Origin of the sequence: Mesorhizobium sp. M1088, assembly GCF_040318575.1 — a bacterium.
Lineage (GTDB): Bacteria > Pseudomonadota > Alphaproteobacteria > Rhizobiales > Rhizobiaceae > Mesorhizobium.
Map to the genome: position 1 here is coordinate 1 of NZ_JAMYMO010000040.1, position 55,606 is coordinate 55,606.

The 55,606-nt window shown below is 63.0% G+C and carries 51 protein-coding genes, 1 tRNA gene and 3 pseudogenes (1 of these 55 cut by a window edge); 25 read left to right on the forward strand and 30 right to left on the reverse strand.

From position 1 onward, the window contains the following. Window positions 1-98: 98 nt before the first annotated feature. Both NKH49_RS28685 and NKH49_RS28690 read left to right on the forward strand, forming a co-directional pair. Window positions 99-329: pseudogene (locus tag NKH49_RS28685) on the forward strand (transposase domain-containing protein); the annotation flags it as partial. A 67-nt stretch (window positions 330-396) separates the two neighbouring features. Beyond that, window positions 397-870 (forward strand): YcxB family protein, encoded by a 474-nt coding sequence (locus tag NKH49_RS28690; protein WP_352614504.1) that lies wholly within the window; start codon window positions 397-399, stop codon window positions 868-870. Between the two features lie 381 nt (window positions 871-1,251). Here the strand turns inward: NKH49_RS28690 and NKH49_RS28695 are convergent. Continuing rightward, a tRNA-Ile gene (locus NKH49_RS28695) sits at window positions 1,252-1,327 on the reverse strand. A 173-nt stretch (window positions 1,328-1,500) separates the two neighbouring features. Between NKH49_RS28695 and NKH49_RS28700 the strand changes: the two genes are divergently transcribed. Continuing rightward, window positions 1,501-2,211, forward strand: coding sequence for an SIMPL domain-containing protein (locus NKH49_RS28700; RefSeq protein ID WP_352472400.1), 711 nt, complete (start codon window positions 1,501-1,503; stop codon window positions 2,209-2,211). 132 nt (window positions 2,212-2,343) lie between these two features. On the opposite strand, the gene NKH49_RS28705 is transcribed toward NKH49_RS28700, so the two are convergent. Continuing rightward, entirely contained in the window at window positions 2,344-2,703 is a 360-nt protein-coding gene (locus NKH49_RS28705) for a hypothetical protein (RefSeq protein WP_352637442.1), read from the reverse strand. 225 nt (window positions 2,704-2,928) lie between these two features. After that, window positions 2,929-3,375, reverse strand: coding sequence for a YcgN family cysteine cluster protein (locus tag NKH49_RS28710; RefSeq protein WP_023678278.1), 447 nt, complete (start codon window positions 3,373-3,375; stop codon window positions 2,929-2,931). A 235-nt stretch (window positions 3,376-3,610) separates the two neighbouring features. On the opposite strand from NKH49_RS28710, the gene NKH49_RS28715 reads away from it, so the two are divergent. Beyond that, the gene (locus tag NKH49_RS28715) at window positions 3,611-5,614 is read left to right on the forward strand and encodes an OmpA family protein (protein WP_352928942.1); all 2,004 of its coding nucleotides are present in this window, start codon (window positions 3,611-3,613) and stop codon (window positions 5,612-5,614) included. 239 nt (window positions 5,615-5,853) lie between these two features. Beyond that, window positions 5,854-6,365, forward strand: a pseudogene (locus NKH49_RS28720) (TIGR00645 family protein). A 54-nt stretch (window positions 6,366-6,419) separates the two neighbouring features. Here the strand turns inward: NKH49_RS28720 and NKH49_RS28725 are convergent. From NKH49_RS28725 to NKH49_RS28735, 3 genes are all read right to left on the reverse strand, one after another. Continuing rightward, window positions 6,420-7,286 carry an SDR family oxidoreductase gene (locus NKH49_RS28725; protein WP_352473967.1) on the reverse strand — a complete coding sequence of 289 codons (867 nt, stop codon included), beginning with the start codon at window positions 7,284-7,286 and terminating at the stop codon, window positions 6,420-6,422. 114 nt (window positions 7,287-7,400) lie between these two features. Then, on the reverse strand, window positions 7,401-8,036 hold the full coding sequence (locus NKH49_RS28730; protein ID WP_352473965.1) for a helix-turn-helix transcriptional regulator: 636 nt from the start codon (window positions 8,034-8,036) through the stop codon (window positions 7,401-7,403). 7 nt (window positions 8,037-8,043) lie between these two features. Next, complete coding sequence (locus NKH49_RS28735; protein WP_352491489.1) at window positions 8,044-8,913, reverse strand: S1C family serine protease; 870 nt, start codon at window positions 8,911-8,913, stop codon at window positions 8,044-8,046. A 169-nt stretch (window positions 8,914-9,082) separates the two neighbouring features. On the opposite strand from NKH49_RS28735, the gene NKH49_RS28740 reads away from it, so the two are divergent. Continuing rightward, window positions 9,083-10,033, forward strand: a complete 951-nt coding sequence (locus NKH49_RS28740) for a S1C family serine protease (protein WP_023678284.1) — start codon at window positions 9,083-9,085, stop codon at window positions 10,031-10,033. Here the strand turns inward: NKH49_RS28740 and NKH49_RS28745 are convergent. Beyond that, window positions 10,030-10,455 (reverse strand): VOC family protein, encoded by a 426-nt coding sequence (locus NKH49_RS28745; RefSeq protein WP_352473963.1) that lies wholly within the window; start codon window positions 10,453-10,455, stop codon window positions 10,030-10,032. The genes NKH49_RS28740 and NKH49_RS28745 overlap by 4 nt on opposite strands. Window positions 10,456-10,521: 66 nt before the next feature. Between NKH49_RS28745 and NKH49_RS28750 the strand changes: the two genes are divergently transcribed. Continuing rightward, window positions 10,522-11,148, forward strand: a complete 627-nt coding sequence (locus NKH49_RS28750) for a TetR/AcrR family transcriptional regulator (RefSeq protein WP_352683626.1) — start codon at window positions 10,522-10,524, stop codon at window positions 11,146-11,148. On the opposite strand, the gene NKH49_RS28755 is transcribed toward NKH49_RS28750, so the two are convergent. Further along, window positions 11,081-12,037, reverse strand: a complete 957-nt coding sequence (locus NKH49_RS28755; RefSeq protein WP_352450726.1) for a LysR family transcriptional regulator — start codon at window positions 12,035-12,037, stop codon at window positions 11,081-11,083. The two genes, NKH49_RS28750 and NKH49_RS28755, sit on opposite strands and share 68 nt — an antisense overlap. Window positions 12,038-12,147: 110 nt before the next feature. Between NKH49_RS28755 and NKH49_RS28760 the strand changes: the two genes are divergently transcribed. From NKH49_RS28760 to NKH49_RS28770, 3 genes are all read left to right on the forward strand, one after another. Further along, window positions 12,148-12,792 (forward strand): FMN-dependent NADH-azoreductase, encoded by a 645-nt coding sequence (locus tag NKH49_RS28760; RefSeq protein ID WP_352928944.1) that lies wholly within the window; start codon window positions 12,148-12,150, stop codon window positions 12,790-12,792. 132 nt (window positions 12,793-12,924) lie between these two features. Next, entirely contained in the window at window positions 12,925-14,307 is a 1,383-nt protein-coding gene (locus NKH49_RS28765) for a 3' terminal RNA ribose 2'-O-methyltransferase Hen1 (protein ID WP_352928946.1), read from the forward strand. Beyond that, window positions 14,304-16,880 (forward strand): polynucleotide kinase-phosphatase, encoded by a 2,577-nt coding sequence (locus tag NKH49_RS28770; RefSeq protein ID WP_352928948.1) that lies wholly within the window; start codon window positions 14,304-14,306, stop codon window positions 16,878-16,880. The genes NKH49_RS28765 and NKH49_RS28770 overlap by 4 nt, the downstream gene beginning before the upstream one ends. 8 nt (window positions 16,881-16,888) lie before the next feature. Here the strand turns inward: NKH49_RS28770 and NKH49_RS28775 are convergent, their stop codons facing one another. After that, on the reverse strand, window positions 16,889-17,179 hold the full coding sequence (locus NKH49_RS28775; protein ID WP_023719334.1) for an HlyU family transcriptional regulator: 291 nt from the start codon (window positions 17,177-17,179) through the stop codon (window positions 16,889-16,891). A gap of 112 nt (window positions 17,180-17,291) precedes the next feature. Further along, complete coding sequence (locus NKH49_RS28780) at window positions 17,292-17,975, reverse strand: PadR family transcriptional regulator (protein ID WP_352928950.1); 684 nt, start codon at window positions 17,973-17,975, stop codon at window positions 17,292-17,294. Window positions 17,976-18,333: 358 nt separating this feature from the next. Between NKH49_RS28780 and NKH49_RS28785 the strand changes: the two genes are divergently transcribed. After that, a complete protein-coding gene (locus NKH49_RS28785; RefSeq protein ID WP_352928952.1) occupies window positions 18,334-18,456 on the forward strand; it encodes a DUF2798 domain-containing protein in 123 nt (40 codons plus the stop codon). 63 nt (window positions 18,457-18,519) lie between these two features. On the opposite strand, the gene NKH49_RS28790 is transcribed toward NKH49_RS28785, so the two are convergent. The 6 genes and pseudogenes from NKH49_RS28790 to dnaG form a co-directional block, all read right to left on the reverse strand. Continuing rightward, on the reverse strand, window positions 18,520-18,900 hold the full coding sequence (locus NKH49_RS28790; protein ID WP_352450721.1) for a thiol-disulfide oxidoreductase DCC family protein: 381 nt from the start codon (window positions 18,898-18,900) through the stop codon (window positions 18,520-18,522). A gap of 210 nt (window positions 18,901-19,110) precedes the next feature. Then, window positions 19,111-19,404, reverse strand: a complete 294-nt coding sequence (locus NKH49_RS28795; RefSeq protein ID WP_292658752.1) for a GYD domain-containing protein — start codon at window positions 19,402-19,404, stop codon at window positions 19,111-19,113. A gap of 207 nt (window positions 19,405-19,611) precedes the next feature. Next, window positions 19,612-20,010: pseudogene (locus tag NKH49_RS28800) on the reverse strand (sigma-70 family RNA polymerase sigma factor); the annotation flags it as partial. 135 nt (window positions 20,011-20,145) lie between these two features. Further along, window positions 20,146-20,709 carry a hypothetical protein gene (locus tag NKH49_RS28805; protein WP_352473952.1) on the reverse strand — a complete coding sequence of 188 codons (564 nt, stop codon included), beginning with the start codon at window positions 20,707-20,709 and terminating at the stop codon, window positions 20,146-20,148. Between the two features lie 38 nt (window positions 20,710-20,747). Next, window positions 20,748-22,769 carry an RNA polymerase sigma factor RpoD gene (rpoD, locus tag NKH49_RS28810; RefSeq protein ID WP_023678297.1) on the reverse strand — a complete coding sequence of 674 codons (2,022 nt, stop codon included), beginning with the start codon at window positions 22,767-22,769 and terminating at the stop codon, window positions 20,748-20,750. A gap of 374 nt (window positions 22,770-23,143) precedes the next feature. Then, window positions 23,144-25,105, reverse strand: coding sequence for a DNA primase (dnaG, locus tag NKH49_RS28815; protein ID WP_352473950.1), 1,962 nt, complete (start codon window positions 25,103-25,105; stop codon window positions 23,144-23,146). A gap of 282 nt (window positions 25,106-25,387) precedes the next feature. On the opposite strand from dnaG, the gene NKH49_RS28820 reads away from it, so the two are divergent. Both NKH49_RS28820 and NKH49_RS28825 read left to right on the forward strand, forming a co-directional pair. After that, window positions 25,388-27,574 carry a putative Ig domain-containing protein gene (locus tag NKH49_RS28820; RefSeq protein WP_352928955.1) on the forward strand — a complete coding sequence of 729 codons (2,187 nt, stop codon included), beginning with the start codon at window positions 25,388-25,390 and terminating at the stop codon, window positions 27,572-27,574. Continuing rightward, on the forward strand, window positions 27,492-28,268 hold the full coding sequence (locus NKH49_RS28825) for an autotransporter outer membrane beta-barrel domain-containing protein (protein ID WP_352928973.1): 777 nt from the start codon (window positions 27,492-27,494) through the stop codon (window positions 28,266-28,268). Before NKH49_RS28820 ends, NKH49_RS28825 begins: the two co-directional genes overlap by 83 nt. Window positions 28,269-28,355: 87 nt before the next feature. Here NKH49_RS28825 and NKH49_RS28830 read toward each other — a convergent pair whose 3' ends face one another. Next, the gene (locus NKH49_RS28830; protein WP_352473947.1) at window positions 28,356-28,745 is read right to left on the reverse strand and encodes an RcnB family protein; all 390 of its coding nucleotides are present in this window, start codon (window positions 28,743-28,745) and stop codon (window positions 28,356-28,358) included. A gap of 378 nt (window positions 28,746-29,123) precedes the next feature. On the opposite strand from NKH49_RS28830, the gene NKH49_RS28835 reads away from it, so the two are divergent. The 3 genes from NKH49_RS28835 (at window position 29,124) to NKH49_RS28845 (ending at window position 32,439) form a co-directional block, all read left to right on the forward strand. Next, window positions 29,124-30,788: a Na/Pi cotransporter family protein gene (locus NKH49_RS28835; RefSeq protein WP_352473946.1), complete on the forward strand. Its 1,665-nt coding sequence runs from the start codon at window positions 29,124-29,126 to the stop codon at window positions 30,786-30,788. A 132-nt stretch (window positions 30,789-30,920) separates the two neighbouring features. Next, on the forward strand, window positions 30,921-31,130 hold the full coding sequence (locus tag NKH49_RS28840; protein ID WP_352473945.1) for a DUF2061 domain-containing protein: 210 nt from the start codon (window positions 30,921-30,923) through the stop codon (window positions 31,128-31,130). A 127-nt stretch (window positions 31,131-31,257) separates the two neighbouring features. Then, window positions 31,258-32,439, forward strand: a complete 1,182-nt coding sequence (locus tag NKH49_RS28845; protein WP_352473943.1) for an MFS transporter — start codon at window positions 31,258-31,260, stop codon at window positions 32,437-32,439. Window positions 32,440-32,441: 2 nt separating this feature from the next. Here NKH49_RS28845 and NKH49_RS28850 read toward each other — a convergent pair whose 3' ends face one another. After that, entirely contained in the window at window positions 32,442-32,999 is a 558-nt protein-coding gene (locus NKH49_RS28850) for a GNAT family N-acetyltransferase (protein ID WP_352473942.1), read from the reverse strand. Window positions 33,000-33,055: 56 nt separating this feature from the next. After that, entirely contained in the window at window positions 33,056-33,505 is a 450-nt protein-coding gene (locus tag NKH49_RS28855) for a GatB/YqeY domain-containing protein (RefSeq protein WP_292658734.1), read from the reverse strand. A gap of 320 nt (window positions 33,506-33,825) precedes the next feature. On the opposite strand from NKH49_RS28855, the gene carA reads away from it, so the two are divergent. Beyond that, window positions 33,826-35,043 (forward strand): glutamine-hydrolyzing carbamoyl-phosphate synthase small subunit, encoded by a 1,218-nt coding sequence (carA, locus tag NKH49_RS28860; protein ID WP_352541094.1) that lies wholly within the window; start codon window positions 33,826-33,828, stop codon window positions 35,041-35,043. Window positions 35,044-35,098: 55 nt separating this feature from the next. On the opposite strand, the gene NKH49_RS28865 is transcribed toward carA, so the two are convergent. The 3 genes from NKH49_RS28865 to mntR all read right to left on the reverse strand — a co-directional run bounded on the left by NKH49_RS28865 (window position 35,099) and on the right by mntR (window position 38,114). Beyond that, complete coding sequence (locus tag NKH49_RS28865) at window positions 35,099-36,367, reverse strand: TCR/Tet family MFS transporter (RefSeq protein ID WP_352683610.1); 1,269 nt, start codon at window positions 36,365-36,367, stop codon at window positions 35,099-35,101. 150 nt (window positions 36,368-36,517) lie between these two features. Next, a complete protein-coding gene (gene ypfJ, locus NKH49_RS28870) occupies window positions 36,518-37,435 on the reverse strand; it encodes a KPN_02809 family neutral zinc metallopeptidase (RefSeq protein WP_352473939.1) in 918 nt (305 codons plus the stop codon). Window positions 37,436-37,658: 223 nt separating this feature from the next. Next, on the reverse strand, window positions 37,659-38,114 hold the full coding sequence (gene mntR / locus NKH49_RS28875; RefSeq protein WP_023678308.1) for a manganese-binding transcriptional regulator MntR: 456 nt from the start codon (window positions 38,112-38,114) through the stop codon (window positions 37,659-37,661). 235 nt (window positions 38,115-38,349) lie between these two features. On the opposite strand from mntR, the gene NKH49_RS28880 reads away from it, so the two are divergent. Together NKH49_RS28880 and NKH49_RS28885 are read left to right on the forward strand one after the other, a co-directional pair. Beyond that, a complete protein-coding gene (locus tag NKH49_RS28880; protein WP_352450711.1) occupies window positions 38,350-39,717 on the forward strand; it encodes an Nramp family divalent metal transporter in 1,368 nt (455 codons plus the stop codon). Between the two features lie 151 nt (window positions 39,718-39,868). Then, window positions 39,869-40,522: a dihydrofolate reductase family protein gene (locus tag NKH49_RS28885; RefSeq protein WP_352928957.1), complete on the forward strand. Its 654-nt coding sequence runs from the start codon at window positions 39,869-39,871 to the stop codon at window positions 40,520-40,522. Window positions 40,523-40,575: 53 nt separating this feature from the next. On the opposite strand, the gene NKH49_RS28890 is transcribed toward NKH49_RS28885, so the two are convergent. Next, a complete protein-coding gene (locus NKH49_RS28890) occupies window positions 40,576-41,445 on the reverse strand; it encodes a LysR family transcriptional regulator (RefSeq protein WP_352928959.1) in 870 nt (289 codons plus the stop codon). Window positions 41,446-41,538: 93 nt separating this feature from the next. On the opposite strand from NKH49_RS28890, the gene NKH49_RS28895 reads away from it, so the two are divergent. After that, window positions 41,539-42,138, forward strand: a complete 600-nt coding sequence (locus tag NKH49_RS28895) for a LysE family translocator (protein ID WP_352541090.1) — start codon at window positions 41,539-41,541, stop codon at window positions 42,136-42,138. On the opposite strand, the gene NKH49_RS28900 is transcribed toward NKH49_RS28895, so the two are convergent. Together NKH49_RS28900 and NKH49_RS28905 are read right to left on the reverse strand one after the other, a co-directional pair. Continuing rightward, complete coding sequence (locus NKH49_RS28900) at window positions 42,113-42,325, reverse strand: hypothetical protein (RefSeq protein ID WP_352774821.1); 213 nt, start codon at window positions 42,323-42,325, stop codon at window positions 42,113-42,115. The two genes, NKH49_RS28895 and NKH49_RS28900, sit on opposite strands and share 26 nt — an antisense overlap. Window positions 42,326-42,471: 146 nt before the next feature. Next, window positions 42,472-43,650, reverse strand: a complete 1,179-nt coding sequence (locus NKH49_RS28905; protein WP_254820339.1) for an MFS transporter — start codon at window positions 43,648-43,650, stop codon at window positions 42,472-42,474. 193 nt (window positions 43,651-43,843) lie between these two features. Here NKH49_RS28905 and NKH49_RS28910 point away from each other — a divergent pair, with 193 nt between their 5' ends. Beyond that, window positions 43,844-44,200, forward strand: a complete 357-nt coding sequence (locus NKH49_RS28910) for an ArsR/SmtB family transcription factor (protein ID WP_023719360.1) — start codon at window positions 43,844-43,846, stop codon at window positions 44,198-44,200. A gap of 94 nt (window positions 44,201-44,294) precedes the next feature. Next, complete coding sequence (locus NKH49_RS28915) at window positions 44,295-45,041, forward strand: metallophosphoesterase family protein (protein ID WP_352928961.1); 747 nt, start codon at window positions 44,295-44,297, stop codon at window positions 45,039-45,041. Window positions 45,042-45,127: 86 nt separating this feature from the next. Here NKH49_RS28915 and NKH49_RS28920 read toward each other — a convergent pair whose 3' ends face one another. Continuing rightward, a complete protein-coding gene (locus NKH49_RS28920) occupies window positions 45,128-47,554 on the reverse strand; it encodes a DNA/RNA non-specific endonuclease (protein ID WP_352928963.1) in 2,427 nt (808 codons plus the stop codon). Between the two features lie 263 nt (window positions 47,555-47,817). Here NKH49_RS28920 and NKH49_RS28925 point away from each other — a divergent pair, with 263 nt between their 5' ends. Next, window positions 47,818-48,708 carry an SH3 domain-containing protein gene (locus NKH49_RS28925; protein WP_352928965.1) on the forward strand — a complete coding sequence of 297 codons (891 nt, stop codon included), beginning with the start codon at window positions 47,818-47,820 and terminating at the stop codon, window positions 48,706-48,708. 208 nt (window positions 48,709-48,916) lie between these two features. Next, window positions 48,917-52,420 (forward strand): carbamoyl-phosphate synthase large subunit, encoded by a 3,504-nt coding sequence (carB, locus tag NKH49_RS28930; protein WP_352475086.1) that lies wholly within the window; start codon window positions 48,917-48,919, stop codon window positions 52,418-52,420. A 312-nt stretch (window positions 52,421-52,732) separates the two neighbouring features. Here the strand turns inward: carB and NKH49_RS28935 are convergent, their stop codons facing one another. The 4 genes from NKH49_RS28935 to NKH49_RS28950 form a co-directional block, all read right to left on the reverse strand. Continuing rightward, complete coding sequence (locus tag NKH49_RS28935; protein ID WP_352475085.1) at window positions 52,733-53,197, reverse strand: DUF6644 family protein; 465 nt, start codon at window positions 53,195-53,197, stop codon at window positions 52,733-52,735. Beyond that, window positions 53,198-53,578 carry a DUF6152 family protein gene (locus NKH49_RS28940; protein ID WP_352475083.1) on the reverse strand — a complete coding sequence of 127 codons (381 nt, stop codon included), beginning with the start codon at window positions 53,576-53,578 and terminating at the stop codon, window positions 53,198-53,200. It lies immediately after the preceding gene. A gap of 288 nt (window positions 53,579-53,866) precedes the next feature. Beyond that, complete coding sequence (locus NKH49_RS28945) at window positions 53,867-54,355, reverse strand: GNAT family N-acetyltransferase (protein WP_352928967.1); 489 nt, start codon at window positions 54,353-54,355, stop codon at window positions 53,867-53,869. After that, window positions 54,348-55,169 (reverse strand): transglycosylase SLT domain-containing protein, encoded by an 822-nt coding sequence (locus tag NKH49_RS28950; protein WP_352928969.1) that lies wholly within the window; start codon window positions 55,167-55,169, stop codon window positions 54,348-54,350. The genes NKH49_RS28945 and NKH49_RS28950 overlap by 8 nt, the downstream gene beginning before the upstream one ends. Before the next feature lie 162 nt (window positions 55,170-55,331). Between NKH49_RS28950 and NKH49_RS28955 the strand changes: the two genes are divergently transcribed. Then, a protein-coding gene (locus tag NKH49_RS28955; RefSeq protein WP_352928971.1) for a methylated-DNA--[protein]-cysteine S-methyltransferase crosses the window boundary here: on the forward strand, window positions 55,332-55,606 show its 5' portion. 295 nt of this gene lie beyond the right edge of the window; 275 of the gene's 570 nt are visible here — the first part of the coding sequence; the start codon lies at window positions 55,332-55,334; the stop codon falls past the right edge of the window.

The window sequence follows — 55,606 nt, forward strand, 5'->3', positions numbered from 1 at the left end:
CTCTTCGCTGTTCTCGCAGCGAAGCCGATGTCCGAAATACGGGTGCCAACGGTAATGGACCTCGACCTCCTGCCCAACATGGGCAGAATGACCCCGAGATGGCTCTGGGCCGCAAGAATTGGCTGTTTGCCGGATCGAAGGCTGGTGGCGATCGTGCAGCCGCCATCTACACAGTTATCGAGACGGCAAAGCTCAACGGACTCGAGCCGCAGGCCTACATCGCCGATGTCATCGCCAAGATCGCTGGCGACTGGCCAGCAGCGCGGTGGGATGAGCTCTTGCCCTGGAACTGGCGGCCGACAGTGCACAATGTAGCTGAAGCTGCATAATCCAAGCGGGGCGATTTGCGCGGTTGGATCGTTGCCCAACAATCCAAACTGTTGCACATATTGCGCTATGAGCATTTCAATCAACTACGCCTCTCAGCGCAACGAAGTTTGGCAGTGGTATTGGCGTACTTGGCGTCACAGCCTCTGGAAGACACACTGCAGCATTTTCATCGCAGTAATTGTAGCGGCCTCTCTCGGAATTTTTGGCGGCGTGCCGACTGGATGGACGGGCCTCGCTCTGGTTGGCGCCATCGGTATCTTGCCGTTAGCGGGCTTCGTGTTGTTTCCAATGCTCAAATTCAAACCGGAAGTGCGGACCCTTGCGGTCGATGGCGAAGGTATAGCCACCACCATAGGCAAACGCAGCGCTACTATACCTTGGGCAGAAATAGCCGATGTTCGAGAAGACGGCGATGCCCTCATAATCCAGCGGCGCAACCTCAACGCATTTATTGTCCCGGCCCGCGCGTTTCAGTCAGCAGAAGCCAAGCTGCAATTCCGAGATTTCGTGAAGGCAAAGGTCCTCTCTACCGATAGCTAAGCGAGACCCAGCCAGTGCAAAAATTTCGACGGTCTTCAGGCCACGCTTACGCCGAACACATTCGATCGCGAATTCGGCTTCTCACGCATGGGCTACGAGATCGCCTGGGGTGCGGCGATGGCCGATGTAGCATCCAGACAGTAATTCGAGGTCGATTGCGTAGGGGACTATGCGCGGCTTTCTATTCCGAACACCGTGCCGGCGTCGTTCAAGCACTTGATAAACGATCCTGACACTCCACCGGCGGTTGGCAACACATCTGCGGCCTCCAGAGGCCCACCATAAGTCAATAAAATCAAACGCTATGGACGGCGGTTCGCCTGCCTTGACTTGGCTAGCCAAGTGCAACAATGCCTCTAAATCATTGAAAGATAACGATAATGGTGGGCCCGGAGGGACTCGAACCCCCAACCAAGCGGTTATGAGCCGCCGGCTCTAACCATTGAGCTACAGGCCCCACGGCGCTGGATTAGTGTTTTTCCCTGAACCGCACAAGGCTTTCCGAGCAGGCGTTCCAAGGGGGCTGGCAGGGATCGCCCAAATCAGCCCATATTGATAACCTATTGCACGTCGCCCATTGGACGCCGGCCAACACTCGGCTGTCTTGGGATCCCAGATCGAGGAGATTTCATGACCAGACGTATCTTGCCCCTGGCGATTGCCGCCGCAATCGCATTTCCGGCGATCGCGGCCGCCGCCGATTCGCCACCGCCGCCGCGTATCGTCGTCACCGGTGAAGGCGAGGCGGCGATAGCACCCGATCTGGCTCTGCTGACGCTCAGCGTCATGCGCGAAGCCAAGACGGCACGTGCAGCGCTCGATGCCAATAACGACGCCATGGCCGCGGTGATCGCTGCCATGAAATCGTCCGGCATCAAGGAGCGCGACCTGCAGACAGCGGGCATCCAGATCAATCCGCGCTATAATTACACCAACAAGCCCGACGGCAGCCAGGAGGCCGAGCTTGTCGCCTATCAGGTGACCAACACGCTTTCGGTGCGCGTCCGCGACATCGACAAGACCGGCGACATTCTCGACAAGGCGGTGTCGCTCGGCGTCAACCAGGGCGGCGGCATCTCCTTCTCCAACGACGATCCGGCGGCAGCCGTCACCGAGGCGCGCAAGAAGGCCGTCGCCAATGCCATGGCCAAGGCCAAGACGCTGGCCGAAGCGGCCGGCGTCGGCATCGGCCGGGTCCTGGAAATCACCGACCAGAATTTCGCACCACCGCCGATGCCGATCAACGCCAAGGCATTCGATGCCGCCGGCGCGTCGGTCCCGGTGCAAGCCGGCGAGAATTCCTATACCGCACAGGTGACGGTGACTTTCGAATTGAAATGATCATCGCTTGCAGCATGAAAAAACCCCGGAGGATCGATCCTCCGGGGTTTTTTGAGCCGCGCTTTCCGTCCTGGCGGAAAGGGCTCCGCTACTCTACCGGCTGCAAGTCAGCCGGCCGCAAGCCCGAAGACCTTAGCGATAGATGATCGGACAGCCGCGCTCGTTGGCGAATACGATTACGACGCGGTCGCCATACTGGCGGCCGGCGACCTTGACCGTGCGGCGGTTGATGTCGATGATGCGGGCGCGGTGCAGGCCCATGCGTTCGGCCTTGTCAATGGCACGCTCCGGCGAACAGGACCGGCGCCAGCCGCCATGACGGCGGTGTTCGCGATAGTAACCATCATCTTCGTCGCCGGTATAGACGCCGACGCGCGGATCCTGGTTGTTGCCGAAGCCGAGATAGATGCTGTCAGCATGAGCGGGGATGGCAGCAAGCGTGCCAAGGCCGACAAGTGCCGAAAGAGCAACCGTCTTGATGGTATTGAACATTGTCTTCTCTCCTTGTTTGAGGGTTTCCACCCGTTTTCGTCAAACCTATGCGAGGAGAATGCACCCGCCTGTCTGAATTTTTTGCGAACCGGCCATTCATCCCCCGTTCATGCGGCAAGAATGGGCCAGCCGTTAGTCTGTCCGTTTCTGGAACCGTTCTATGCAGGGCAGATGGGGAACGTACCCTTTTGCCATGGTTCCCGGTCTTCGTTACCGCAGGAAATCCTAAGGCTCGTCCGCGAGCATATGGTCGAAATAGTCGTCCGGCTCGGCAAGGTCGGTCTCGCTGGCGCTGACCCGGCCGCGCATCGAGATGCCGGCCTCGTGCACGGTCTCGTCGCTTCCCGACACCAGCCTGTGCCACCAATAGAGATCGCGGCCCTCGGCCACCAGCCGGTAAGCGCAGGTCTTGGGCAGCCAGCTGATGGTGCGCACGTTCTGCGGCGTCAGCCCGACGCAATCCGGAACACGCGCCAGCCGGTTGGCATAGTCGGAGCAGCGGCAGCTTCCAGCGTCGAACAGCCGGCAGCCGACGCTGGTCCAGTAGATCTCTCCGGTGTCCTCGTCTTCGAGTTTCGACAGGCAGCACTTGCCACAACCGTCGCAGAGTGATTCCCACTCGGCCGGGGTCATCGCCTCGAGCGTCTTGGTCTTCCAGAACGGCTTTTCCATCGTCGGCATGTGGCCCCCGGACGCTTCAAGGTCAAGCACGGCAACCGTGCACCCTCGTCCGAACGATACGCCGGGACCATACGCCGGAACATACGCCAGGACCATACGAATGACATGAAGTCGCCTTCAAAACGCCGGTCAATCGCCCTGTGCCACAGCTAGAACCTACAAACAGGAACCAAACATGGTTGCTGAAAGTTTGGGCATGGATGGGACGCCACAAGGAGTGTTTATGATGAAACGCCAACCACGGATTCTGGCAGGCACGGCGCTTGGCCTGTTGATGGCGTCCGCGCCGCTAGGCGCGTTCCCACTGCAAGGCGACGCCGCATTCGGCCCCGTGCAACGTACCGCAGCGCCGCTCATCCCAGTGCAATCGAGTTGCGCCGAGGGCGAGTCGGCGGAGGCCTGCGCGCAAAGCCAGCAGGCAGAGCAGCCCAGAAAGAAGAAGCGCGACCAGCAGCAGCAAACGGAATCCGCTCCGGCCGAGCAGGCGGCTCCAGCCGAGTCCGAGCAACCCCGCAAGAAGCGGCGCAATCAGCAGCAGCAAACAGAATCCGCTCCGGCCGAGCAGATCGCTCCAGCCGAGACCGAGCAACCCCGCAAGAAGCGGCGCAATCGGCAGCAGATCGAAGCGGCCCCATCGGAACAACCGGCCGAGCAGGCAGCGCCGGCAAACGACAACCAGCCCAACGTCAACCCGCGCAAGAAGAAGCAAAAACAGAACCAGCAGATCGAGGCTGCCCCGGCAGAACAGGCTCCGACTGTCGAGCCCGGACAAAAGCCGGGCAAGCGCAAGAAGCCTGCTGAATTGACCGGACCCGCCACGGAGGCGGAAGGCCAGCCGGCGCCGACCAATAAGGAAGCGACCCCACAGGCCCAACCGGCTCCGATCGAGCAGCAGGCCGCTCCCGTCCAGGGCGAACAGCCCCAGGACAAGATCAAGAAACGTGGCAAGAGGCCTGTCGGCGAACAGCCGGTGACAGGAGAGCAACAGCCCTCGACCGGCGAACAGCCTTCGACTGGCCAGGCCGCGCCGGTCCAGGGGGAAAATCCGGTCCAGGGTGAAGCCCAGGCCAATCCGAACGAGGCACCTGTTCTGGACAGCCAGAAGGATGTCTTGCGCAAGCGCAAGGGTGGCAAGGAGCGCGGCCAAAATGCCGGTAAGCAGCAGGGCAACCAGCCCGCCCAGCAGGGCGAGAACCAGGTGGAAGCCCCGAAGCCGGCTCCGGTCGATCAGGGGCCGCCACCGACCGACGACCGGGCAGCCCAGCGGGAGATCAAGCCTGAAAAGATCGTTCCGGTGACCGAGGAAAAAGGCAAGCGCGTCGAGCGTGCGCCGGACGTCGAGGATGTTCGTCGTCGTCCGCGCCCCCAGGGTGCCAACGTCGTCAGGGAATTCGGCGACCGCGTTATCCTGCAGTTCAACAACCAGACGTTCGTCGAAAGCAGTGATGCACCGCGCATGCACCGCGGCGCCAGGAATGTCTATTACGAGGACCTGTCGGGCGATCGCACCCGGGAAATCGTTGAGCGTGACAATGGTGTCCGGATCGTCACCATCCGCAACCGCTACGGCGACGTCATCCAGCGTTCACGCTTCGCGCCCGACGGCCGCGAATATGTGCTGAGCTATGTCGACGAGCGGAACTATGACGACGATGCAGACTGGCGCGACCCGGGCGACGACCTGCCGCCGATGCGCCTTACCATCCCGCAAGAGGAATACATTCTGGATTCCGAAGAGGTCGAGGATCCGGACGACTACTACACCTTCCTCGAACGGCCGCCGGTCGAGAGGGTCCAGCGCCTCTATTCGATCGACGAGGTCAAGCGCTCGGCCCGCGTGCGCGACATCGCCCGCCGCATCGACCTCGACACGCTCAACTTCGAATTCGGTTCGGCCTCGATTTCCGACACCGAGGTCCAGAAGCTGGAGGGTGTTGCCAACGCCATGGACAAGCTGCTGAAGAAAAACCCGGCCGAGAGCTTCCTGATCGAGGGCCATACCGACGCTGTCGGCACACCGGAAGCGAACCTTGCTCTGTCCGACCGCCGCGCCGAGGCGGTCGCCGAAGCCTTGACCAACGCCTTCGGCATCCCGCCGGAGAACCTGACGACGCAGGGCTATGGCGAGGAGTATCTCAAGGTCAACACGTCGGGACCCAACCGCGAGAACCGCCGCGTCGCCATCCGCCGGATTACCCCCCTGGTAGCGCCTGTGGCCAGCGCCCAATAAACCGCAATGTGAACCGCGCGATTTGATCAACCATTGAATCGCGCGGTCATCAATCTTGAAACGCGCGGTTACCCATCCCAGATTCTGGAAAGGGCGTTCCCTGCCCTGTCCCGACTCCAGCGGGACACACGAGCCCCGCCGGTTCCCCTCCCCGGCGGGGTTTCGTTTTTTTGAAACCTTGCAAACCGCCGCAGCCTGCCCGAAATACGGCACTCCGACAACGGAGCCCGAATCGCCGCATGAAGCGCCTCGAACTCGCCATCGAATCGATCATTCTCGCCTCGCGCTGGCTGCTGGTCGCCTTCTATCTCGGACTGGGTGCGGCACTTGCCATCTATGCCGTGTCCTTCGGCAACAAGCTGTTCGAGTTCGTCTCCGTTGCCTTCACGCTCGATGACACCGACACCATCCTGAAAATACTCGGCCTCATCGATGCCGCGCTGGTCGCCTCACTGGTGGTGATGGTGATCATCTCGGGTTACGAAAACTTCGTCAGCCGCTTCGATGAAAATGACGGCAAGGTGCATTGGCTGGGCACGATCGATGTCGGCTCGAGGTCAAGGTCGCCTCGACAATCGTAGCGATCTCCTCGATCCACCTCTTGCAGGTGTTCCTGAACTCGGTCTCCTACACGACCGACCAGCTGATGTGGCTGACCATCATTCATCTGGCCTTCGTTCTGTCGGCACTGATGCTTGCCTATATCGACCGGCTGATGGGTCTTGGCAAAGCCAAGAAAGCCGAAGACTGAGCACACGTCTGTGCCGGTCTTTAAGAGATATGCCTGTCAGCTAGATACTTTCCGTCAGTAGATACCTTTGATTTTGGTATCCGTCCGGCCGAACACCTCGTCCGGCACAAAAAAGTCGCCGGCGAGCGGGCCTGTCGCACCCGGCGCATAGGCCGAGAAATCGCTGACGCCCTCAGCGCGCAGCACTTCTTCGTCAATGTAGAAATTGCCGGTCGCCTCACGCGACGGCCTGACCAGGATGGCGTATGCCGCATCGGCCATGATGTCGGGCGAACGGCTCATCGCCGCCACCGTCGCCCCGCCCAGGAGGTTACGCACCGCCGCCGTGTCGATGGTCGAGATCGGCCATAGCGAATTGACCGCAATGCCGTCCCTGGCGAACTCGGCGCTCATGCCCAGCGTGCACATCGACATGCCGAACTTTGCCATCGTGTAGGCGACATGGTTCTTGAACCACTTGGCCTTCATGTCGAGCGGCGGCGCCAGATTCAAGATGTGAGGATTTTCCGCCAACCTCAAGTGCGGAATGCACATTTTGGAGACGAGAAAAGTGCCGCGCGTGTTGATCTGGTGCATCAGATCGTAGCGCTTCATATCGGTCTCCAACGTGCCGGTGAGCTGGATGGCACTGGCGTTGTTGACGCAGATATCGACGCCGCCGAACCGCTCCACGGTCTTGGCGACCGCCTCGGCGACCTGTTCTTCATCCCGAATGTCGCACAGCGCCGGCAGCGCCTTGCCGCCGGCCTGCTCGATCTCGTGCGCCGCCGTGTAGATCGTCCCGGGCAGCTTCGGATGCGGCTCGGCGGTCTTGGCCGCGATCGTCACATTGGCGCCATCGCGCGCGGCGCGCAGCGCAATCGCCAGCCCGATGCCGCGCGACCCGCCGGAGATGAAAAGCGTCTTTCCCTTGAGCGACATCCTTGCGCCTTCCTGCAACATGAAAGACACGATCCTTGCGCGGCTGAGAACCGCCGCGCAAGGCCCAACACACCGCATGCGGGTTACGCTGCGTCGGCCTTGAGACAATCTGAACTAGACCAGCACCAGGCCCTGCCGCATGGCGATGGCAATCGCGTCGGTGCGGTTGGCGGCACCGAGCTTCGTCAGGATCGCAGCGACGTGGAACTTCGCCGTGTGCACGGAGATGTTCAGCCGTCGCGCGATGACCTTGTTGGGCGCGCCCTCGGCCAGCAGCGCCAGCACCTCGCCTTCCCGCGGCGAAAGCGTCGGCCGGACGATATGCTCGTCAGTCGGTTCCTCTTCGAACCGGTCGCTGCCATGGAAGGTCAAATCGTGATGCAGATCGGATAGAGCATGACTGTCACGCGAAATCCGGTAGCCCGCAGCCGCGAGCCGCGCGGCGGCGGCGATCAGCAACTCGTCCGCTTGCACGGGCAGCACGGCAAACACTGTATCGGCCGGCCGTTCGCGGGCCGCTCGCGACGATAGCAGCACGCGAGGCATAGCCGCGTCGACGAGCCCGCCTTGTAGCCCATGATCATCGACGATGGCGACATCCGCCGCCTCACGCCCGTCGACTTCGCCGGCCAGAACCGGCCGCAGATCATCGGTCGCGGCGAGAATGGCGGACAGACTTCGCGTGCGCTCGGCGTCACCGAGCGCGATCAGCACCGTCAGCCGTCTGCCAGCGACCTCACCGCTTACCATCTATCCCTCAGCTCAGTGGCTTTTCACCGATGGTCAGGGAAACCTCACGATTCTCGCCGCCGCGCACCACGCCGAGTGTCACCAAGGCACCGGCGCTGTCCGGCCCGAGCTTGCGGATCAGCTCGCGCGGGCCATGCACCGTCTCTGCGTTCCACGACACGATGATGTCGCCGAGACTGAGACCGGCTGATTTCGCCGGCCCGTTATCGTCGAGACTCATCACCATGGCGCCCTGTGTATCACCATTGCGGACCGGATGCAGGCCGGCGCCAAGATAGCCGCGCGCCACATGACCCTTCTCGCGCAGCGTCGTGACTGCCCGCTCGATCGTTTCGTAAGGCATGACCAGCGCCCGCCGGCGTGGCCCGAACAGCAGCATGCCGATCAGTCCGCCCTTGGCGTCGAGCACAGGGCCACCCTCGAAACGGCCGCCGGCATTGACGGCAAGGTTGATGCGCCGGTCGATCGTGCCACCGCGCATTGAACGCCAGGCCGGGCCGACCTCGCCGACCGTGCCGAAGGTAGCGAGCGAGGTGCCGTCGCTATTGCCCGCCACGACCACCAGGTTGCCCGGCCGCACCGCATCCGCCTTTACCAGTGACGGGGCGGCCGGCGCGCCGGCCGGTTTCAAAACGGCCGTGCCGGTGGACGGGTCGCGGCCGACCAGTTCCGCCTTGACGGCTTCGCCCGAAGAAAACGTCAGCTCGATCTCCTCGCCGGCCTCGACCGCCTCCTCGGCAGTGACGAAATAGCCGTCCCGCCAGTGGAAAGCAGTTGACGTCCGGTGGTGCGTCGCGAAGCTGGCCGTCGCTGGTGCCGCGGCTGCCGCGATGTCGGCAATGGCGTCGGAAAACGTGCTCAGATTGAAATCGCTCATGATTTGTCTCCTGGGTTCTTCGTGACCCAGATATCGCCCGGCAGGGCGTTGGCGGATACTCGCCTGACGGCTAGTTGGGCATTTGACTGGCCATCTGGTCAGGTCGCGGCCGGTCCGGCCGCTCCGCACATATAGGCATTGTTCACATTGTTCCAAACGGAGCCCTCGGATGGCCCTGCCCGCCCAGCAATTGCAATATGACGATGCCCTTCTCGATGCCTATTCGGCGACGGTCGCCGATGCCGTCGACCGCATCGGGCCCGCCGTCTGCCGCATCGAGCGCATCGGTGGCCCGGGTGGCCATGGCTCCGGCTTCGTCATCGCGCAGGACGGGCTGGTCGTCACCAACTTCCACGTCGTCGGCGATGCGCGCAGCGTACGCGTGTCAATGCCGGACGGCGCCTCCAGGGAAGGCCGCGTGCTCGGCCGCGATCCCGACACCGACATTGCGCTGGTGCGCGCCGACGGCAACTTTGCCGATGTTGCGCCGCTTGGCGATTCCAAGCGTTTGAGGCGCGGCCAGATTGCTATTGCCATCGGCAATCCGCTCGGCTTCGAATGGACCGTCACCACTGGCGTCGTCTCGGCACTCGGCCGCTCGATGCGTGCCTCCACCGGCCGGCTGATCGACGACGTCATCCAGACCGACGCCGCGCTCAACCCCGGCAATTCTGGCGGACCGCTGGTGTCCTCGGCTGGCGAGGTGATCGGCGTTAACACCGCGATGATCCACGGTGCGCAAGGCATCGCCTTCGCGGTTGCCTCCAACACCGCCAATTTCGTCATCTCGGAAATCATCCGCTTCGGCCGTGTGCGCCGTGCCTTCATCGGCGTTTCCGCCGACACCACCAACCTGCCGCGCCGCGCAGCCCTTTTGTCGCAAGTATCGAGCAGCACGGCGGTGCGCCTGCGCACCGTCGAAAAGAACAGCCCGGCGGCCAAAGCCGGCCTCAGGGAAGGCGACATTATTGCCGCCATCGACGGCCGCCCGGTCACCGGCGTCGACGATCTGGTGCGCATGCTCGACGCCGAGCGAATCGGCCGCGAGACACTGTGCACGGTGGTGCGCCGCTCCGGCATTACTCAGGTCACCGTGATGCCGTTGGCGCGGGCGAGTTAGCGCGCCGCAGCACCCTGCGCATATTGCGCCATAAATTCTGGGCTCGGCGGGATCGGCCTGATCACGTCGATCAGCACGCCGTTGGGATCCCTGGTGATGAAATGGCGCTGGCCGAAGGGTTCGTCGCGCAGCGTTCGCAGGATCGGCAGGCCAGCGGCGGTGATCCGCTCATAGATGGCATCCGGATCCCTGACCTCGAAATTGATCAGCAGGCCAGATGTGCGGCCCCGCCCTTCCTCCGGGATCGTCTCATGATCGCCCTGGACGATGCCGAGGTTGACGCGGCGATCTTCGGCTGAGCGCAGATGCACGTACCAGTAGGCCTCAAACAGCGGCTTGAAGCCGAAATGCGCAACATAAAAGGCTGCCGTGCCGGCAACGTCGCTCGTCATCAGCACCGGATAATAGCTCGTCGTCCTCATCTTTCCTTCTCCCGGCAAATAACATACAGTCTGCATGTAAATGGCAATAACATACAGGCTGCATGTATGCAACAAGGATCCGCTCGTCGCTCCAACCGTGATCGCACCGAGGCGACACGCGCTGAGCTCATCGCCGCGGCTCGCAAACTGTTCACCGAAAAGTCCTATGCCGAGACCGGCACACCCGAGATCGTCGCCGCTGCCGGCGTCACGCGCGGCGCGCTCTATCATCACTTTGCCGACAAGCAGGCGTTGTTTGCCGCTGTGGTCGAACAGGAGGCGCAAGCCGTCTCGGAAGAGATCGAACGCGCGTCGCCGCCTTCGCTATTTGCCCGCGATGCGCTGATTGCCGGCTCGGATGCCTATCTGGCTGCCATGCGTGCGCCCGGCCGCACGCGGCTCTTGCTGCTTGACGGCCCGGCCGTGCTCGGCCGCGCCGCCATGGATGCGATCGACAATCGCCATGGCAACCGTTCGCTGCGCGACGGCCTTGTTGCCGCGATGCGCTCGCACTCCATGACGAGACTGCCTGTGGAAGCACTGACCGCTTTGCTCGCAGCCGCCTTCGACCGCGCAGCGCTCGCAATCGAAACTGGAGCATCGATCGAGGACTATCGCGCCGTTCTCATGGCGCTGATCGACGGCCTGTCTCCGGCTCCTCCTCAGGTATCTCACCCGGTTCGAACTCGTTGAAACAGCCTAGCTGGCGCTTGAACTGGTCGATCAGCCAGGCGGCCGCCGGTTTCGGGCTGCGATCGGCGCGGTGCATGGCATAGAGCGGCGAGCGGACTTCGCTGTAAGGCTCGAGATCGAGTTCGACGAGCCGGCCGGTCGCCAGATCATCGGCGATGAGCCATCGCGGCAGCCCGCCCCAGCCCAGCCCCTCGCGCATCAGCACGTGCTTGGTGCGCACATCCGTCAGCCGCCAGGTGCGGTAGGCGAAGACGCCATAGTCACGCCCGCGCGTACGCTCGGACTGGTCCGAGACGACCAGTTGGATGTGTTCGCGGACATCCTCTAGCGCCACTGGTCTCGGCAGCAGCGCCAGAGGGTGATCAGGCGCTGCGGCTGGCACCAGGGAGAAGAAGCCGATGCGAAGCAGATTCACGTCCGTCTCACCCAGAAGCCCCCCGATGCCGAGATCGGCCTGTCCGCCGACAACATGATCGAGGATAAGGCCAAGCGAGCCGATATGCAGACGCAGCGTCACGGCCGGGAACTGCGCCTCGAATGCCTTTAGCACCCGAACCAGCACCGGCGACGGTAGCGTCACGTCGACCGACAGCGTCACTTCCGCCTCCAATCCCTGCCGGTATCCGTCGACACGCGAGCGGATGCGTTGCAGCACGCCGACCATGCGCCGCGCATCTTCCAGCGTCGCCTTGCCGACATCGGTCAGTTGCGGTTCACGCGTGCCCTCGCGCTCGAACAGCTTCAGCCCGAGCTGCGCTTCGAGGTTGGCGATGGCGTAGCTGATCACCGATTGCGCGCGATTCAATTTGCGCCCGGCGGCCGAGAAGCTGCCGGTCTCGGCCACCGCAACCAGGATCTGCAGTTGGTCAAGCGTCGGGTTCGGTTGCATCGTTCAATCCACATTTTAGATGGATAATATACAAAATATACCAGTTTTTCAAATGGGTCTGCGCACACATATCTGCCGGGAGATTTTGATCCAACCCTGGAGACCCCATTATGTCCATCCTTCTTGTCACATCGAGCCCGCGCGGCGCTGCCTCACACTCGACCCGTATTGCTACTGAATTCGCCGAAAAGCTTGTTGCCGCCGATCCGTCGAACACGCTTGTCGTGCGCGACCTCGTCGCCAATCCGTTGCCGCACATCGATGCCGATTATGCGACCGGCATCTACACGCCGGCCGAAGCGCGCACCTCACGCCAGGCTGAAGTCGTTGGCGTTTCCGATGTTGTTCTGGATGAACTGTTCGCGGCCGATACGGTGATTCTCGCCACCGGCTTCATCAACTTCAACATCTCCTCGACGCTGAAGTCCTGGGTCGATCACATTGCCCGTTCCGGCAAGAGCTTTGCCTATGGCGAGAACGGCCCCAACGGCCTCGTCACCGGCAAGAAGGTCTATATCGTGCTGGCTTCGGGCGGCATCTATTCCGAAGGTGCGGCCGTGCAGTTCGATCACGCCATTCCCTACCTGCGCAGCGTGCTTGGCTTCCTCGGCATGACCGATGTCGAGGTTATCCGCATCGAAGGAGTCGGTATGGGCGCCGATGCGGTGGCAGCAGCGCTGGCCAAGGCCTCGACCAAGGTCGACGCCACTGTGGCCGCGACCGGTAATGCCGAGCGCGTCGCCACCGCGGCGTAAAGCGTCAGGATCGTCTGAATTGTACAAGGGCAGGCGCCCGGCGCCTGCCCTTGTTGTCGTTGGCGACAACCTATTGTGGTGGGCCACACAACCGCCATTGGTTATTCCGCTTGTCTGCGCTATCGGTCGCGGATGTTCCTTTCCGTTGCCACAACGCACCGTCCGGCCACCGATCTCGGCTTCTTGCTGCACAAGCATCCGGATCGCCTGCACGAGACCGACCTGTCTTTCGGCAAGGCGTGGCTGTTCTATCCCGAGGCAACCGAAGAGCGTTGCGAGGCTGCACTCCTGCTCGACGTCGACCCGGTGGGACTGGTGCGAGGCAAGGGCCAGTCAGAAGGCTTGCTAGACCAATTTGTGAACGACCGGCCTTACGCTGCATCATCCTTCCTGTCGGTGGCGCTGAACAAAATGCTGCGGACGGCGATGACCGGTATATCGAAGGAGCGCCAGGAACTAGCCGACAGCGAACTGCCGCTGGAAGCCGTGGTCACGCCACTGCCAACGCGCGGCGATGAGGTTCTGGTTCGAAGTTTGTTCGAACCCTTGGGCTGGACAGTCGATCTGACGCCAATCGAAGGAATCGGGGGTGCTGCGGGCGAGCCCCGGTACGGCCATCTGAAGCTGACCGGCACGGGCCGGCTCAGCGCCTTGTTGAACCACCTCTATGTGCTGATCCCGGTGATGGACGATGCCAAGCATTACTGGGTCGGCGAAGCAGAGATCGACAAGCTGCTGTCCAAAGGCGAAGGCTGGCTGGAAAACCATCCGGCCAAAGACCTGATCGTGCGCCGCTATCTGGGCAATCGCCGGGCTTTGGCCCGCATCGCCCTGGAGCGGCTGGCTCCCGAGACGGCTGGCGAGGCACAACCTGCCGAGCCGCGCGTTACGCCCGAGGAAGCGCTGGAGACGCCTATCCGGCTCAACGATCTGCGCATGGACGCAGTTGTCCACGCCATTCGGGCGACGCGAGGAACCACGGTTGCGGACCTGGGATGCGGTGAAGGCAAGCTGCTCGACAGGCTGGTGCGCGAGCGATGGATTCACAAGCTGTTCGGTCTGGATCCGGCGGCGCGCGAACTGGAATGGGCCGCAAAGCGTCTCAAGCTGAACGAATTAGGCGGGCCGCCCGAGGGCCGGGTCACGCTGCTGCATGGATCGCTGACCTACCGCGACAGCCGTTGGGCCGCAGCCGACGTCGCCGTTCTGGTCGAGGTCATCGAGCATCTCGACGAGGACAGGCTGCCCCTGGTCGAACGCATCGTTTTCGGTGAGACGGCGCCCAAATCCGTCATCGTGACCACTCCGAATGCGGACTACAACGCTCTGTTTCCAAGACTGGTCCCTGGCGCATTTCGCCATCCCGATCACCGTTTCGAATGGAGCCGGGCTCAGTTCCAAGCCTGGGCGGCCAAAATCGGCGAGATCTATGGCTATGCAGCCACCTTCAGCGGTATCGGAGCCGAGGACCCGACCCTCGGCGCCCCCACACAGATGGCGGTGTTCACCCGATGAGAGAACCTGATAAGACCAACCTCACCATTCCTGACTTCGCCCTCGTCGTGCTGATCGGCTCGACCGGATCGGGCAAGTCGACTTTCGCCACCAAGCATTTCCTGACGACCGAGATTATCTCCTCGGACCAGTGCCGGGCGCTGATCTCCGACGACGAAACCGACCAGGACGTCTCTGCGGATGCCTTCGATCTGGTTCGCGAAATAGCCGGCAAGCGGCTCAAACACCGCAGGCTGGCCGTCATCGATGCCACCAATGTGCGAGCCGCCGACCGCAAGCCCTGGATTGAGCTGGCGCGCAAGTGGCACGCTTTGCCCGTCGCCGTGGTCCTCGATCCAGGCGTCGAGGTGTGCGTCGCACGCAATGCGGTGCGAGCCGACCGGCAGTTCGGCGCCGGGGTCGCCCAGCGCATGACAACCGAGGTCCGCAAGGGTCTTGGCGGCCTCCAACGCGAGGGCTTCCGCCAAGTCTGGAAGCTTACCAGCGAGGCCAGCATCGACGCGGCCGAGGTGTCGCGACAGCCGCTGTGGACCGATAAGCGCGACGACCATGGCCCGTTCGATATCATTGGCGACATCCATGGCTGTTCGGATGAGCTTCATATCCTGCTCGCTCGACTGGGCTACAGCGTCGCCTGGTCTGAGCATCAGGGCGACCGAATGGTCACCGTGGTTCCACCAGAGGGCCGCAAGATCGTCTTTGTCGGCGACCTCGTCGATCGCGGCCCCAACTCGCCCGACGTGCTGCGCATTGCCATGAGCATGGTCGCGGCTGGAACGGCTTACTGTGTCCAGGGCAACCATGAACGCAAACTCAGCCGCTGGCTAGAAGGCCGCAAGGTCACTGTCGCTCACGGCCTCCAGCAGACTCTTGATCAGCTAAATGCACAGGACCGAGGCCTGCGCGAGGCGCTGCCGGCCTTTCTCGACGGCCTGCGCAGCCATGTCTGGCTCGATCGCGGAGGCCTCGCCGTCGCCCATGCCGGCCTCAAGGAAGGGATGATCGGACGCGGTTCCGGCGCTGTGCGCGAGTTCGCTCTGTACGGCGAGACCACAGGCGAGACCGACGAATTCGGGCTGCCCGTCCGTGCCGACTGGGCTGCGGCCTATCGTGGCAAGACGGCCATTATCTATGGACATACGCCCACGCTATCGGCCGAATGGGTCAACAACACCCTGTGCATCGACACCGGATGCGTATTCGGCGGCAAGCTGACGGCCTTGCGCTGGCCGGAACGCGAACTGGTCGAGGTGCCGGCAATCGAGACCTGGTCGGAGCCGATACGTCCGCTGGGCGGGTCCGGTCCCGGTAAATCGGCACAGGCCGACGCCGACGGCGTGCTCGATTATCAGGATGTCTCCGGTCGCCGTTGGATCGAGACCGGACTGAGGGGCCGGATTGTCGTGGCCGAGGAGAACGCGTCGGCAGCACTGGAGGTGATGAGCCGCTTCGCGCTCTCGCCGCAATGGCTGATCTATCTGCCGCCGACCATGTCGCCGGCCGAGACCAGCAGCCAGGACGGCTGGCTGGAACGTCCGGAGGATGCCTTCGCTTACTTCCGCGAGCGCGGCGTTGCGCAGATCGTGTGCGAGGAGAAGCACATGGGTTCGCGGGCAGTGATCGCGCTCTGCCGGAACGCGCAGGCGGCACGCAGCCGCTTCGGGGTCCCTGGCGACGAAACCGGCGCAATCTGGACCCGCACCGGACGCTCCTTTTTCAATGACAGTGCCATGACGGAGGACCTGCTCGCCCGTCTTCGCACCGAGGTCGACGCGGCGGATCTGTGGAAGGAATTGAACAGCGACTGGCTGCTGCTGGACGCCGAGATAATGCCTTGGTCCGCCAAGGCCGGCAGTCTGATCGAAAGCCAGTATGCGCCTGTGGCGATATCCTCTGCCGCCGGTTTCAAGGCCAGCAACGAGGCGCTGGCCCGTGCGATGGCGCGCGGCGTCGATGCAGCCGGCCTGAACGCACGCCTTGAAGACCGGGCCGTCCGCGCAGCCAAATACGCCACCGCCTGGGCGCACTACGTATGGCCAGTTTCGGGCGTCGAGGACCTTAAGGCCGCGCCTTTCCACCTGCTGGCCAGCGAGGGACGTGTTTGGTTTGACCAGGACCATGTCTGGCACATGTCGCTCGCGGACCGTCTGGCTGCCCGTGGCGGCGTGGTCACGCCGACTCGATGGCGTATGGTTGACCTCGCCGACGGCAGCGCGTGTGCCGAGGCCGTCGCCTGGTGGGAAGCACTGACCGGCTCAGGCGGCGAAGGCATGGTGGTCAAACCACGCGACTTCGTCAGCCGTGGCAAGAAGGGGCTCATCCAGCCGGCGCTGAAGGTCCGCGGCCCGGAATATTTGCGCATCATCTATGGTCCCGAATATGATGCACCCGACAATCTCGTCCGCCTCCGAGAACGCGGCCTGGCCGGCAAGCGCAGCCTGGCGCTCCGGGAGTTCGCGCTTGGCCACGAAGCGCTAACGCGATTTGTCGCCAAGCAGCCGCTACGCCGGGTTCACGAGTGTGTCTTCGCCGTGCTAGCGTTGGAAAGCGAGCCAATCGACCCAAGGCTGTAGTAGCCGATCTATCCGAAGATCTTTTCGCCTTGCTCGTCGACCAGCTGGATGCCCTTTTTGATCGAGATGTCGACGGCATCATCAAGCCCGGCAAAGCGGTCGGCGCGAATGAATTTGTGCTCCTTCATCACGCCGTCGATCTCTTTCGAAACCACGCCGCAGGTCTGGTACTGGCCCTCCGCCTTGTAGGGCGTGGCGCTGATCAAAAATCCCTTGTGCTCGATCTGCTTTACAGGCGCCGCTGTCTTTGGCTCGGCGGCTTCGTTGCCTCCGCCGAAAAGACGCTTCAGAAAAGACATGGGGTATCCTCCAACGGCAATCATCCTGCACCACATAGCGCGACGCAGGATGATTTTCAGTACCGGTCCTTGGCTGGACCGGCAAGGGCCGCCTGTGGCTTGCCGTTAGAGGTCAGTCGCGCGTCAGTGCTTCCAGGGCTTCCGCGGCAGCTTCCAATATGCTGATTGCCTCGGCCTGCTTTGCTTCAGGCGCATCGACGATCTCCCCGAGCGCGGCGCGCAGCCGGTGGCGCACGGCGCGAAACTCGTCGCGCTTTTCCGAGCGGCCGCGGCCGCGCCGGCCACCGTCGCCGTCATCGTTCCAGCCGAACCAGTCGCGCGCCTTGGCCATCTTGCGGCCGAAGCGCTCGAGATGTTCGAGCACGTGGTCGATCATCTCGCGATTTTCGTTGAGGTGCGCCTGCCCAGCGTCGGTGATTGAAAACACCTTCTTGTTGCCTTCCGCCGCAGAAACGGCGTAGCCGGCCTCCTCCAGGAAGGTCAGCGTCGGATAGACCACGCCGGGGCTCGGGCTGTAGACGCCGCTGGTGCGCTCCTCCAGCGCCTTGATGATGTCGTAGCCGTGCCGCGGCGCCTCGGCCAGCAGCGACAGCGTGATCAGCTTGAGATCGCCGTCGGCCAGCATGCGCCCGGCGCGGAACATGTCGCCCGGCCCGCCGCGTCCGCCGCCTCTCATGCCATGCCCGAACGGGCCAAAGCCGCCGCCACGTCCGCCGAACTTGCCGGCCATATGCATGAAAACGCGCTCGGCGCGTTCGCCGAAACGGTGACGACTGAAATGATTGTCTTTGTGCATTGTCTGCTCCTTGAGTTATGTCTTACGATACATCTCAACTAAGTGCCCGCCACGGTCGAGTCAAGATATATCTTACGATGTATCTGAAAATGGCACCAGCAGGATTGATTTCGCCAGCGAGGGCAGCTGGAGGGTGCATGAGGGCCGAAGGCCGCTCCGTAAGCGTCTGACGTGAAGCAACGCATCCACCCCGGTCGTTCCGGGCAGTTACGCCGACAATACCGGCGAATGGATGCAAGGTGACGAACCGGATGCTTCAGGGAAATCCAAATGACCATGAAAACCCCCCGCAGCAAGCTGCCTGCGCGCTATGCCGCCGTGCTCGGCCCGACTGAAAAGCTTTGGCTTCCAGCCCGACATGCTGGCCACTTGGCTGACGGCTTGGGGCCTGTCCTGGCTGGTGGCCTTTCCGACGCTGCTGCTGGTGCTGCCGGCGGTGCGCCGTATCGTTGGCTGGATTTGCGAGCCCGTGGCTCGATAGCAGGGCACGCGAAAGGCCTGGAAACAATCTCCGGACCTTTCGGTGCGGAGCGAATAATACCCGTTACCAGCGGCCTTTGCGCCGGTTCCAGGCATAGAGCAGATCGGCAAAGCGATCATAGCCATAGCGCGTCAACGGCAGTGCGCCGGGATTGCCGAACAGCGTTGCGAGCCAGCCTTCGCCGGGCGTCGTCCGCCATACAGCAATGGCAACATCGGCGCCGGCCAGCAATTTGCCGTCGGCGTCGATCGCATGCAGCCGGCGCCGGATGTCCTCCAGCCCGATGCCGTATCCGGCCAGCGCCGCCGGTTCGGCATTGATGTCGCGAAATTCGATCCGGCCGGCCTTGACCGCCTCGATCAGCCGCCGCTTCTGCCGGCTGATACCGGCATCACAGACCGGACAGCGCGTATTATACCAGACGGTCAGCAGAGGCTTGCTCATGTTTCGAAACGGCACCAGAGGACACGCACGGATTATCCGAGAAATGCCGTTGCGCCGCAACGTGACACGATACCGGCGGAATGGCCGGCTTCGCTGATCCAGGTCGCCCAAAGGGTACGCAGCGGTTTTACGATAACGACATGCATAAAAAGAAGAGCTTAAAGCGCGTCGCAAGGGCCGTTCAGCGCGACGCGCTTCAGGCGCCGCGGCTCAGCCGAGCGAGGTGATGATCTCGCGATAGGCATCCTCGGGGAAAGCCTTGAGTGTCCGCGTCCTGACGTTTCCGCCCGTCGCCAGCATCAGCGAGAAACGAGCCAGGACGGCATCGTCGGGCGCTTCGAGCACGGCCACCATGTCACAATCCCCCATGGTGAGATAAAATGCCTTGAAGGACCCGCCCATGTCTCCCAGCAGCTTCTTGGCGGCATCGAGCCGCTTCGGCGATTCCCGCACATTTTTGGCGCCTTGCTCCGTCCAGTTGATCAGCACGATGTAAGTTGTCATGGCACACCTCCCTCCGGTGCCACGGAGCACGGCGTCCAACCGCCGGGGCGGGCATCCGGGTTTATCGCCCAGAGAATGCGTCCGTCGCGGAATTATCCTCTCATAGGGCAGGACCCGCAAGAGCCGCGCGTCCAATCGTGATCGCCTATCTCCAAATGGAAAAGGGCGCCACCGGCGCCCTTTAAACTGCTTGTCCGTCACGCGGCCTCAGCTGTCGAGGAAGCTTCTGAGCTTGCGCGACCGGCTCGGGTGCTTGAGCTTGCGCAGCGCCTTGGCTTCGATCTGGCGGATGCGCTCGCGGGTGACCGAGAACTGCTGGCCGACCTCTTCAAGCGTGTGATCGGTGTTCATGCCGATGCCGAAGCGCATTCTGAGCACGCGCTCTTCGCGCGGCGTCAGCGAGGCCAGCACGCGCGTCGTCGTCTCGCGCAGATTGGCCTGGATCGCCGCGTCGATCGGCAGGATCGCCATCTTGTCCTCGATGAAGTCGCCAAGATGCGAATCCTCCTCGTCGCCGACCGGCGTTTCGAGCCAGATCGGCTCCTTGGCGATCTTCAGCACCTTGCGCACTTTTTCCAGCGGCATGGCGAGCTTTTCCGCCAGTTCGGCTCGCGGCCGGTCTCATGCAGCCGACTGCACCACGAGCCCGGTGAACCGTCGATGGCCATTGCCCTATCATGCAAATGTCAACCGCTTTCATCCGGCTGTCACTATCACGGACAAATCCCTGTGGAATTACAGTTATTGAACAACATCAATTCCCGCCGCAAAAAGTCCGTCCGCCGTGCCGCGCCCGGTCAACACGACCCGAGTGCCCTGATGAAGTGTATTACGAAAGTTGTCCGAGATACCGCATAGAGTGCCGGTCATCATCGGCATGCCCGCCAGACTGACTCTATTCGGACAGCGGTAAGACCAACCCGCCGTATCACTGACGGAAAATTCGAGTTGCGTATGCTTCCCCATCAGTGCCGCCAGCCAGAGCGGGTATGCAGTCAGGACAGTTGCACGGATAAAAACGCCGAAAATAAAAGGCAACACAATAACGCCAAAACCAGAAAGGATGAGGGTCTTGATGGACACCTGCGGGGCGTCGAAGTCCCTTGCAAACTTTCGGCAGTAAAGAACGAGAATTAAGCAGCCAGCAGGTATAGCAATCGATTTCGCGATCATATCGTGGTCGCTCACATAACGTTGCGACGGCACAAAAGAATGACCGAAGATCATTGCTCCAAGTAGAGCCAATAGGTGAATGGTAAGACCGGCCAGGCTGAAAACGATGACCCGTGGGAGGAGGCGGCGCAATAACCGTCTCTCTGTTATCTCCCCCACGGAAGCCTAGCCTAACTGTCCAGGAAGCTGCGCAGCTTGCGCGACCGGCTCGGGTGCTTGAGCTTGCGCAGCGCCTTGGCTTCGATCTGGCGGATGCGCTCGCGGGTGACCGAGAACTGCTGGCCGACTTCTTCAAGCGTGTGGTCGGTGTTCATGCCGATGCCGAAGCGCATTCTGAGCACGCGCTCTTCGCGCGGCGTCAGCGAGGCCAATACGCGCGTCGTCGTCTCGCGCAGATTGGCCTGGATCGCCGCGTCGATCGGCAGGATCGCCATCTTGTCCTCGATGAAGTCGCCAAGATGCGAATCCTCCTCGTCGCCGACCGGCGTTTCGAGCGAGATCGGCTCCTTGGCGATCTTCAGCACCTTGCGCACTTTTTCCAGCGGCATGGCGAGCTTTTCCGCCAGTTCTTCTGGCGTCGGCTCGCGGCCGATCTCATGCAGCATCTGGCGCGAGGTGCGCACGATCTTGTTGATCGTTTCGATCATGTGCACCGGAATGCGGATGGTGCGCGCCTGGTCGGCGATCGAACGGGTGATCGCCTGCCGGATCCACCACGTCGCGTAGGTCGAGAACTTGTAGCCGCGGCGGTATTCGAATTTGTCGACCGCCTTCATCAGGCCGATATTGCCTTCCTGGATCAGGTCGAGGAACTGCAGGCCGCGATTGGTGTATTTCTTGGCGATGGAGATGACGAGGCGCAGATTGGCCTCCACCATTTCCTTCTTGGCGATCGCGGCTTCGCGCTCGCCCTTCTGCACCTGGTTGACGATCTTGCGGAATTCCTGGATCGAAATCGCCGTCTCGGTGGCGAGGTTCTGGATCTCGGCGCGCAGGTCGCGGATGGCGTCCTTCTCGTTCTTGGTGAATTCCTTCCAGCCGCGCGAAGTCAGATTGCCGATCGAGCGGGTCCAGTTCGGATCGAGCTCCGAGCCCTGATATTCCTTGAGGAATTCCTCGCGGCGCACGCCATAGCTTTCGGCCAGCCTGAGCAGCTTGCCTTCGTTCTGCACCAGGCGCTTGTTGATGTCGTAGAGCTGCTCGACCAGCGCCTCGATGCGCGCCGTGTTCAAGGACAGCGACTTCACCGCCTTGATCAGCTGGTCCTTCAATTCCTTCAGTCGGCGGTCCTGGCTGGGCGACAGCGTGCCCGCGGCAGCCAGCCGGTTCTCGACCTGCTGGTCCTGCAGCTTGCGCAGTTTCTTGTAGGTGTCGGCAATGACGTCGAGCGTCTCCATCACCTGCGGGCGCAGTTCCGCTTCCATCGCCGCCAGCGACAGGCTCGCCTCGTCATCGTCTTCCTCGTCGTCGTCCACCAGGCCACGCGTGTCGCCGCCGACATTGGTAATGTCGTCCTCGTCCTCGCGCGAACGGCGCGACTTTTCCTCGGTCTTGGCTTCCTCGATACGCTCGACAACCGGCGCCTGCTTGGCCTCCGGCCCGGCATAGGTCGCTTCGAGGTCGATGATCTCGCGCAGCAGGATCTTCGATTCGTTGAGCTCGTCACGCCAGATGATGATGGCCTGGAAAGTCAGCGGGCTTTCGCACAGGCCCGCGATCATCGTCTCGCGGCCGGCCTCGATGCGCTTGGCGATCGCGATTTCGCCCTCGCGCGACAGAAGTTCGACTGAGCCCATCTCGCGCAGATACATGCGGACCGGATCGTCGGTGCGGTCGGTCGGCTCTTTCTTGGTCGTGGTGGCGGCGACGGCGGTGCCGGTCTGCTCGGCCAGCTCGTTGGCGTCTTCCTCGGCGTCAGCGGCGGTATCGGCGGCTTCGGGCTCCTCGCCCTGCTCGTCGTCCTCGACCACGTTGATGCCCATGTCGGAAAGCATGGCCATCGTGTCCTCGATCTGCTCGGAGGTCACTTCCTCCGAGGGCAGCACCGAATTCAGCTCGTCCATGGTGACATAACCGCGCTTCTTGGCGGCCTTGATCATCTTCTTGACAGCATCGTCGGAAAGGTCGAGCAGAGGGCCATCGGTCGCGGCCTCGCGCTCGGTCTCGACTTCTTCCTTTTCTTTTGTCGCCATAGTCTTTATTTTCTCCAAGCGGCTGAGTATCAAAGCCGCGTAAGCTGCCGGTCCGGTCAAATTGGATGCGCTCCTTCCAGAACGCGCTTTACCGGGCCAGTAACTGCATCTCTCGTTAAGTCCAGATTAACCCTGATATCTGTGGCAAGCTGACTGCCTGGCCAGTGATCAGTACCTTACATCGCTGCATTCCCGTCGATGCTGGGGCGGGTTAACGTTTCGAATCGACCTGATTCCGCCATTCTGCCGGAAGGTCAAGCGCCTCTCGCATGATTCGCATGAAAAAAGCGAATCAATTACCCGACTTAGAGCACCGCACGCTTGATTCAACGCGCAAGCACGTCCTTACATTTGAGTCTTCTGGAGGCTTCGATCTAAACGCGCCCAGCTCTGCCCGACGATACGCCAAACCCTTCGATCAGCGCTTCCGTTGCCTGCACATCACGAAATTGCGCCTGGATTTCGACCAGGTGCCGGTAATTTTCGTCCGTGGGATCGCTGGCGAGCGCTGCTTCCGCCTGCTTCAGCTCCTTATGTAAGGTGCGCGCGCTGCGCTGCAAGTGGAGAGCTTGGCTGAACGCATCGCGAGCATCGTCGAGTGCTGCCGTTTCCAGCGCCGGCCATTGCCGCGCACGTTTGATCAGCGCCACCGCGCGCTGCCAGACCTCACCGCAGCCGGCCCGCTCGATCGTCGCGATTACAGCCTCGCGGTTGTTGGCCATATCGTGCGCCATGGCGTCGAGGATGGCCGCATGCAGCCGCTTCAGATCGGAATTGGCGAGATCGAGGAACTCGACATGGGCGAAATTCTCGTCGATCAGCACGGGATGGTTGACGAGGGCCGCAATGATCGTCGCCTCGCGCACCGACATGCCCTCGCCGTCGCGTTTGACCAGCGCCGAGCGGCCGAGGCTTTCGGTGATCGCGGTGCGCCCACCGGCACCGCCGCCACGTGCAAACTGTCCGCCGGGTGCTGAGACCCTGCCCGGGAAGCGCTCACCGGGCCGTCCGTCCTGACGTCCCTGGCGTCCGCGCTGGGCACCGAAGAAGCTCTGCACGCGCTCGCGCATTTCCTGTTGGTAGTGATAGCGAAGGCTCTCGTCGCGGATGCGGCTGGTCAGTTCGCGTAGCGTCTTTTCGAGCTCCGCCCGCCGTTCCGGCGTGTCGAAGATGCCGCCGGCGGTCTCGCGCATCCACAAGAGGTCGGCCAGCGGCCGTGCCTCGGAAAGCACGGCGCGGAACGCATCCGGCCCGTCACCCTTGACCAGATCGTCGGGATCCTTGCCCTCCGGCAGCAGGGCGAAGCGCACGGAGCGGCCTGCCTGGACCGCCGGCAGCGCCATGTCGGCGGCGCGCCACGCTGCCTTCAACCCGGCCTGGTCGCCGTCGAAGCACAGCACCGGCTCGCCAGCCATGCGCCATAGAAGTTCGAGCTGGTTTTCAGTCAACGCGGTGCCGAGCGGCGCCACCACGTTTTCGAAGCCGGCCTGCGCCAGCGCGATCACATCGATGTAGCCCTCTACGGCAATGACCGTGCCGCCCTTGGCCAGCGCCCCCTTTCCGAGCGCTTGCCGCGCACGGGCGAAATTATAGAGCACGTTGCCTTTGTGGAAGAGCTCCGTATCGGGCGAGTTCATGTATTTGGCCAGCGCATCCGGCGCCAGTGCCCGCCCGCCGAAGGCGATGATCTTGCCCCTGGAATCCGGGATCGGGAACATGATGCGGTCGCGGAACCAATCGTAGGAAACCGGGACGTCGTCGCCATGGCGCACCAGCCCGCACGCCTCGATGTCGGCCTTGGGGACACCCTTGGCGGCAAGATGCTCCTTCAGCGCATTGCGGCTGTCGGGTGCATAGCCGAGGCGGAAAGACTGCTGCGTCGCCGGTGTCAGCCCCCGGTCGCGCAGATAGGCGCGGGCCTTTGCCCCTTCCGGTCCCTGCAGCCGTTCCTGGAAGAACGCCGTCGCCATCTCCATGACGTCAGTCAGGCTGGCGCGTTCCTTTTCGCGCCGCTCCTCCTGGGCATCGCGAACCGGCATCGGCACGCCGGCCATGTCGGCGATCTTCTCGACCGCTTCAGGAAAGCTCATCCCGTCAAGTTCGGTCAGGAACTTGAAATGGTCGCCCGAAACCGAGCAGCCGAAGCAATGGTAGCGGCCCTTCTTGTCCTCGCAGTGGAAGGACGGGCTCTTCTCGCCATGGAAGGGACAGCACGCCCAATAGTCGCCGCGCGGCGCGTTAGTCTTCTTCCTGTCCCACGCGACGCGCTGGCCGATCACCGAAGAAATCGGCACGCGGTCGCGGATCTCGTCGAGGAAAGCAGGCGGAAAGCGCATGGGGGACAGCTCGTTTGGCCTCCATATAATCACGCCGGCGAAGCCCGACGACTCCTAATGCGGAACCATACCCGGTTTTCACAGGGCCAAGGGGTCCAGGCGCCTGACGTTGCGTGGCTGCCACACCGCGGCGGGAATAGTCTCAAGCTTACCTGACCCGTGGCTTCAAGATTGACTTTGCATGAACTCGCCAATCTAGATGATCATAAGCAAAGGCGACTCGTCCGGAATTCAGCGCCCGTAGAGAGCAGGCCCGCCGGTCGGGGGATTTTGGGGGACGGGGTGACCGTAGCTCTGGATGCGCATGTCACCATGCGGCTGCGGCGTTTGCCGTTGTCCGCACTTTCCTTTCTGTTGTCGTCGATTTTTCTGCTTTTGTTCGCAACGCTGAGGCGCGCCCTCGCCGCCATTCTCGTGTTCGTGCTCGTGCCGACCGCGGCGTTCGCGCTGCCGACGGTGACCATCAACCAGGCTGCCGGCCAGAGCGATCCGACCGGTTCCTCACCAATTCGGTTCGACGTGGTCTTCAGCGAGCCGGTGACCGGCTTCAATGGCAGCGACGTGGTGCTTTCCGGCACTGCCGGCGCCACCACCGCGTCCGTTACCGGCTCCGGCAGCTCCTACAGCGTTTTGGTCAGCGGCATGACGGGTTCAGGGTCCGTCGTGGCCACAATACCGGCCGGCGTGGCAACCAACGCCAGCGTCGATCCGAACGAGCCCTCGACCAGCACCGACAATACCGTCACCTACAATCTGCCGCCACCACCGCCGCTGACAGTGACCGTCAACCAGGCTGCCGGCCAGAGCGATCCGACCGGTTCGTCACCAATCCTCTTCGACGTGGTCTTCAGCGAGCCGGTGACCGGCTTCAGCGGCAGCGACGTTGTGCTTTCCGGCGCCGCCGGCGCCACCATCGCTGTCGTTACGGGCTCCGGCAGCACTTTCAGCGTCGCGGTCAGCGGCATGACGGGTTCAGGGTCCGTCGTGGCCACAATACCGGCCGGCGTGGCAACCAACGCCGCCGTCGATGCGAACGAAGCCTCGACCAGCACCGACAACACGGTCACCTTTACACCGCCCGTGATCACGGTCTCGCCGCCGTCATTGCCCAGTCCGGTCTACAACCAGGCCTATTCGCAGCAGCTGACGGCCAGCGGCGGTATGACGCCCTACACTTTCGCGCTGACGTCCGGAACCCTCCCGTCGGGCATCAGCTTCGACGCGGCCGGTCTGCTCTCCGGAACCCCGACTAATACCGGCACGTTCAACCTGGTCGTGGCGGCAACCGACGCAAACGGTTTCATCGGTTCGAAATCCTACACGCTGATCATTGCCGAGCCGACCGTCGAGCTGACGCCGGCATCCTTGCCAAACCCCATATACAACCAGGCCTATTCGCAACAGCTTGCGGCCAGCGGCGGCGCGGTGCCTTATACTTTCGCGCTGACGTCCGGAACCCTCCCGTCGGGCATCAGCTTCGACGCGACCGGTCTGCTCTCCGGTACCCCGACCAATACCGGCACATTCGACTTCACCGCAGTTGCAACCGATCAGAATGGGAAATCCGGTTCCAAGGCCTATTCGGTGACCATCGACAAGCTTGGCACCACCACCTTGGTCGTTTCCAGCCTCAACCCTTCCAATCAGGGCGATCAGGTCACTTTCACGGCAACGGTTTCGGCTCCCGGCAACCCGCCGCCGGCCGGAACGGTCACCTTCAGTGTCGACGGCTCGCCCGCCGCTACGGTCGCGCTCGCCGGCGGTACCGCCGCCCTGACGACGTCCGCCCTCCCGGTCGGCACCCGTCAGGTCGTCGCGACCTACAATGGCGACGCGAACAACGCGACAAGCACCTCCAGCGCGCTCGCCCAGGAAGTCCACGCCCTGGGCTCCATCACCATCCGCCAGACCACCGACAGCGGCGACGGCTCCTTCGGCTTCTCCTCGCCGGCGCCCGGCCTCAACTTCACCATCGCCACCAGCAGCGGCTCCGGCGACGGACCGGCCGTTTCGCTGCCGACCGGCTCCTACAGCATCACCGCCGCCGACATGACCGCCGCCGGCTTCGCCTTGACCTCGATCAGTTGCAACGATGGCGATTCCGTCGGCAATGTGGCGAACCGCGGCTGTGATCAACATGGCGCCCGGCGAAAGCGTCGTCTGCACGTTCGCCAGCACCAATTCACGCGAAAATACCACGGCGCTCATCAAGGAATTCATGGAGACACGCGCCAGCCTCATCCTGGAGAACCAGCCCGACATCCAGCGCCGCATCGACCGGCTCGACGGCGTCGCCGGCGGCGGCAGCCCAGTGGCCACCCTGCTCGCGTACCTGCCCGGCATGGCCGACACCAACTCGGTCAATGTCAGCGCAAGCCTTGCCTCCATGCGGCGGCTTGGCGGGGAAGATGCCAACAGCCTGTTCGACATCTGGTTCGAAGGCACTTACAGCCGCTTCGACATCAATGACCAAGACGGCAAATTCGCCCTCGCAACCTTCGGCGCCGACTATCTGGTCAGCCGCAATCTGCTTGTTGGCGCCTTCGTCCAGATCGATCGTACCGACGGCTTCACCGGCAGCGGCGGCGGAACCGCCGAGGGCACCGGCTGGATCGCCGGGCCTTATTTGACCGCTCGGCTGACGGACAATCTGTATTTCGATTTGCTCGCCGGAGCTGGAACATCCTCGAACAGCGTCAGCCCCATGGATACCTACACCGACGGCTTCGACGCCAGCCGTTGGCTGGTCAGCGCCACGCTGCAAGGGGAATGGCAATATGACGCCTGGACCTTCTCGCCGCGGGCGCGCTTCTCCTATTTCGAGGAAAAATCGGGAGCCTATGTCGACGGCCTGAACGTCCCCATTCCCTCCGTCACCGCCGGCCTCGGCCAGATCGCCTTCGGCCCCGGCGTTTCCTATCGCCATGTCACGGATGACGACGTTACCCTCGACTTTAACCTGCGGCTCGACGGCGTCTTCGACATAAGCGACACAGCGACCGAAAGCGGCGCCGACAATTTCCATGGCCGCGTCGGAGCCGGCGTCGATACCCGCATGCCGGGCGGCATGCGTCTCGGCCTCTCCACCAGCTATGGCGGCATCGGCTCCGATTCGGCGAAGTATTTCAGCGGAACCGTGAAACTTTCGGCCGCGCTGAATTAGGATCAAGATGGACCAATGAAAAAAGGCGGCCTTGGCGGGCCGCCTCTCTTTCATTGACCAGCGCCGTGCCGGTCAGACGTTCCGCGGTCACTGCGTGGCGATGGCGCCGAAGATCAAGCCGGAAAGAACGCTGACCAGCAGATAGTCATTGCCAACCCGGATCCATTCCTGCCCGGGACCCGGACGGCGCAGGCCATAGTGGCGATAGTCGCGGATCGGCTGGTGACGCTTCCAGCTGGAATATCTCTGGCCGTTGCGCCAATGGCTGCGCTTCACAACGATCTTCTTCTTCACTAGGACGCGCTTGTTCACGTCGACATGCTTGTTCACGTCGACATGCCTGCCAGGCTTCTGCCAGTCGACCTGGCTGTAGTTCGACTGCGGCGCGTTTGGTGTGTTCAGAGGTGCGGCCTGGCCCTGCCAGGTGGTTGCAGCCAGCATCGAGAAGGCAATGGCGGAAAGAACGATGCGTTTCATGGCGGGTACTCCTTGGTTGTCGATGCCTACGGAATAGAGCCGGAAGGATGAACCGAAACTGAACACCGAGATTACGTTTTCGTAATGATTTCTTACATTTAGAACGACTAATTCAGCGCTACCTTTAAAGCGGGCGCCCGAGAATGGACGCATGACCCGCCGCAACTCCGCAGGCTATGCAACCATTTTGTCAGCCATCCATTTCCGACACGCCCCGTCGCGTGGCAACACGCGTCCGAACCGGGCAAAATTTATTATTCGGCTAAAATAAATCGGAGTAATATCAACCTCTGCAATGTCCACGATTCGCGCCCACTTTTGCCTCTTTGACTTCACCGCGCCCGCGTCGCTGGCACCTGTCGCGTTGCGGGGCCTGGCATGAGTGGCTCGGTCGTCTTGCTGCACCTGGCCGGTGCGGTCGCACTGATGCTGTTTGCCACCCGTCTGGTGAAGACCGGCGTCGAGCGCGCCTATGGCGATGTGCTGCGCCACAAACTGCGCGCCACAATGCGCAATCCGTTCATGGCGGTTCTGGCCGGCTGCGGCCTGGCTGTCGCGCTGCAAAGCTCGACCGCCGTCACCTTGCTGGTCGGCTCGTTCGCCGGCTCCGGTATTGTCAGCGGCATGTCGGGCCAGCTTGCGGTGCGCGGCGCCGAGATCGGCTCGGCACTCGTGGTCAAGCTGCTCACCTTCGATCTGTCGCTGCTGGTGCCGATCTGCCTGGTCGCCGGCACCGTCATGTTCATGGCCACCGAGCGGCGCGACTGGCGCCAGTTCGGCCGCATCCTGGTCGGCATCGGCCTGCTGCTTCTGTCGCTGGAGATGATCGGCCAGGCGTCGGAGCCGCTGCGCCAGAGCACGCTGATGCCGCTCATCGTCGATTACTTCTCCGGCGATCCGGTTACCGCCTATCTTCTGGCGGCGTTGGTCACCTGGCTGTTCCATTCCTCGATCGCCGCGGTGCTGCTGATGGTGACGCTGGCCGGCCGCGGCTTCATCCCGCCCGAACTCGGTATCGTGCTGGTGCTGGGTGTCAATCTCGGCTCTTCGATCATCGCGCCGCTTCTAACCCGCAACGCAGAACCCGGCGTTCGTATCGTGCCGATCGGCAATCTCCTGATGCGCGGCATGGGTTCGCTGATCATGCTGATCCTGTTCCTGACGTTCAAACCGCCGGTCGCCTTCTTGGGCAACACGGTGCCCGAGCAGATCGTCAATGCCCACATTGTCTTCAACATCCTGATCCTGATCGCCGGCCTACCGCTGGCGAGCCTGGTCTATCGCGCCTCGGAAAGGATCGTGGCGTTGGGCACCAAGCCCCAGGCCGCCAACGCGCTCGACGTCGTCGAGCTTTCGGCGCTCAACGAAAGTGCGCTCGACGTGCCGAGCCAGGCATTGGCCAACGCCACCCGCGAGGTGGTGCGGGTCTGCGAAACGGTCGAGATCATGCTGAAACGGATCATCGAGCTCTATGAGAGCGCCGATGCCGACAAGATCGGCGCGCTGGCCGCACTCGACGACCGTGTCGACAGGAAGCACGCTGCGATCAAGCTCTATCTGGCCAGGGTCACCAAGAACCCGCTGAGCGAGGACGAGGCGCTGCGTTGCCAGGAACTGATCGGCGCCTGCGTCAAGCTGGAGCAGGTCGGCGACATCATCGTGCGCAACATGCTGGTCCACGTGAAGAAGAAATTCGAGCGTGGGCTGGAGTTCACGCCGGAAGGCTGGCGTGAGCTTTGCGCCTTCCATGCCTTGGTGCTTGCCAATGCCAGGCTTGCCTTCAACGTGCTGGTGTCCCGCGATCCGGAGACCGCTCGCCAGTTGGTGCTGGAAAAGGACCGGCTGCGCGACCGCGAGAAGGAAACCAGCCAGAGCCATTTCGTGCGGCTGCGCGACGGCACCGCCAAGAGTGTCGAGACCAGTTCCATCCATCTCGACACCATTCGCGACCTCAAGCAGATCAACTCGCTGCTCGCCTCGATGGCCTATCCCGTTCTTGAAGAACGTGGCCTGCTCACCGGTTCGCGGCTGAAGGCCGGATAGATTGCATCCACAGGCCGGGAAGCTTCACAACATCGCCTATGAAAATTGCTGTGGGCCAATGCGCAGAAATTATCTTTGCGCCACCTCCTGTCTGTCGGCTAAAGATCGCCGCATCTACCGGAAGGAAAGTCGATGGACACCCATTCTCGCAGCTTCGCCAAAGCGCTTTCCTGGCGCATCACCGGCACCATCGATACGATGATCATTTCGCTCGTCGTGACCGGAAGCATTAAGCTCGCCGCTGCCATCGGCCTGACCGAGGTCGTCACCAAGTCGCTGCTCTACTATTTTCACGAACGTGCGTGGCTGAAAATTCCTTACGGGAGGAAGGCAGCCGCCTAGCTCTTGCCTCCGCGCGGACGCCTGACCGGCGATCAAGAAAAGCTAAAGCGGCGTCGACAATTTCTGGATTGCCCGCTGCCCTCATCCGTGGTTTGAGGCGACCTTATCTGAGGATCGCCTTTCCGCCATGCTCCCCCTCATTGCCCTGTTCATTGCCGCCTTCGCCTTCGGCACTACCGAATTCGTCATCGCCGGCGTGCTGCCGCAGGTGGCGGAGGGCCTTGGTGTCGCGATCCCGACCGCCGGCTATCTCGTTTCCGGCTATGCCGGCGGCATTGCAGTCGGCGGCCCGCTGCTGGCGCTCGCCACCAAAAGCTTCTCCCGCAAGGCCCTGCTGCTTGGACTGACTGCAGCCTTCACCATCGGCCAGGCCGCCTGTGCGCTGGCGCCCGACTTCGCCTCGATGCTGCTGTTGCGGATAGCGGTGGCCGTCGCGCATGGCGCCTATTTCGGCGTTGCCATGGTGGTGGCCGTCGGCCTCGTGCGCGAAGACCAGCGCGGCATGGCGGTGGCGCTGATCCTGTCCGGCCTCACCGTATCGAACGTAATCGGCGTTCCGGCCGGCACGGCAATCGGCAACATCTGGGGATGGCGTGCGACATTCTGGGTGATGTGCGCGCTCGGTGTGGTGGCCTTCACGGCAGTCGGCGCCCTGCTGCCGCGCAAGACGGGATCGTCGAGCCCGTCGGCGAGCCTTGGAAGCGAGGTCCGTGTGCTCGCACGCCAGCAGGTCTGGACCTCGCTCATTATTATGCTGATGCTGATGATCGGCCAGTTCGGCCTGTTCACCTACATCACGCCGACGCTGCTTGAGGTCACCGGCCTCGACGAGAAATGGATACCTTGGGTGCTCTTGCTCAACGGGGTCGGCGCAACGATCGGCGTCTTTGTCGGCGGGCGGCTCGCCGACTGGAAGCTGATGCCGTCGCTTATCGCCATGCTTTTCCTACAGGCGGCAATGCTCGCCTTGATCTACGCTGTCGGCCCTTACCCGCTGCCGATGGTGATAGCGATCTTCGTCTGGGGCGGCCTCAACTTTGCCATCGGCACGCCGATCCAGACCCGCATCCTGACCTGGACCGCGGACGCCTCCAACCTTGCCTCGTCGCTCATCCCGTCGGGCTTCAATGTCGGCATCGCGCTCGCCGCATCGCTCGGCGCGGCGATGCTCAATGCCGGCTATGGCTATCGCAGCCTGCCGGTGGTTGGCGCGATCGCCATGCTGGTCGCCGTCGCGGTTGCGCTTGCCTCGCATGTCTGGGAATGGCGAAGCCGGGCTGCGCCGCCGCTGCCGGCTGCCGCCGAATAGGGCTACAGATCGATCCGGTAGCGCAGGCTTTCCGCGCCGCCATAGGCGGCGTCCTCGAAGAAACGCCCGACCAGCCGGCCGCCATTGGCCAGAACGACCTTCTGCGAGGGCACATTGTGAGGCTTGCAGGTGATTTCGACGAAGGGCAGGCCAACCGCCCTCGCCTCCACCAGCATCAGCCGCAGCGCCTCGGTCGCATAGCCGCGTCCCCGTTTCCACGGCACCACCGCATAGCCGATGTGGCCGAGCACATGCGACGGCAGCGACGCGGTGCCGTGCTGCCAGCGCAGGCCGATTGAGCCTGCGACTTCCCCGTCCCAGATCCAGCGCCGGAATCCGGGCAGCCGCGGCACCGTCGAACCGTCGGGCAAGGTGATCGGCGGTCCCTTGCCATCGGAATCGTCGAGATCGCCAAGGAAAGTCGCTGGATCCTTTTCGATAGCCGCAAGCTGCTCGCGCGTCGCGTCGAGCAGCCGCACATTGTCCGGCGACCAGCCGCGCTCGAGGGCCGCCTTGTAGGACGGCAGGTGTTCAAACGCCGGTTTGACGAGTTCGATCACGGGCGCGAGCTTTTGGCTGCCGGATTGCGGGCGCGACGGCAAGGGCCTTCGGCGGCTTACTGCAGCAGGCTCTTGACGATGCCGCTCGCCTTGGAGAAATCCATCTGGCCGGCGTATTTTTCCTTGAGCGCCGCCATCACCTTGCCCATGTCCTTGACGCCGCTGGCACCAGTCTCGGCGATGGCGGAACGGACGGCGCTTTCCGTCTCGGCCTGGCCCAGCTGCGTCGGCAGGAAGTCGCGGATGATGGCCATCTCGTCGCGCTCCTGCGCTGCAAGCTCCGGCCGCTTGCCGTCATCGAACGCCTTGGCCGATTCTTCGCGCTGCTTCACCATCTTGGCCAGGATCTGCAGGATCTCGTCATCGCTCGCCGGCTCCTTGCCGGCGCCGCGATTGGCGATGTCGCGATCATGGATGGCCGCCTGGATCAGCCGCAATGTCGGCAGCCGGCGCTTGTCCTGCGACTTCATCGCGCTCTTCAGGGATTCGGCGATTTTGCCTCGCATGGTGCTTTCTCCTTCGAATGCGGCGGACAATAGTCGTGCCGATAGCTCAAGGCAAACTCGATAGCGTCCGGCAAACCGCTGATATTATTCGACGAAATAAATCTAGGCTCGCACGGCGCGGCATCATTGACCGCCTTGGCGCCTTCCCCTATGTACTGGGCCTTGCATGAAATTGAATTCTAGTGCACGTCGCCCAAAAATGCGCAGCGGTTTTGGGCAACGACAGGCACAAATGAAAACCTAGCGCGCCGAGGCTGTAAGATCGCCGCTTCGCGCCTTTTGTTGCGCCGACTGAGGGCGCAACCTTTAGGAGTGCCGCCATGGCTACGATGACAGCCGCGTCGACCCCCCCTTGGGCCAGCGAGAGGCCGACAGCCCTGCTGGTGCTGGCCGACGGCACTGTCATAGAGGGCCGTGGTCTGGGCGCCGCCGGCTCCGCCGTCGCCGAGGTCTGCTTCAACACCGCGCTGACCGGCTACCAGGAGATACTCACCGATCCATCCTATGCCGGCCAGATCGTCACTTTCACCTTTCCGCATATCGGCAATATCGGCACCAATGACGAAGACACCGAAGACCTCAACCCGCTGGCCCGCGCCGGCGCCGTCGGCGCCGTGTTCAAGGCCGATGTCACCAACCCGTCGAATTACCGGGCCGGAACCGGTCTCGACCAGTGGCTGAAGAAGCGCGGCATCGTCGCACTTTCAGGCATCGACACGCGGGCGCTGACCGCGCTGATCCGCGAAAAGGGCATGCCCAATGCCGTCATCGCGCACGCGCCCGACGGTATCTTCGACATCGATGACCTCAAGCGCCGCGCCGCCGCATGGTCAGGGCTTATCGGGCTTGATCTCGCCAAGGAGGTGACCTCCGGCCAGTCATCAGTCTGGCGCGAGACGCCTTGGGTCTGGAACGAGGGCTTTGGCGAACAGGCTGATCCGTCGATGCACGTCGTTGCCGTCGACTACGGCGTCAAGCGCAACATATTGCGCCTGCTGGCCGGCCTCGGCGCCAAGGTCACTGTGGTGCCGGCAAAAACCGGCGCCGAGGAGATCCTGGCGATGCGGCCGGACGGCATTTTTCTATCCAACGGCCCTGGCGATCCGGAAGCCACCGGCGACTACGCCGTTCCGGTTATCCAGGATCTGTTGAAGACCGAAATCCCGCTTTTCGGCATCTGCCTCGGCCACCAGATGCTGGCGCTGGCGCTGGGCGGCAAGACCGCAAAAATGCATCAGGGCCACCACGGCGCCAATCATCCCGTCAAGGACCACACCACCGGCAAGGTCGAGATCGTCTCGATGAACCATGGCTTTGCCGTCGACGCCGACTCATTGCCGAGCGGCGTCGAGGAAACCCATGTCTCGCTGTTCGACGGTTCGAATTGCGGCATTGCGCTCACCGGCAGGCCGGTCTTCTCGGTCCAGCATCATCCCGAAGCCTCGCCCGGCCCGCAGGATTCGCACTATCTGTTTCGCCGCTTCGTCAATCTCATCCGCGAAAAGCGCGGCGAGCCGGCACTGGCCGAGCGTGTTTAGCGCATTGCGTAAAAACGGATTTGATTGACGGCGCCGGCCGGGCTCCCGGCGCCGATCAAGCCCCGTCCGTCACGGCTTCCTGCGTGTGCATGCGTTTGACTTCCTTCGGCGTCGGCTTGGCCACCCTGGTGACGAAGACGACGAGCGCCAGCGTGAGGAAAATCGCGCCGAGCAGATAGGGGGCACCGCCGAAAACCACGGGCGCGTTCGGGCCCGTGAACCAGGAAAAGATCGCCGTATAAAGCAGCGGTGTGATGATCGACGTAATCGAGAAGATCGAGGTCATTGCGCCTTGGAGTTCGCCCTGGGCGGAAGGTGGCACCTTGGCGGCCGCCAGGCTTCTGAGCGGCGGGTCGGCCAACGCCTCGAGACATCCGACGACGATCACTGCATAGATCATCCAGCCTTGTGACGCGAAGGCGTAGCCGAAGGCGCTGAGTGCGGTAAATGCCAGACCGATTACCGCCGTCTTCCACTCGCCGAGCTTAGGGATCACGCGCGGCAGGACTGTCGCCATGACGATCGCCCCGCACAGGCCGAAAGCGCCGAGCGAGAAGCCGATCTGTTGTTCGCTCCAGCCATAGCGATAACTGGAGACGAACGACCAGACCGCAGGATACATCATGTGCCCCAGCGTCATCAGAAAGAAGACAAGTCCGATCCAGCCGATACCTTCGTAGTTGCGCATCTGGACGAGCGTGCCGACCGGGTTCGCGCGTTTCCACTCGAAGCGGCGACGGTGCTTGTTATCAAGTGTTTCCGGCAACAGAAACAGCGCGATCAGAAAGTTTGCGAAAGCAAGCCCGGCAGCGAAATAGAACGGCACACGCGGCCCGAACGTGCCGAGCAACCCGCCCAGAACCGGCCCGATGACGAAGCCGACGCCGAAAGCAATGCCGAGCAGCCCGAAATTCTTCGCACGATTTTCGTCGGTCGAGATATCGGCAATGAATGCCGATGTCGTGGAATAACTGGCGCCGGAAATGCCGGCCAGCACGCGGCCGATGAACAGCATCGGATAGGACCAGGCGATAGCGCAGATCAGATTGTCGATAGCGAACGTCAGCACCGAGGCAAGCAGGATAGGCCGCCGCCCGAACCGGTCGCTCAACCCGCCCATCACTGGTGCGAAAACGAACTGCATCGCCGCATAGACGAAGAACAGCCAGCCGCCCTCGATAGCCGCCTCGCTGATGCCGACGCCGGTCAATTCCCTGAGATAGGCCGGCAGCACCGGCATAATGATGCCGAAGCCAATGATGTCGAGCAGCAGGGTGGTGAAAACAAGCGCAAGGCCCCGCCTGGCGGTTTTGGGGTCTATCATGATGGTATCTCCTCGGGCCGCCCAAGCTAACGGGAACACACCTTATAGGCGAGCACATCGCTGGGAACAATGAGGGAACGGGCAGAGTGCTTTCATCCTGACATCCCCTGACTGCGATCCAGTCTCTCGGATTACGAGAAAACCGTCGGCTCAGATCGGGTTGTTGAACGTGTCGCAGTCCGAAAGCTTGCCGTTCTGGAAGCCTCGCGCCAGCCAGGTCTGCCGCTGCTGCGACGTGCCGTGGTTGAAGCTTTCCGGCACGACGTAGCCCTGCATCTTCTTCTGCAGCGTGTCGTCGCCGATCTGCTTGGCGGCGTTCAGTGCCTCCGCCATGTCGCCCTGTTCCAAGATGCCTTTCTGACCGGTGAAATGCGCCCAGATGCCGGCAAAGCAGTCGGCCTGCAACTCGACCTGCACCGACATGTGGTTGGCGTCCGCTTCGCCCATGCTCTGCCGCATCTGGTTGAATTTGGGCAGGATGCCGACGAGGTTCTGCACATGGTGGCCGACCTCATGCGCGATCACATAGGCCTGTGCGAAATCGCCCGAGGCACCGAACTGCTGATCGAGCTGCTGGAAGAAGGTGGTGTCGAGATAGACTTTGCGATCGTTGGGACAGTAGAATGGTCCGGCCGCTGACGAGGCAGAGCCGCAAGCAGAGCCGATCCGTCCGCTGAACAGGACCAGTTTTGGATCTTGATAGGTCAGGCCCTCGGACTGAAAAATACCGGTCCACGTGTCCTCGGTCTCGGCCAGCACAGTCGACACGAACTGCTTCATCTCGTCGGAGGCGGGCGCACCGGTGCCGCCGCCTTGCGCACCGCTATTGTCGGTGATCTGACCGCCGCCGGGCTGCAAGCCGCTGTTATCGAGGATCTGACTCGGGTCGAAGCCGAAATACCACCCTGCCAGGAAAATCAACCCTACGATGATAATGCCCGACATGCCGCCGCCGCCCGCGCGACCGCCGATCGGGATGCGAAACTGCCCCGGCCCGCCGCCAAGCCCGCCGCTCTGGCCGCGCTCGTCCTCGACATTGTCACTCTGACGACGGCCCTTCCAGAGCATGGCAACCCCCGTGATGCAATTTTCCGGCCGATCGGGCCGTGTCCCGGTTCGATCGGACACGACAACAATTATCTCAACGGTTACGCCAAGTCACAGTATTTTTCGTGCGAACAAGCAATGCTTGCTGACGCTTGCCTGCTCTGGCCGAGACATCGCAAGGTCTGTGCCGTTCACCCTGCTCGTGGGAAGCGAGTCGCGCGAAGAGATACGCTGGCCGTGCTTTTCAGCGGGCGGCGATTATTGCCTTGCGAAAGGCTTCGAGCGTCTCGGCGCTGACATGATGCTCGATGCCCTCGGCGTCGATGCGCGCCGTCTCGGCGCTGACCCCGAGCGAGCGCAGGAAGGCCTCGACCGTCTGGTGGCGAATGCGGCTCTCTTCCGCAACCTTGCGGCCGGCATCGGTCAGGAACACGCCGCGATAAGGCTTCCGGGAGACCAGCCCGTCGGCGCACAGCCGCGTCAGCATTTTCGCGACCGTCGGCTGAGCGACGCCGAGCCGTGCCGCGATATCGACCTGGCGCGCCTCGTTGCCATCCTCGATCAGGTCGGCGATGAGCTCGACATAATCCTCGACCAGCGCGCTGCGGCGCGCTTCACGCGTCTGCCTGAAGCCTTCCGAGTGGATTTCTGCGTCAGGCAGCGGCTTTTCGCGAGGAACCGGTCTTTTCTTCAGCGCCAATACGCGCTCCTCCCGGCAGTTTGAATCGACATTGCGGTCATAACACGGAACCCTATTGGTTCTGGCCGTTTATTTCCATTCGGCGGCCGGCGCAACCGGCGTTCACTGCCGTTCAGGCCGCACGCCAAGCGGCCACAAGAAAAAGCTCAGACAATGAAATATAGCATATTGCATAATGTTCAGCCGTGGCATAGATAAGGAGACAACATCGATCGTTCCAGTGGAAAGCCATTTCATGTCGGAAGCCGAAGCCACCTCAGCCCCCCGGTCCATGTGGCGATTTGCCCGCCCGGAGGACGACGAGCAGCCCAGCCTTCGCGAAGTCAACGCAACGATCGCGGTGCCGCACTCGGGGATCTGGCTTCGCCGGCTGTTCGCCTTCATGGGGCCGGGCTACATGGTTTCGGTCGGCTATATGGATCCGGGCAATTGGGCGACCGACCTCGCCGGCGGGGCCCAATTCGGCTACACGCTGCTTTTCATCATCATGTTGTCGAACCTGATGGCGATCCTGCTGCAGGCACTCGCCGCCCGGCTCGGCATCGCCACCGGCCGCGACCTTGCGCAGGCGTGCCGCGCCTATTATCCGCGACCAGTCAATTTCATGCTTTGGGTCGCTTGCGAACTGGCCATCATCGCCTGCGACCTGGCCGAGGTCATTGGCACGGCGATCGCCTTGCAACTGCTGTTCGGCATTCCGCTGATAGGCGGCGCCATCATCACCGCGCTTGATGCCTTCCTGCTGCTGCTGCTGATGAACAAGGGCTTCCGTTTCCTCGAGGCCTTCATCATAGCGCTTTTGATTATCATCTTCGGCTGCTTCGCCATCCAGATCTTTGCCGCCGCCCCGCCGGTCGGCTCCATCCTGCATGCGATGTTCGTGCCGTCGTCCGAGATCGTCACCAATCCGGCCATGCTCTACATCGCCATCGGCATCATCGGCGCCACGGTGATGCCGCACAATCTCTATCTGCATTCCTCGATCGTGCAGACCCGCGCCTATGAGCGCACCGATCGCGGCAAGCGCGACGCCATCAAATGGGCGACGACCGACTCGACCATCGCGCTGATACTGGCGTTGTTCGTCAATGCTTCCATCCTGATCGTGTCGGCGGTGGCGTTCCACGGCACCGGTCATCATGACGTTGCCGAGATCGGCCAGGCCTTCGAGCTTCTGTCGCCGCTGCTTGGCCTCGGCATCGCTTCCATCCTGTTTGCCGTAGCGCTGCTCGCCTCCGGCCTGAACTCGACGGTGACGGCGACGCTCGCCGGCCAGATCGTGATGGAAGGGTTCTTGCGGCTGCGCATCCCGCAATGGGCGCGCCGCCTGCTGACGCGCGGCATCGCCATCATTCCGGTGGTGGTGGTCACCGCGCTCTATGGCGAGAAGGGAACCGGCCAGTTGCTGGTCTTCAGCCAGGTAATCCTGTCGATGCAGCTCCCCTTCGCTGTCGTACCGCTGGTGCAGTTCGTCTCGGACAAGCGCAAGATGGGCAATTTCGCCATTTCGCGCGCTGTTGCCGTGCTGGCCTGGGTGGTCGCCGGGCTCATCCTGGTGCTCAACTTCAAGCTGCTCTACGATACGGTCGTTGGCTTGGGCTGAGCGTTCTCGGCTCCAAGCTGAGACGATAAGGTCGGCAGTCACCTGCCCCCGGTCCTAGAAATTTGCCGGCCGCTGTCGGACAAATGTCCGTTCGCCCGTCCTTGGCTCGAACTCCGGCCATGACGGCACGGACCAGGGAAAGGGAGCTCCAATGAGGAAGATCATCGCCGCAACATTCGTCAGCCTCGACGGCGTCATGCAGGCGCCCGGCGGCCCGCAAGAGGACCCTGTCGGCGGCTTCAAATTCGGCGGCTGGACGTTTCACTACTGGGACGATGTGATGGGCGCCGCGATGGGCGAGACGTTTTCAAAACCGTTCGCGCTGCTTCTCGGCCGCAAGACTTACGACATCTTCGCCGCCCACTGGCCTTATCAGAAGAATGATCCGATCGCCGACATCTTCAACGCCGTCACCAAATATGTGGCGACGCACAGGCCGGATTCGCTGTCCTGGCAAAACAGCCAGGCGCTCGGCAGGGATGTCGCGGCGACGTTGCGCCGGATGAAGCAGGAGGACGGCCCCGACCTGCTCATCCAGGGATCGAGCGAGCTGATCCAGACCTTGCTCGCCAATGACCTGATCGACGAGATCAGCTTGCTGACCTTCCCGCTGGTGCTGGGCAAGGGCAAAAAACTGTTCGGCAGCGGCACGATACCTGCGGCCTTCAAGCTGACCCGTTCGCAGGCATCGACCACCGGCGTCCTCATGGCGAGCTATGAACGCTCCGGCGAGATCAAGACCGGGTCATTTGCCACGGAGCAGCCGTCCGAAGCCGAGATCGAACGGCGCAGGAACTGGAAGTAGATGCCGCGGGGCGATCAAGGATGGCTGAACACTGGCCGTCCTTATTGCTGTTTTTAAGCTGCCTCTCGTCGCCCTGCCAACCCATCGCGGAGGTGGCCCGCGAATGCCAGTGCAGCCGGCGCGACGTCGTACTTCGGCAAATGCAGATTGATCGAAAAATTCGGCAATGACGGCAGCTCCGGATCGTTGGCCAAAATGTCGAGGTCGACAGGCACGGTCGACGCCAACCAGGTGGTGACGGCCAAGTCCGAACGCACTGTCGCCGTCGTCGCGTCGATGCTGCCGTTTTCGAATACGGTGCGCCATTCCAGCCCATGCGCGCTAAGCGCCTCCAGCACCACCGGGCGGAACGCACAGGTCTCGGCGACCATCGAAACCGGCAAGGGGCGTTTGCTGCGGGCGGCGCCGCCTTTGGCGCCGACCCAGACCAGCCGGTCGACAACAAGGCATTCGCCGGCCGACCGACCGATCGGCTCCTCGATCACCGCGAGCTCTATCGTGCCGGTCGCCAAGGCTGCGGCCAACTCTGGCGACGAAGCACAGACAAGCGAGATCTCGACCTGCGGATAGGCCTCGGCATAGGCCTTCAGCACCGGCGCAAGCAAGGTGCCGACAAGGTCGTACGGCACGCCGAGCCGCACCTGACCGGCAACCGCATCGCCCGCCATCTCCGCCAAGATCTCGTCATTGAGGGAAAGCAGGCGCTTGCCCTTGCCGAACAATCGCTCGCCGGAGCGGGTCAATCGCAATCCGCGCCGATCGCGATCGAACAGGCTGCAGCCGAGAACCTCTTCCAAACGCTTGATCTGCTGGCTGACGGCACCCTGCGTCAAATGCAGCGCGTTGGCCGCCGCCGTCATGCTGGCCTTGTCGGCAACGGTGACGAAGGTTCGAACCAGGGCAGTATCGAGGTTGCGGGGCATCCGGCTATTATATTTGCTAATGCATGTCATAGCAAACATTGCATTTACTGATGAGCCGAACAGCCTACCGGTGCAGGCTTCAAAGGAAGCAGCATGTTTGAACCTGTCCTTCCCCTCGTCCTGTTCGCGCTGGTCTCAACCTCAACGCCCGGCATGGCCACGACCTTGTCGACGGCGTCCGGCGCGCAGTTCGGCTTTCGCCGCTCTATCCCGCTGATGGCCGGGAGTGCGGCCGGCCTGGCCACGGTGGCTGCGGCAGGTGCTGCCGGGCTCGCCGGTCTGCTGGCCGCCGCTCCTTCGCTGCAACTGGCAATGAAAATGGCCGGTACCCTCTATCTGACGTGGCTTTCCCTCAAGATCGGCCGCAGCGGTCCGCCCAATCTGGACGTGGCCATGGCAAAGCCGAACAGCTTTTTGGGCGGCGCCGGCCTGCAATGGATGAACCCAAAGGGCTGGGCCATGGGGCTGGGAGCGGCGGCATCCTTTGCCGGGCTCGCCAACGGGCCGCTGCAGCTCGCCTTGCTGCTCGGCACGGTCTTCGGCCTTGCAGCGGCCCTATCGCTGGCAGCATGGTGCGTGGCGGGCACGCTGCTCGCCGGGTTGCTGCGAACCGAGCGGCAGTGGCGCATGCTCAACGCCGTGCTTGGCCTGCTGCTGGCCGCCTCGATCATCCCGATGTGGCGGACAGCGTAAGATCAGTCTTTAGCCATGTCAGGCAGCGTAACGCGCCGCCGGCTTGCCCGCCAGAAGACTGCCGACGAAGCCTTGCGGACGCGAAGAAAGGCACCCCCCCGGCAATATCGGCAAGACCCGGTGCCGTGAATGCTTCACCCTTTGCCAGGCCAACCAGCGCTGCATCGACCAGATCGTCGGCGGTCATGACGATTTCTTGCGGAACGTCGGCGAGGTCGCTTCCGGCAACTTCCCAGAATTCGGCACTGGACGAAATCGCCGCGCTGGATTTTGACGCACCGCCGCCGCGACTTCAACTATCGGCGGCCGGCAGCCAAGCTTTGCCCACAAGCCTTACTCGGCCGGCATCGCCACCGGACGCGCCGCCAGATGGCCCGCCAGCACTACGCCCAGACCGATGATCGGGAACGCCGCCGCGACCACGCCGAGGTCGGCCGGTGCGCCATAGCGCAGCACAGCGGCGCCGACCACGGCACCCAGTGCCACGCCGAGATAGAGCGCCGAAGCGTTCAGCGACAGCACGATGGGCGCGGCATCGGGCGCCAGCTTGATAATGCGGCTGGCCTGCGCCGGCGGGAATGCCCAGCCGACGATGCCCCACGGCACCATCATGGCCATGAGCGCCGGCCCGGCGATCTCGCGCGGCAGGAACATCGGGATCAGCGAAAACGTGACCAGCATGGCGGCACTCAGCGCCAGCGACCAGCAGACGGTGCGCGTCGCGCCGAAACGGTCGGCGGCCTGACCGCCGCCGATATTGCCAATGACCGCGCCAACGCCAAAGGCGAGCAGCATTCCGGGAAGCGCGATCGGGTTCAGTCCGCCGCCTTCGATCGCCAGCGGCGCGACAAAGGCAAAGACGGTGAAGGCGCCGATCAGCGCCAGGATCGTCGTCACCAGGATAGGCATGACGCCGGGGCGAAGTGCCGCTGCAAGCCGCATCCGGAGCGGCAGCCTGGTGCCGACGATGCCGCGCGGCAGCCGGTACCACAGGATCGCGCCGGCGAGCGCACCGAGGCCGGCGATGGCAAAGAAGGTGCCGCGCCAGCCGGCAACCGTTGCAACGAGCGCGCCGAGCGGTGCTCCGACCGCGACCGCAACCGTAGTGCCGCCGACGACCACGGCAATGGCGCGGGCGCGGTGATGATCGTCGACAAGCGCAACGGCCGTTCCCTGTGCGGTCGCCGCGAACAAGCCTGACGACAGCGCCATGACGATGCGCGCGATCAACAGCAATTCGAAGGAGGAGCTTAGCGCCGCGGCGACGTTGCCCAACACGAAGAACACCAGCGTCCACAGGATGACGCGGCGCCGGTCCCATTCGCCGGTCAGCGTTGCCAGGATCGGCGTGCCGATCGCATAGGCGAGCGCAAACGCGGTGATCAGCGTGCCGGCGAGCGGAACGGAGATGGCGGCATCCTTTGCAATGTCGGGCAAAAGGCTGGAGATGACGAAACCTTCGGTCGAAATCGTGAACGATCCGAGCGCAAGCCAGATGAGGCGCTTATCCATGGCAATTTCCTTAGTTCAAAGGTTATTGAACAATTGGACATAACAGGGCATGATGTCAATAAAGCCGCTGCAAAATAGCCGAACCATCCTGACAGCCCGGTGTCAGGACGGGGCGACGGAACGAAACTATGTGTCCATTAGCCACGAGAGGAGATGCGTTGAAATCGGCTCCGAATGTGCTTAATTCCTGGGCATGACCTTGCCCCATCCCACCGCCGACCAGATCAGCCTGCCGAACGTGCTTGCCGTGCTCGGCGACCCGACGCGACTGGCCATCGTGCGCTATCTCGCCAGCAAAGAGGGCGTTCCGCTGAATTGCAGCCGGTTCCTCGATCTCTGCTCGAAGACCAATCTGAGCTACCATTTGGCCAAGCTGCGTGAGGCCGGCGTCACCCGCACCGAGGCGGTTGGAACCAGCCGGCTGATCACGCTGCGCCGTGACGATCTCGACCGCCGCTTCCCGGGCCTGCTCGACAGCGTGATTGCCGCGGCCGGCGACGACGCATCGTTGCCGGCGGTTGGCGGCCACGAGATCGAAGTCCGCGCCTGAACGACCCGAAGCTGGGTTCCGCTCTCGCCCGCTTCGCGAGACGAGCAAACTAGCTTCACCTGCCCTCCAGCCATTCCAATTAACGGAGCCTGCCATGCGCATTGCCGTCCTCGCCGACATCCACGGCAATGTCCTGGCGCTCGACGCCGTGCTCGATGATCTGCGGCAGCGCGGCGGCGCCGACCTCATCGTCAATCTCGGCGATTGCGTTTCCGGCCCGCTCTGGCCGCGCGAGACCATGGAGCGGCTCGAGACGCTCGACCTGCCGACGGTGCGCGGCAACCACGACCGCCGCGTTGCCCGCGACACCGCCGACGAGACCATGTGGCCGTCCGACCGCTACGCGCAGGAACGGCTGACCGCAGGCCAGCGCGAGGCGCTGTTCGCGCTGCCCCTCACGCTGGAAGTCGCGCCCGGCATACTCGCCTTCCATGCCCGGCCCGACCACGACGAAAAATACCTGACTGATGCGATCGTCGACGGCCGGCTGGTGCGCGCGCCGCTGGTCGCAATCGAGCGGCGCCTCGGCGCGATCGATCCCGCCTGCCGCATCATGCTTTGCGGCCACAGCCATCGCAGCGAGCTGGTCCGCATTCCCGGCGGTCCGGTCATCTTCAACCCGGGCAGCATCGGCTGCCCGGCCTATCACGATGATACGCCGCCGGCGCATGTCTCCGAGCAGGGCTCCCCGCACGCCCGCTACGGCATCGTCGACTTGCACCCCGACAGTTTCGAAGCCATCGCCGTCGATTATGACCACGAGGCGGCGGCGCGCCAGGCCGAGCAGGCGGGACGGACCGAATGGGCTCACGCGCTGCGCACCGGCTTCATGCCGGGCTGAGCTTGCTCATCCCAGGCTGAGCTTGCTCATGCCTAGCTGAACGGATGACCGCCTTCGAGCGGCAGAAGTCGCGACCGGTCCAATCTTCAGTCGTCAGACGCCGATCGCTTCGATCGCTTGGCAGGACGTCGGGCGCTGGCCGCCGAAGTCTTGGACGCCGATGTCTTGGACGTCGAAGTCTTGGTCGCCGAAGCCTTTGGCCGTGACGTCTTGGGCGCCAGTTGCGTTGGGTTGAAAGTCTGTGCTGGGGCGGATTCGGAACCGGCCCGAATGTCGGCGTCGCGCACCTGCTGGCCAAAGTTCAGGCCGGTCAGCTCTTCAATCTCGGCCACCGTCGAAAGGAACTCCGATACCCTGGCAATTTCAAGCGGGTCATCGAATGCCTCGGCACGCTCGCCGAACGCTTCGGGCATCACTTCCAAAACCGGCTTCTGGTCCGCCAGCAGCGCGATGGCGCGCAGGCCAGCTTGATCGGACCACAGCGCGATCTTCCAGAACTTCAGCGGAACATGGCTGTCGAAGCGGTAGGGAGGATCGTCCTCGCCGAACACTGGCCCGGCAAACACCGTGACACGGCCTCGCGTCGTATAGGCGTTGCGCAGCACATAGGTTTCTACCGCGCGCCATCTCAACTTCCCTTTGGAGCCGGGATGGTTAAGCGAGCTTCCTTGATTGAAGAAGCCGACTTGCGGCGCAGCATTGGTATAAAAGAACGTGTCGCGTTCTGCCGCGACCGCCTCCTGATCGACGCCCCATGCGGGGTCGCCGCGAAGTGTAATATGGCCCTTCTGGAACATTCGAGCGATTCGTTCCTTGGATTTTGCGACGGGAAATCCAGGGACATTCTGGCTCGAATAGAATTCCTGGTTCATCTGCTCGCCAAGGTCGATGCGCCGATCGGGCCGGAAAGCATCGCTGGCTTCCGAACCGGAAATCGACTCCACCCCCAATTCGACAAGCGACGGGTTGTCGATGACCGTCTTGTCCTCACGATTGACCGCCTTGGTGCGGGATCCATCGATATTGCAGGCGGTGACGAAGGCAAGCCTGCGATCGGCGTTCATCAAGATCGAAAAATGATGGTAGCGCAATTCGTGCGGGTCCTCTCCCGGTTTGGCAAGAAGGTTTTTGGCCAACCGGTAGGGTGAATTGGCAACCGTCGGCATTGCCAGGACAAAGCCCGGTATGAAGCCGGGCTCATACCCTCCACGATCGTCGAAATCCTCTGTTTTCCAACCCGCGGCCTCGGCGATGGCCACCTTCCCGGGTTCGCTTGCCGGGCCTTTGCCGTCGTTTCGTCTCGCATCGCCTCCGTCGCGGTCGATCAGCGGCGCCCGGACATTTATCTCGACGGGAAAAGTCCAGGTGACCGAGCCATCGGCATTGTGTCTCGTCGCCGGCCGATTGCGATCCGGTTCCGGCCGCTGCACCGGCTTGTCCGGCACATCTTCGCGAATATCGGCGTTCAGCCGAACTGTCTCGTCCATCATGCGCGGCATGCCGGCCCAAATCGCCAGAACTTGCGAAACCGCCGATGCCGAGGAGCCCGGCAGCTTGGACTTTCTAGCACCCAGATCGTCAACGATGGCGCTGATCCGTATGCCTTCGTTGATCTCGCGCGCAAGCGCATAGCCACCTATGCCCGTCACCTCGTGGAACGGGCCGGCCCAATGGTGCAGGGCGATAGGTTCCCATTCATTGTTGAAGACCGGGGAGCCGGAAGAACCCTGTTCGGTGTCGGCGACATAGTGCAGCACTTGCACCGTTTCGTCGCGGGCCACCAGCCGGTTTTCACGCAACACCAGTTCCTTGAAGCGGCCATCGGGATGCTGGACGATGTTGGCGATTTCGCCGAGCATATGCTTGTCGCGCGCATCCGACAGCGAGATAAAACCGAACTCCCCCAGTTCCTTTGGGCCGGAACGCCGCTCGCCGACTCCGATCAGCGTATAGTCCAGACCCTCTATGCTATCGCTCACGAAACAGGATTCAGGATCGAACAGGAACGTCGTCGGCGTACGCACGGCATTCGCACCGTCCTGCTCATAATCGAACTGGACCTGGAAGCGCCGGGAATCCGCCGGCGACGAAATCACATGGTTGTTTGTGAGGAACAACCTTGGCCCGACCAGAAAACCCGATCCTTGCGGATTGCCGTTGAGAAAGGCAACGCGGCCAACCGCATCGGCAGCACGGCGCCCACGCTCGAGGAATGCGACCCCGATGAAATCGAGCGTTGGGCCGAGAATAGCCTCCGGCCCTGGCTGCTTGGCGGCGGCCTTTCTTTCCCCGGCAGACCTCATGTCAATTGCTGCCGATATCATCTCCGCTTCGGTGCGGCTGAGCGACGCCTTTACCTGCAACCTGTCGAGGCGCCTGGAGAGGGTCTGTTCGGCGGCCAGCGGATTGCCGTTGGCGATGTGACCAAGTGAAGTCTCAATCTCGGCGCGCGTTTTCTTGATACGCTGGCGAACTATGTTTTCCACCTGCGCAAATATTTCAAGGTCGACCATATTGCCCTCCTCAACCTTACTTGAGAGAGTGCATATTTACATGAAATGTGCAATATTTTGCCGGCTGTTAGTTCACGGAAGTGGCCTGGTCGCGATTCAACACGCGGCACCTTTTCGGGCTTACACAGCGCCGTCTCGTCGCCTATAAAAGCCGGCTGGCGTGCGATGGCGCTTTCGTGCCTGGCCGCGCCTTCGGCAATTGAACCTACCGCCCATGGCAGATGATTAGGCGCACAGTAACACTCCCGACGACGCTGCTTGCGGTGATTGCCGCTCCGCTGATCCTGGCGGAGTTGCCGGCCAACGGCCAGGAGCCGGAGCCCATCGTCTCGATTGTGACGGGTCTCGCTCCGGATGACCTCCTGAACGTGCGCGCCACGGCGTCGGCCATGGGCAAGATCGAGGCGCGGCTGCCGAGTGGTTCGAGCGTGAAAAATCTCGGCTGCGGCGACGTCAGCGGCTACAAATGGTGCAAGGTTGAAGACATTGATGACCCGAAGATGAGCGGATGGGCGCCCGCACGCTACCTCGACCCTATCAATCCCCGGCAAGTGACACCGCAGGTGGCGGCCAGTGCGGAGAACCCTGCGCCTCAGCCGCTGCCCGACCTGACAACGCGCCTCGGCGCGACCGCTCCCGAAACGCCGCTGAATTCCCCTGACGCGATCGGCAGGGTGGCGATCGAGGATGCTTACCGCCTGGCCCTGGCCGGTGGAAACCCCACGACTGGACAGGTTGATGGATCGCCGCCCGCGGCAGTGGGTCCCGTCCAGAATTTCGGCGCGGCCAACGCGGCGCCCCCGGCCGACGCACAGACCGTTGCGCGGCTTCAGCCGCCGGGGACACCGGTACCCGGTGCCGGCAACGCCATCCCCTGTGCGCGCTATCTCGGCCAGCCGATGACCAGCTGCAAGGCAGGCGTGGTGCGCACCGGCGACAAGACCGACGTGACCGTGACCTGGCCCGATGGCGGCACGCGCATCATCAGCTTCAAGGCCGGCAAGCCGGCCGGTGCGGACGCACCCGGCGAATTCCGCTTCACCCGCGAAGGCAGCCTGAACATGATCCGCGTCGGCGTTTCCGAACGCTTCGAGATTACGGACCAGTTGGCGCTGGGGGATAGTGATAAGGGGAATAAGGCAGTAGGGCAGTAGGGCAGTATGTTTAAAGGGCGCTCGAACCTCTGCCCTACTGCCCTACTGCCCTACTGCCCTACTGCCCTACCCGCATTTTAGGGGCTTACATCCGGCAAAACTCTTCCCTATAAGGCCCTCCTAGCCTGATACCAGAATCGCGCGCGCAACCGGCCGGGTCATCCCGTCCGGCTTTTTGTGCAAGCCGCCCGCCGAACGGACCCTCGACATGCCAAGACGCACCGACATCAAGTCGATCCTGATCATCGGGGCCGGCCCCATCGTCATCGGCCAGGCCTGCGAATTCGACTATTCCGGCACCCAGGCCTGCAAGGCGCTGAAGGAAGAGGGTTTTCGCGTTATCCTGGTCAATTCCAATCCGGCCACCATCATGACCGATCCGGAACTGGCCGACGCCACGTACATCGAGCCGATCACGCCCGAAGTGGTGGCCAAGATCATCGCCAAGGAGCGGCCGGACGCGCTGCTGCCGACCATGGGCGGCCAGACCGCGCTCAACACCGCTTTGTCGCTGCGCCGCATGGGCGTGCTCGACCGCTATCAGGTCGAGATGATCGGCGCCGACGCCACCGCAATCGACAAGGCCGAGGACCGCGCTTTGTTTCGCGAGGCGATGAACAAGATCGGCCTGGAAACGCCGAAGTCGATGCTGGCCAACGCCACCGACGTCAAGAATGCCGACCGCAAGACGCACGAGGCCGAACGCGCCGAGTTGAAGGCCGAGAAGCCCGAAAATCTCGACGCCGCGCTCGACGCTCTGGAAACGCGCTGGAACCTCGGCGAAGGCGACCGCAAGCAGCGCTATATCAGCCATGCCATGGCGATTGCAGCACAAGCGCTCGACCATGTCGGCCTGCCCGCAATTATCCGCCCCTCCTTCACCATGGGCGGCACCGGCGGCGGCATCGCCTACAACCGCGCCGAATTCTTCGAGATCGTCCAGTCCGGCCTCGACGCCTCGCCGACCACCGAAGTGCTGATCGAGGAGAGCGTACTCGGCTGGAAGGAGTATGAGATGGAGGTTGTCCGCGACAAAGCCGACAACTGCATCATCGTCTGCTCGATCGAGAACATCGACCCGATGGGCGTGCATACGGGCGACTCGATCACCGTCGCCCCAGCGCTCACGCTGACCGACAAGGAATACCAGATGATGCGCAACGCCTCGATCGCGGTGCTGCGCGAGATCGGCGTCGAGACCGGCGGCTCCAACGTGCAGTTCGCCGTCAACCCGGCCGACGGCCGCCTGGTGGTGATCGAGATGAACCCGCGCGTCTCGCGCTCGTCGGCGCTGGCCTCCAAGGCGACCGGTTTTCCGATCGCCAAGATCGCCGCCAAGCTCGCCGTCGGCTACACGCTGGACGAGCTCGAGAACGACATCACCGGCGGAGCAACGCCGGCCTCGTTCGAGCCGAGCATCGACTATGTCGTGACAAAAATCCCGCGCTTTGCCTTCGAGAAGTTTCCCGGCGCCGAGCCAGTGCTGACCACCTCGATGAAGTCGGTCGGCGAGGTCATGGCCATCGGCCGCACCTTCCAGGAATCGCTGCAGAAGGCGCTGCGCGGGCTGGAGACCGGCCTGACCGGTCTGGACGAAATCGAGATCCCCGGCATCGGCCATGGGACGACAGCTGCCAGCCACGTCGACGACCGCAACGCCATCCGCGCCGCCTTGGGCACGCCGACGCCGGACCGGCTGCGCATGGTGGCGCAAGCGATCCGCATGGGCACTTCGCTCGAAGACGTGCACGCGATGTGCAAGATCGACCCGTGGTTCCTCGAACAGATAGCCGGCATTCTCGACATGGAAGCCCGCATCCGCGAGCACGGAATTCCCGAGGACGCCGCCAATCTGCGCATGCTGAAGGCGATGGGTTTTTCGGACGCCCGCCTCGCCTCCCTGGTCAGGAAGGATGTCGAAGAGATCCAGAAGATACGCGACAAGCTCGACGTTCATCCGGTTTACAAGCGCATCGACACCTGCGCCGCCGAATTCGCCTCGCCCACCGCCTACATGTATTCGACCTATGAGGTGCCGTTTGCCGGCGCGCTCGCCAACGAGGCGCAGGTCTCGTCGCGCAAGAAGGTCGTCATCCTCGGCGGCGGCCCCAACCGCATCGGCCAGGGCATCGAGTTCGACTATTGCTGCTGCCATGCCGCTTTTGCGCTGCGCGACGCCGGCTTCGAGGCGATCATGATCAACTGCAACCCCGAGACCGTGTCGACCGACTACGACACCTCGGACCGGCTCTATTTCGAGCCGCTGACGCCGGAGGACGTGCTGGAGATCCTGCGCGCCGAGCAGGCGTCGGGCGAACTGGTCGGCGTCATCGTCCAGTTCGGCGGCCAGACGCCGCTGAAGCTGGCGGATGCGCTGGAGAAGGCCGGCATCCCGATCCTCGGCACCTCGCCCGACATGATCGATCTGGCCGAGGACCGCGACCGCTTCCAGAAGCTGCTGCACAAGCTCGGCCTCAGCCAGCCGAAGAACGGCATTGCCTACTCGGTCGAGCAGGCCCGCCTCGTCGCCGGCGAGCTCGGCTTCCCGCTGGTGGTGCGCCCGTCGTACGTGCTCGGCGGCCGCGCCATGCAGATCATCCACGACGAGAGCATGCTGCAGTCCTATCTGCTCGACACCGTGCCCGGCCTGGTACCGGAGGACATCAAGCAGAAATACCCCAACGACAAGACCGGCCAGATCAACACGCTGCTCGGCAAGAACCCGCTTCTGTTCGATACCTATCTGTCGGGCGCCATCGAGGTCGATGTCGATTGTCTCTGCGACGGCAGGTCGACCTACGTCTCCGGCATATTGGAGCACATCGAGGAGGCCGGCATCCACTCGGGCGACTCGGCCTGCTCGCTGCCGGTGCACTCGCTGCCGTCGGAGCTCGTCGACGAACTCGAGCGCCAGACGGCAGCGCTGGCCCGTGCGCTCAATGTCGGCGGGCTGATGAACGTGCAGTACGCGATCAAGGACGGCACCGTCTATGTGCTGGAGGTCAACCCGCGCGCATCGCGCACCGTGCCCTTCGTCGCCAAGACCATTGGGCGGCCGATCGCAAAGATCGCCGCCCGCATCATGGCCGGCGAAAGCCTGGAAGACGCCTTCGCCCATTACGGCGCCATGCCCGACCCGCGCAACCCCGGCCACATCGCCGTCAAGGAAGCGGTATTTCCGTTCGCCCGCTTCCCCGGCGTCGACATATTGCTCGGCCCGGAAATGCGCTCGACCGGCGAGGTCATGGGCCTCGACCGCGACTTCGCGCTGGCCTTCGCCAAGAGCCAACTGGGGGCGGGTGTTGATCTCCCCCGCGCGGGCACGCTGTTTGTCTCGGTGCGCGACGAGGACAAGAAAGGCATCCTGCCGGCGGTGAAACGTCTCGCCGGCCAGGGTTTCAAAGTGCTCGCCACCTCAGGCACCGCCCGCTTCCTCGCCGAGAACGGCGTCGTCGCCGAAAAGATAAACAAGGTGCTGGAAGGCCGCCCGCACATCGAGGACGCCATCCGCAACCGCCAGGTCCAGATCGTCTTCAACACCACGGACGGCCAGAAAGCGGTGTCGGACTCCAAATCGCTGCGCCGGGCGACGCTGATGCAGAAAGTGCCGTATTACACGACGCTGTCGGGCGCGGCTGCGGTGGCCGAGGCGATCGCGGCGCTGAAGGCGGGGAGCCTGGAAGTGCGCCCCTTGCAGGAGTATTTTGCTTAGGCGATTAGCCAATCTCCCTCCTTGTGGGGGAGATGGCCGGCAGGCCAGAGGGGGCGCTGTCCCGGTTCCTGGACAGCTCATGTCGGCTCACTCAATCGGCTTCGAAGCAGGGATGAACCATACAAAAGCCTGACGCGGCCACAAGTCTCTAGCTGCTCGTACCAGTCCACCCTGCCCTCCAAGGTAAAATCCCTCAGGTTCTACAGGACCTCGCACGTTTCGATGGCGCGCGGGTCCTGGCCGGGTCCGCAACGCATAACTCGGAGCTCCCGAGATTAGTCGCCAAATCGGCCAACAGTGCCGCCGCCCGGCTTAGTTGAGAAACCCAATAAACCGTCCGGCGAAAAGCACGGACGTCCACAGCACCACCGAAAATACAGCCAGCACGGTTGCGGCCCCGCCGGCCGGCTCGTCGCCGCCTCTTGCGCGGCGCATGAAGACCAGGAAGTTGACGCCGGCGAGCAGGATGAGTCCCATCTTGGCAAGGAAAACCGGCATCGCCGCATACTCGCTCGGCCTGACTGAAAACAGCAGCGAGCCCGTGACAAGCGCGCCGGCGAACGCGGCCAATGCGGTGCGGCGCAGCAGCGCGATGAACGGCGCCTGCGGCAGCGAGCGGAAGGCGCCGAGGATCCTGAGATCCATGAGCCAGACGCTGGTCAGCAGCGCGCCGATCGACATGATGTGGAGCGCATTGACGATGGGGTAGGCGACGAAGGAGGCCTTCAGTCCCCGCACCAAAGCGAGTTGCTCGATGCCGGCGAAAAACCCGTCCATTCAGGCCGGCGGCACGCGGTCAGGATAGACGTCATAGGTCTTGCCGCCGACGATGACGCGGACCGCCTTCATGCGCTTTTCGGTCTCGTCGCGCGAGCGGTTGCCGATCGCGGTCACCTCGTCGCCGATCTTGGCGACCTCCTCGGTGAAGCCGGCGGCGATCGTGCGGGACGGCGTCGCCATCTCCACCCGCCAGGCCTCTCCCTTCGCGTCGACATCCAGCGTGGCGTGCGGGTTGCCGATATAGATGGCCGTGATCTTGCCTTTGAGTTCGAAAAACCCGTCCTGCGTCCACGACCAGCCGTGATGGGCGTAAGCTGCGGTGCCGGCGGCAAGCATCACCGCCGCCAGCATGACGCTTCGGTTGAAAGGTGACTGCATCGCTCGTCTCCTCGGTTCATTTCGATTGGAGGGTAGGTCACGGCGCGGCAGCGTCAAATCACATGAGGTGTGCGCTGCCCCTCATTGCCCTGCCGGGCATTTCTCCCCGTATAGCGACGGGGAGAAAGGTGCCTTCGCCAAGGATTTCGCCAATCTCCAGAGTTGAAGAAAGGGAGCTGAGTTTGCCGCCAGCCCCCTTCTCCCCGTCCTCTACGGGGAGAAGATGCCGGCAGGCAGATGAGGGGCGGCGCCGACTTCTACGGTCGAGCGCCCGCTTGCCCCGACCCCTCACGCCGCCCAATCGACCTCGACCGTCCCCAGCCGCTGATAGAGCCTGACCGCAGCCGCGTTCTCGACGGTATTGGTCTTGAGATCGACATGCGCAGCACCCCTTGCCTGAAACACCGCAAACGCGTGCCGCATCAGTGCCTCGGCAATGCCGTTGCCGCGCGCCTCGGGATGGACGGCAAGATCCTTGACGAAGCCTCTTGTCCAGCAGAGCGCGGCGCCCGCCAGCAGGCCCTTGCCGTCGATGACCAGGAAACACAAAGCTGGGTCGAATTCCGCATCGGCCGAAATGCGCGGCCACCATTCGTCGAACGGCCCGTCGGCGCCGTCGTCGAACACCGCGGTCAACAGCGCATGCAAAGCGAGTGCATCGGCGGCTTCGAAGCCGCGCATGAAAAAGCCTTCGGGCCAGCGCGGCGCCAGAAGCGTGTCGTCGAGGATCTTGCGCAGGCGGATGTCGTTTGGCGCCGGCGGGCGCGGCTCAGGCATCGGGTTGCATGCGGCGGCGCAGGCTATCGCTGCCGAGGCCGGTTTCGCCCAGCATCCCCTTGCGCTTGGCGTCGTAATAATAGCCGCTCTGGTAGAGCCGGTCGGCGCGCTTGGGATTGCCGCCTGAGACCAGCCAGGCGCCGCGCAGATATTTCACCGCATATTTCAAATTGGTCTCGGCATCGAACAGGCCGCTTGCAGGCCCGTCATAGCCCATGCCGCGCGCCGTCGCGTGCTTGATCTGCATCAGCCCCCAATGGCCGTGATTGTAGGCTTTCGGGTTGAACGTGCTCTCGCGGTTGACGACGCTGCGCACCAGATCGACCGGCACCTGGTAAAGCGCGGAATATTTCTCGATCAGCCGCTCGATCTCGCTGCGGCCGCCGGCGTTGGACTGACCCTCGGTGGGGTCGGTCGCGGCCAGAGCGGCCGGGTCCTGCGGCACCGTGTAGGAAACCGGCTGAACGCCGGGCATGGCCTCGGTCTGTTGGCTGACCGGCATGGCGACGGCTGGCGTCGCGGTAACAGGCAGGGCATTGGCGGTCATGACGGTGGGGGTAGTTGCCGCCAGCGGCGTCGGCCCGGCAAAGGCGGCGGCCGGCTCGATCGGCAGCGCAGCCGTCTGGGCGACGCCGGACGGCTCCGGCAAGACCGAAACCGTATCGGGCAGCGCCAACGTAAAGCCGGCATCGGTATTGGCCGTATTTTCGGTGAAGGCTGGCGTCGGGGTCACCGGCGAAGTCGAGGTGCAACCGCTGAGAGCGGCCACGGCCAACACCGCCGCAAGGACGGGAAAGAGGAATTTTGCTGGCAAGCGGTGCTCGGGTCCGGTTCGTCGGGTGTTAAGAAGTCCTTACACCAGCATCTTTCCCCGGGCAATCCGCGGTACCCGGCGGTTTTCGGGTGGCGAGCCGGGCCGCGAAATGCGATATTGTTCTGGATTTGTACTTCGAAGGATTCCGGAAAGGAGCACGCCATGGACGCCTCTCATGCCACCGCCGGCCACGCGGTCTTCGAAACCGTGCTCGGCTTCATGGGTATCGCCTGGAGCGAAGCCGGGCTGACCCGGCTCTGCCTGCCGCAGCGCAATCGCGACGCGGTCGAGCGCCGGCTGCTGCGCCATGCCGCCGCCGACCAAGCAGCGAAGCCCGAGCCGCAATGGGTTGCCGAGCTGATCGCGTCGATCAAGGCCTATGCCGCCGGCGAGGATATCGATTTCTCCGGCGTGCCGGTCGATCTCAGCGGCGTCGA

What these genes read in the sequence shown, in the direction of transcription:
- NKH49_RS28935 (WP_352475085.1), bottom strand. Translation starts at nt 53,197, where the DNA reads ATGGACGGGTTTTTCGCCGGCATCGAGCAACTCGCTTTGGTGCGGGGA.
- NKH49_RS28890 (WP_352928959.1), bottom strand. Translation starts at nt 41,445, where the DNA reads ATGCCCCGCAACCTCGATACTGCCCTGGTTCGAACCTTCGTCACCGTT.
- NKH49_RS28840 (WP_352473945.1), top strand. Translation starts at nt 30,921, where the DNA reads ATGGACACCCATTCTCGCAGCTTCGCCAAAGCGCTTTCCTGGCGCATC.
- NKH49_RS28905 (WP_254820339.1), bottom strand. Translation starts at nt 43,650, where the DNA reads ATGGATAAGCGCCTCATCTGGCTTGCGCTCGGATCGTTCACGATTTCG.
- NKH49_RS28770 (WP_352928948.1), top strand. Translation starts at nt 14,304, where the DNA reads ATGAGAGAACCTGATAAGACCAACCTCACCATTCCTGACTTCGCCCTC.
- carA (WP_352541094.1), top strand. Translation starts at nt 33,826, where the DNA reads ATGGCTACGATGACAGCCGCGTCGACCCCCCCTTGGGCCAGCGAGAGG.
- NKH49_RS28765 (WP_352928946.1), top strand. Translation starts at nt 12,925, where the DNA reads ATGTTCCTTTCCGTTGCCACAACGCACCGTCCGGCCACCGATCTCGGC.
- NKH49_RS28775 (WP_023719334.1), bottom strand. Translation starts at nt 17,179, where the DNA reads ATGTCTTTTCTGAAGCGTCTTTTCGGCGGAGGCAACGAAGCCGCCGAG.
- NKH49_RS28900 (WP_352774821.1), bottom strand. Translation starts at nt 42,325, where the DNA reads ATGACCGCCGACGATCTGGTCGATGCAGCGCTGGTTGGCCTGGCAAAG.
- NKH49_RS28945 (WP_352928967.1), bottom strand. Translation starts at nt 54,355, where the DNA reads ATGCCTGAGCCGCGCCCGCCGGCGCCAAACGACATCCGCCTGCGCAAG.
- NKH49_RS28915 (WP_352928961.1), top strand. Translation starts at nt 44,295, where the DNA reads ATGCGCATTGCCGTCCTCGCCGACATCCACGGCAATGTCCTGGCGCTC.
- NKH49_RS28880 (WP_352450711.1), top strand. Translation starts at nt 38,350, where the DNA reads ATGTCGGAAGCCGAAGCCACCTCAGCCCCCCGGTCCATGTGGCGATTT.
- NKH49_RS28895 (WP_352541090.1), top strand. Translation starts at nt 41,539, where the DNA reads ATGTTTGAACCTGTCCTTCCCCTCGTCCTGTTCGCGCTGGTCTCAACC.
- carB (WP_352475086.1), top strand. Translation starts at nt 48,917, where the DNA reads ATGCCAAGACGCACCGACATCAAGTCGATCCTGATCATCGGGGCCGGC.
- NKH49_RS28855 (WP_292658734.1), bottom strand. Translation starts at nt 33,505, where the DNA reads ATGCGAGGCAAAATCGCCGAATCCCTGAAGAGCGCGATGAAGTCGCAG.
- NKH49_RS28785 (WP_352928952.1), top strand. Translation starts at nt 18,334, where the DNA reads ATGCTGGCCACTTGGCTGACGGCTTGGGGCCTGTCCTGGCTGGTGGCC.
- NKH49_RS28730 (WP_352473965.1), bottom strand. Translation starts at nt 8,036, where the DNA reads ATGGTAAGCGGTGAGGTCGCTGGCAGACGGCTGACGGTGCTGATCGCG.
- NKH49_RS28910 (WP_023719360.1), top strand. Translation starts at nt 43,844, where the DNA reads ATGACCTTGCCCCATCCCACCGCCGACCAGATCAGCCTGCCGAACGTG.
- ypfJ (WP_352473939.1), bottom strand. Translation starts at nt 37,435, where the DNA reads ATGCTCTGGAAGGGCCGTCGTCAGAGTGACAATGTCGAGGACGAGCGC.
- NKH49_RS28885 (WP_352928957.1), top strand. Translation starts at nt 39,869, where the DNA reads ATGAGGAAGATCATCGCCGCAACATTCGTCAGCCTCGACGGCGTCATG.
- NKH49_RS28865 (WP_352683610.1), bottom strand. Translation starts at nt 36,367, where the DNA reads ATGATAGACCCCAAAACCGCCAGGCGGGGCCTTGCGCTTGTTTTCACC.
- NKH49_RS28745 (WP_352473963.1), bottom strand. Translation starts at nt 10,455, where the DNA reads ATGAGGACGACGAGCTATTATCCGGTGCTGATGACGAGCGACGTTGCC.
- NKH49_RS28750 (WP_352683626.1), top strand. Translation starts at nt 10,522, where the DNA reads ATGCAACAAGGATCCGCTCGTCGCTCCAACCGTGATCGCACCGAGGCG.
- NKH49_RS28830 (WP_352473947.1), bottom strand. Translation starts at nt 28,745, where the DNA reads ATGAAACGCATCGTTCTTTCCGCCATTGCCTTCTCGATGCTGGCTGCA.
- dnaG (WP_352473950.1), bottom strand. Translation starts at nt 25,105, where the DNA reads ATGCGCTTTCCGCCTGCTTTCCTCGACGAGATCCGCGACCGCGTGCCG.
- NKH49_RS28710 (WP_023678278.1), bottom strand. Translation starts at nt 3,375, where the DNA reads ATGGAAAAGCCGTTCTGGAAGACCAAGACGCTCGAGGCGATGACCCCG.
- NKH49_RS28780 (WP_352928950.1), bottom strand. Translation starts at nt 17,975, where the DNA reads ATGCACAAAGACAATCATTTCAGTCGTCACCGTTTCGGCGAACGCGCC.
- NKH49_RS28705 (WP_352637442.1), bottom strand. Translation starts at nt 2,703, where the DNA reads ATGTTCAATACCATCAAGACGGTTGCTCTTTCGGCACTTGTCGGCCTT.
- NKH49_RS28715 (WP_352928942.1), top strand. Translation starts at nt 3,611, where the DNA reads ATGAAACGCCAACCACGGATTCTGGCAGGCACGGCGCTTGGCCTGTTG.
- NKH49_RS28725 (WP_352473967.1), bottom strand. Translation starts at nt 7,286, where the DNA reads ATGTCGCTCAAGGGAAAGACGCTTTTCATCTCCGGCGGGTCGCGCGGC.
- NKH49_RS28690 (WP_352614504.1), top strand. Translation starts at nt 397, where the DNA reads ATGAGCATTTCAATCAACTACGCCTCTCAGCGCAACGAAGTTTGGCAG.
- NKH49_RS28790 (WP_352450721.1), bottom strand. Translation starts at nt 18,900, where the DNA reads ATGAGCAAGCCTCTGCTGACCGTCTGGTATAATACGCGCTGTCCGGTC.
- NKH49_RS28740 (WP_023678284.1), top strand. Translation starts at nt 9,083, where the DNA reads ATGGCCCTGCCCGCCCAGCAATTGCAATATGACGATGCCCTTCTCGAT.
- NKH49_RS28735 (WP_352491489.1), bottom strand. Translation starts at nt 8,913, where the DNA reads ATGAGCGATTTCAATCTGAGCACGTTTTCCGACGCCATTGCCGACATC.
- NKH49_RS28700 (WP_352472400.1), top strand. Translation starts at nt 1,501, where the DNA reads ATGACCAGACGTATCTTGCCCCTGGCGATTGCCGCCGCAATCGCATTT.
- NKH49_RS28795 (WP_292658752.1), bottom strand. Translation starts at nt 19,404, where the DNA reads ATGACAACTTACATCGTGCTGATCAACTGGACGGAGCAAGGCGCCAAA.
- NKH49_RS28755 (WP_352450726.1), bottom strand. Translation starts at nt 12,037, where the DNA reads ATGCAACCGAACCCGACGCTTGACCAACTGCAGATCCTGGTTGCGGTG.
- NKH49_RS28845 (WP_352473943.1), top strand. Translation starts at nt 31,258, where the DNA reads ATGCTCCCCCTCATTGCCCTGTTCATTGCCGCCTTCGCCTTCGGCACT.
- NKH49_RS28835 (WP_352473946.1), top strand. Translation starts at nt 29,124, where the DNA reads ATGAGTGGCTCGGTCGTCTTGCTGCACCTGGCCGGTGCGGTCGCACTG.
- rpoD (WP_023678297.1), bottom strand. Translation starts at nt 22,769, where the DNA reads ATGGCGACAAAAGAAAAGGAAGAAGTCGAGACCGAGCGCGAGGCCGCG.
- NKH49_RS28920 (WP_352928963.1), bottom strand. Translation starts at nt 47,554, where the DNA reads ATGGTCGACCTTGAAATATTTGCGCAGGTGGAAAACATAGTTCGCCAG.
- NKH49_RS28940 (WP_352475083.1), bottom strand. Translation starts at nt 53,578, where the DNA reads ATGCAGTCACCTTTCAACCGAAGCGTCATGCTGGCGGCGGTGATGCTT.
- NKH49_RS28825 (WP_352928973.1), top strand. Translation starts at nt 27,492, where the DNA reads ATGCGGCGGCTTGGCGGGGAAGATGCCAACAGCCTGTTCGACATCTGG.
- NKH49_RS28760 (WP_352928944.1), top strand. Translation starts at nt 12,148, where the DNA reads ATGTCCATCCTTCTTGTCACATCGAGCCCGCGCGGCGCTGCCTCACAC.